The 57157-nt window shown below is 72.5% G+C and carries 54 protein-coding genes (2 of these 54 running past the window's edge); 19 read left to right on the forward strand and 35 right to left on the reverse strand.

Annotation, left to right across the window (positions count from 1 at the left end; genetic code table 11):
• Nucleotides 1-73, forward strand: the 3' end of a protein-coding gene (locus AC2YHB_RS20715) for an IclR family transcriptional regulator (protein WP_036541388.1). 680 nt of this gene lie to the left of the window's left edge; only the last 73 of its 753 coding nucleotides appear in the window; its start codon lies off the left edge, out of view; it ends in the stop codon at nt 71-73.
• 6 nt (nt 74-79) lie between these two features.
• Here the strand turns inward: AC2YHB_RS20715 and proB are convergent, their stop codons facing one another.
• The 7 genes from proB to AC2YHB_RS20750 all read right to left on the reverse strand — a co-directional run bounded on the left by proB (nt 80) and on the right by AC2YHB_RS20750 (nt 9032).
• Nucleotides 80-1195, reverse strand: a complete 1116-nt coding sequence (gene proB, locus AC2YHB_RS20720; protein WP_179647688.1) for a glutamate 5-kinase — start codon at nt 1193-1195, stop codon at nt 80-82.
• A complete protein-coding gene (obgE, locus tag AC2YHB_RS20725; RefSeq protein ID WP_179647689.1) occupies nt 1188-2747 on the reverse strand; it encodes a GTPase ObgE in 1560 nt (519 codons plus the stop codon). The genes proB and obgE overlap by 8 nt, the downstream gene beginning before the upstream one ends.
• An 89-nt stretch (nt 2748-2836) precedes the next feature.
• The gene (gene rpmA, locus AC2YHB_RS20730; RefSeq protein ID WP_036541384.1) at nt 2837-3091 is read right to left on the reverse strand and encodes a 50S ribosomal protein L27; all 255 of its coding nucleotides are present in this window, start codon (nt 3089-3091) and stop codon (nt 2837-2839) included.
• Between the two features lie 40 nt (nt 3092-3131).
• Nucleotides 3132-3434 (reverse strand): 50S ribosomal protein L21, encoded by a 303-nt coding sequence (gene rplU / locus AC2YHB_RS20735; RefSeq protein ID WP_028656911.1) that lies wholly within the window; start codon nt 3432-3434, stop codon nt 3132-3134.
• A 175-nt stretch (nt 3435-3609) separates the two neighbouring features.
• Nucleotides 3610-6813: an Rne/Rng family ribonuclease gene (locus AC2YHB_RS20740; protein WP_179647690.1), complete on the reverse strand. Its 3204-nt coding sequence runs from the start codon at nt 6811-6813 to the stop codon at nt 3610-3612.
• Between the two features lie 292 nt (nt 6814-7105).
• Nucleotides 7106-7825: a TIGR03936 family radical SAM-associated protein gene (locus AC2YHB_RS20745; protein ID WP_179647691.1), complete on the reverse strand. Its 720-nt coding sequence runs from the start codon at nt 7823-7825 to the stop codon at nt 7106-7108.
• A gap of 16 nt (nt 7826-7841) precedes the next feature.
• The gene (locus tag AC2YHB_RS20750; RefSeq protein ID WP_179647692.1) at nt 7842-9032 is read right to left on the reverse strand and encodes a winged helix DNA-binding domain-containing protein; all 1191 of its coding nucleotides are present in this window, start codon (nt 9030-9032) and stop codon (nt 7842-7844) included.
• A gap of 31 nt (nt 9033-9063) precedes the next feature.
• Here AC2YHB_RS20750 and AC2YHB_RS20755 point away from each other — a divergent pair, with 31 nt between their 5' ends.
• From AC2YHB_RS20755 to AC2YHB_RS20770, 4 genes are all read left to right on the forward strand, one after another.
• Entirely contained in the window at nt 9064-9795 is a 732-nt protein-coding gene (locus AC2YHB_RS20755) for a DUF4190 domain-containing protein (RefSeq protein WP_036541376.1), read from the forward strand.
• 4 nt (nt 9796-9799) lie between these two features.
• Complete coding sequence (locus tag AC2YHB_RS20760; protein WP_179647693.1) at nt 9800-10894, forward strand: septum formation family protein; 1095 nt, start codon at nt 9800-9802, stop codon at nt 10892-10894.
• Nucleotides 10895-11308: 414 nt separating this feature from the next.
• Complete coding sequence (locus AC2YHB_RS20765; protein ID WP_179647694.1) at nt 11309-11554, forward strand: hypothetical protein; 246 nt, start codon at nt 11309-11311, stop codon at nt 11552-11554.
• Nucleotides 11555-12117: 563 nt separating this feature from the next.
• Nucleotides 12118-13455 carry an HNH endonuclease signature motif containing protein gene (locus tag AC2YHB_RS20770; protein WP_179647695.1) on the forward strand — a complete coding sequence of 446 codons (1338 nt, stop codon included), beginning with the start codon at nt 12118-12120 and terminating at the stop codon, nt 13453-13455.
• Between the two features lie 52 nt (nt 13456-13507).
• Here AC2YHB_RS20770 and AC2YHB_RS20775 read toward each other — a convergent pair whose 3' ends face one another.
• Together AC2YHB_RS20775 and AC2YHB_RS20780 are read right to left on the reverse strand one after the other, a co-directional pair.
• Nucleotides 13508-14062 carry a sugar O-acetyltransferase gene (locus AC2YHB_RS20775; protein ID WP_179647696.1) on the reverse strand — a complete coding sequence of 185 codons (555 nt, stop codon included), beginning with the start codon at nt 14060-14062 and terminating at the stop codon, nt 13508-13510.
• Nucleotides 14063-14105: 43 nt separating this feature from the next.
• Nucleotides 14106-16046 carry a TIGR03960 family B12-binding radical SAM protein gene (locus tag AC2YHB_RS20780; RefSeq protein ID WP_036541367.1) on the reverse strand — a complete coding sequence of 647 codons (1941 nt, stop codon included), beginning with the start codon at nt 16044-16046 and terminating at the stop codon, nt 14106-14108.
• 82 nt (nt 16047-16128) lie between these two features.
• On the opposite strand from AC2YHB_RS20780, the gene AC2YHB_RS20785 reads away from it, so the two are divergent.
• The 3 genes from AC2YHB_RS20785 to AC2YHB_RS20795 are packed head-to-tail and all read left to right on the forward strand — an operon-like array spanning nt 16129 to nt 19042.
• Nucleotides 16129-17250, forward strand: a complete 1122-nt coding sequence (locus AC2YHB_RS20785) for a calcium:cation antiporter (protein ID WP_179647697.1) — start codon at nt 16129-16131, stop codon at nt 17248-17250.
• Nucleotides 17247-18122: a hypothetical protein gene (locus AC2YHB_RS20790; RefSeq protein WP_179647698.1), complete on the forward strand. Its 876-nt coding sequence runs from the start codon at nt 17247-17249 to the stop codon at nt 18120-18122. Before AC2YHB_RS20785 ends, AC2YHB_RS20790 begins: the two co-directional genes overlap by 4 nt.
• 59 nt (nt 18123-18181) lie before the next feature.
• Entirely contained in the window at nt 18182-19042 is an 861-nt protein-coding gene (locus AC2YHB_RS20795; protein WP_179647699.1) for an SCO4651 family lipoprotein, read from the forward strand.
• Nucleotides 19043-19072: 30 nt separating this feature from the next.
• Here AC2YHB_RS20795 and AC2YHB_RS20800 read toward each other — a convergent pair whose 3' ends face one another.
• From AC2YHB_RS20800 to AC2YHB_RS20815, 4 genes are all read right to left on the reverse strand, one after another.
• Nucleotides 19073-20725 (reverse strand): copper resistance protein CopC, encoded by a 1653-nt coding sequence (locus AC2YHB_RS20800; protein WP_179647700.1) that lies wholly within the window; start codon nt 20723-20725, stop codon nt 19073-19075.
• A 7-nt stretch (nt 20726-20732) separates the two neighbouring features.
• On the reverse strand, nt 20733-21473 hold the full coding sequence (locus AC2YHB_RS20805) for a YcnI family copper-binding membrane protein (protein WP_179647701.1): 741 nt from the start codon (nt 21471-21473) through the stop codon (nt 20733-20735).
• 78 nt (nt 21474-21551) lie between these two features.
• Nucleotides 21552-22028 carry a cell division protein FtsQ gene (locus AC2YHB_RS20810; RefSeq protein WP_487354546.1) on the reverse strand — a complete coding sequence of 159 codons (477 nt, stop codon included), beginning with the start codon at nt 22026-22028 and terminating at the stop codon, nt 21552-21554.
• A 73-nt stretch (nt 22029-22101) separates the two neighbouring features.
• Nucleotides 22102-22467, reverse strand: a complete 366-nt coding sequence (locus tag AC2YHB_RS20815; RefSeq protein ID WP_179647703.1) for a hypothetical protein — start codon at nt 22465-22467, stop codon at nt 22102-22104.
• A 43-nt stretch (nt 22468-22510) separates the two neighbouring features.
• On the opposite strand from AC2YHB_RS20815, the gene AC2YHB_RS20820 reads away from it, so the two are divergent.
• Entirely contained in the window at nt 22511-23071 is a 561-nt protein-coding gene (locus AC2YHB_RS20820) for a GrpB family protein (protein ID WP_242530296.1), read from the forward strand.
• A gap of 12 nt (nt 23072-23083) precedes the next feature.
• On the opposite strand, the gene rodA is transcribed toward AC2YHB_RS20820, so the two are convergent.
• From rodA to AC2YHB_RS20865, 9 genes are all read right to left on the reverse strand, one after another.
• A complete protein-coding gene (gene rodA, locus AC2YHB_RS20825; RefSeq protein WP_487354547.1) occupies nt 23084-24316 on the reverse strand; it encodes a rod shape-determining protein RodA in 1233 nt (410 codons plus the stop codon).
• Between the two features lie 4 nt (nt 24317-24320).
• The gene (mrdA, locus tag AC2YHB_RS20830; RefSeq protein ID WP_487354548.1) at nt 24321-26438 is read right to left on the reverse strand and encodes a penicillin-binding protein 2; all 2118 of its coding nucleotides are present in this window, start codon (nt 26436-26438) and stop codon (nt 24321-24323) included.
• Nucleotides 26435-27025, reverse strand: a complete 591-nt coding sequence (mreD, locus tag AC2YHB_RS20835) for a rod shape-determining protein MreD (protein ID WP_051931504.1) — start codon at nt 27023-27025, stop codon at nt 26435-26437. The genes mrdA and mreD overlap by 4 nt, the downstream gene beginning before the upstream one ends.
• Entirely contained in the window at nt 27022-27990 is a 969-nt protein-coding gene (gene mreC, locus AC2YHB_RS20840) for a rod shape-determining protein MreC (protein ID WP_179647706.1), read from the reverse strand. The genes mreD and mreC overlap by 4 nt, the downstream gene beginning before the upstream one ends.
• A 5-nt stretch (nt 27991-27995) precedes the next feature.
• A complete protein-coding gene (locus AC2YHB_RS20845; RefSeq protein WP_277987643.1) occupies nt 27996-29027 on the reverse strand; it encodes a rod shape-determining protein in 1032 nt (343 codons plus the stop codon).
• Between the two features lie 201 nt (nt 29028-29228).
• A complete protein-coding gene (locus AC2YHB_RS20850; RefSeq protein WP_179647707.1) occupies nt 29229-29939 on the reverse strand; it encodes a hypothetical protein in 711 nt (236 codons plus the stop codon).
• A 116-nt stretch (nt 29940-30055) separates the two neighbouring features.
• The gene (locus AC2YHB_RS20855) at nt 30056-30580 is read right to left on the reverse strand and encodes a hypothetical protein (RefSeq protein ID WP_487354549.1); all 525 of its coding nucleotides are present in this window, start codon (nt 30578-30580) and stop codon (nt 30056-30058) included.
• Nucleotides 30581-30676: 96 nt separating this feature from the next.
• A complete protein-coding gene (gene ndk, locus AC2YHB_RS20860) occupies nt 30677-31087 on the reverse strand; it encodes a nucleoside-diphosphate kinase (protein ID WP_036541349.1) in 411 nt (136 codons plus the stop codon).
• A gap of 35 nt (nt 31088-31122) precedes the next feature.
• Nucleotides 31123-31881 (reverse strand): MerR family transcriptional regulator, encoded by a 759-nt coding sequence (locus AC2YHB_RS20865; protein WP_179647709.1) that lies wholly within the window; start codon nt 31879-31881, stop codon nt 31123-31125.
• Nucleotides 31882-32078: 197 nt separating this feature from the next.
• On the opposite strand from AC2YHB_RS20865, the gene AC2YHB_RS20870 reads away from it, so the two are divergent.
• From AC2YHB_RS20870 to AC2YHB_RS20915, 10 genes are read left to right on the forward strand one after another with little or no spacing between them, the layout of a single operon-like run.
• Nucleotides 32079-32888 (forward strand): MlaE family ABC transporter permease, encoded by an 810-nt coding sequence (locus tag AC2YHB_RS20870; protein WP_179647710.1) that lies wholly within the window; start codon nt 32079-32081, stop codon nt 32886-32888.
• Nucleotides 32885-33727, forward strand: coding sequence for an MlaE family ABC transporter permease (locus AC2YHB_RS20875; protein WP_036541346.1), 843 nt, complete (start codon nt 32885-32887; stop codon nt 33725-33727). Before AC2YHB_RS20870 ends, AC2YHB_RS20875 begins: the two co-directional genes overlap by 4 nt.
• A 4-nt stretch (nt 33728-33731) precedes the next feature.
• The gene (locus AC2YHB_RS20880; RefSeq protein WP_487354550.1) at nt 33732-34847 is read left to right on the forward strand and encodes an MlaD family protein; all 1116 of its coding nucleotides are present in this window, start codon (nt 33732-33734) and stop codon (nt 34845-34847) included.
• On the forward strand, nt 34847-35905 hold the full coding sequence (locus tag AC2YHB_RS20885; RefSeq protein WP_487354551.1) for an MCE family protein: 1059 nt from the start codon (nt 34847-34849) through the stop codon (nt 35903-35905). The genes AC2YHB_RS20880 and AC2YHB_RS20885 overlap by 1 nt, the downstream gene beginning before the upstream one ends.
• Entirely contained in the window at nt 35902-36894 is a 993-nt protein-coding gene (locus tag AC2YHB_RS20890; protein WP_179647713.1) for an MCE family protein, read from the forward strand. The genes AC2YHB_RS20885 and AC2YHB_RS20890 overlap by 4 nt, the downstream gene beginning before the upstream one ends.
• A complete protein-coding gene (locus AC2YHB_RS20895) occupies nt 36891-38027 on the forward strand; it encodes an MCE family protein (RefSeq protein ID WP_051931498.1) in 1137 nt (378 codons plus the stop codon). Before AC2YHB_RS20890 ends, AC2YHB_RS20895 begins: the two co-directional genes overlap by 4 nt.
• Nucleotides 38024-39001 (forward strand): MCE family protein, encoded by a 978-nt coding sequence (locus tag AC2YHB_RS20900; protein ID WP_179647714.1) that lies wholly within the window; start codon nt 38024-38026, stop codon nt 38999-39001. The genes AC2YHB_RS20895 and AC2YHB_RS20900 overlap by 4 nt, the downstream gene beginning before the upstream one ends.
• Nucleotides 39001-40143 carry an MlaD family protein gene (locus tag AC2YHB_RS20905; RefSeq protein WP_179647715.1) on the forward strand — a complete coding sequence of 381 codons (1143 nt, stop codon included), beginning with the start codon at nt 39001-39003 and terminating at the stop codon, nt 40141-40143. Before AC2YHB_RS20900 ends, AC2YHB_RS20905 begins: the two co-directional genes overlap by 1 nt.
• Before the next feature lie 41 nt (nt 40144-40184).
• Nucleotides 40185-42056, forward strand: coding sequence for an AMP-dependent synthetase/ligase (locus tag AC2YHB_RS20910; RefSeq protein WP_179647716.1), 1872 nt, complete (start codon nt 40185-40187; stop codon nt 42054-42056).
• Complete coding sequence (locus AC2YHB_RS20915) at nt 42053-43678, forward strand: succinic semialdehyde dehydrogenase (RefSeq protein WP_179647717.1); 1626 nt, start codon at nt 42053-42055, stop codon at nt 43676-43678. Before AC2YHB_RS20910 ends, AC2YHB_RS20915 begins: the two co-directional genes overlap by 4 nt.
• Here the strand turns inward: AC2YHB_RS20915 and AC2YHB_RS20920 are convergent.
• The 13 genes from AC2YHB_RS20920 to AC2YHB_RS20980 form a co-directional block, all read right to left on the reverse strand.
• A complete protein-coding gene (locus tag AC2YHB_RS20920; protein WP_179647718.1) occupies nt 43647-44861 on the reverse strand; it encodes a winged helix-turn-helix domain-containing protein in 1215 nt (404 codons plus the stop codon). The two genes, AC2YHB_RS20915 and AC2YHB_RS20920, sit on opposite strands and share 32 nt — an antisense overlap.
• Before the next feature lie 31 nt (nt 44862-44892).
• Nucleotides 44893-45552 (reverse strand): response regulator, encoded by a 660-nt coding sequence (locus AC2YHB_RS20925; protein ID WP_242530297.1) that lies wholly within the window; start codon nt 45550-45552, stop codon nt 44893-44895.
• Between the two features lie 156 nt (nt 45553-45708).
• The gene (gene hpf / locus AC2YHB_RS20930) at nt 45709-46344 is read right to left on the reverse strand and encodes a ribosome hibernation-promoting factor, HPF/YfiA family (RefSeq protein ID WP_036541334.1); all 636 of its coding nucleotides are present in this window, start codon (nt 46342-46344) and stop codon (nt 45709-45711) included.
• Nucleotides 46345-46811: 467 nt separating this feature from the next.
• Nucleotides 46812-47528 carry a ComF family protein gene (locus AC2YHB_RS20935; protein ID WP_179647719.1) on the reverse strand — a complete coding sequence of 239 codons (717 nt, stop codon included), beginning with the start codon at nt 47526-47528 and terminating at the stop codon, nt 46812-46814.
• A 112-nt stretch (nt 47529-47640) separates the two neighbouring features.
• Nucleotides 47641-49386, reverse strand: a complete 1746-nt coding sequence (locus AC2YHB_RS20940) for an LpqB family beta-propeller domain-containing protein (RefSeq protein WP_179647720.1) — start codon at nt 49384-49386, stop codon at nt 47641-47643.
• Nucleotides 49383-51056 carry an MtrAB system histidine kinase MtrB gene (gene mtrB / locus AC2YHB_RS20945; RefSeq protein WP_179647721.1) on the reverse strand — a complete coding sequence of 558 codons (1674 nt, stop codon included), beginning with the start codon at nt 51054-51056 and terminating at the stop codon, nt 49383-49385. Before mtrB ends, AC2YHB_RS20940 begins: the two co-directional genes overlap by 4 nt.
• A gap of 7 nt (nt 51057-51063) precedes the next feature.
• Entirely contained in the window at nt 51064-51780 is a 717-nt protein-coding gene (mtrA, locus tag AC2YHB_RS20950; RefSeq protein WP_444547289.1) for an MtrAB system response regulator MtrA, read from the reverse strand.
• 64 nt (nt 51781-51844) lie between these two features.
• Complete coding sequence (ahcY, locus tag AC2YHB_RS20955) at nt 51845-53287, reverse strand: adenosylhomocysteinase (protein ID WP_179647722.1); 1443 nt, start codon at nt 53285-53287, stop codon at nt 51845-51847.
• A gap of 159 nt (nt 53288-53446) precedes the next feature.
• Nucleotides 53447-54442 carry a DUF808 domain-containing protein gene (locus AC2YHB_RS20960; RefSeq protein WP_179647723.1) on the reverse strand — a complete coding sequence of 332 codons (996 nt, stop codon included), beginning with the start codon at nt 54440-54442 and terminating at the stop codon, nt 53447-53449.
• A gap of 21 nt (nt 54443-54463) precedes the next feature.
• Complete coding sequence (locus tag AC2YHB_RS20965; RefSeq protein ID WP_179647724.1) at nt 54464-55534, reverse strand: acyltransferase family protein; 1071 nt, start codon at nt 55532-55534, stop codon at nt 54464-54466.
• Between the two features lie 93 nt (nt 55535-55627).
• Nucleotides 55628-56653 carry an SIS domain-containing protein gene (locus AC2YHB_RS20970; RefSeq protein WP_179647725.1) on the reverse strand — a complete coding sequence of 342 codons (1026 nt, stop codon included), beginning with the start codon at nt 56651-56653 and terminating at the stop codon, nt 55628-55630.
• Nucleotides 56654-56676: 23 nt separating this feature from the next.
• Nucleotides 56677-56862, reverse strand: coding sequence for a Trm112 family protein (locus AC2YHB_RS20975; RefSeq protein ID WP_179647726.1), 186 nt, complete (start codon nt 56860-56862; stop codon nt 56677-56679).
• On the reverse strand, nt 56859-57157 hold the end of the coding sequence (locus AC2YHB_RS20980) for a phosphomannomutase/phosphoglucomutase (RefSeq protein ID WP_036541317.1). It continues 1081 nt past the right edge of the window; the window shows 299 of its 1380 coding nt (coding positions 1082-1380); the start codon falls outside the window, past its right edge — the gene reads right to left on this strand; the stop codon is at nt 56859-56861. Before AC2YHB_RS20980 ends, AC2YHB_RS20975 begins: the two co-directional genes overlap by 4 nt.

Here is a 57157-nt window from a genome sequence, read left to right on the forward strand (position 1 = left end):
GGACCTGGTGGAGAAGCTCGTCGCCGAGGTGCAGGAGACCACGAGCGTGATCTCGCGACGCCTGACCGGTTGACCCGGCTCAGAGCACGACGAGGTCGTCGCGGTGGATGACCTCGCGCTCGTAGCCGGCCCCGAGCTCGCGCTTGAGGTCCTTCGAGGACCGCCCTTGCAGCGTCGGGATCTCGGAGGCGTCGAAGTTGACCAGCCCGCGGCCGACCACGCGGCCCTCGGGGTCGAGGATGTCGACCGGGTCGCCGGCGGAAAAGTCGCCCTGCACGCCGGTGACGCCGGCCGCGAGGAGGGAGGCCCGGCGCTCCACGACCGCCCGGACGGCACCGGCGTCGAGGAGCAGCGCGCCCTTGCCCTCGGTCGCGTGGCGCAGCCACAGCAGCCGGGTCGGCCGGCGCTTGCCGGTGGCGTGGAAGAGCGTGCCGACCGGCTCGCCGGAGATCGCGGCCGCGGCGTTGTCGGCCGAGGTGAGGACGACCGGGATGCCGGAGCCCGTGGCGATCGAGGCCGCCTCGACCTTGGTCACCATGCCGCCCGTGCCGACCCCCGCGGTGCCGACGGAGCCGACCGTGACGCCCGCGAGGTCCGCCTGCCCGCGCACCTCGGCGATGAGTCGGGTGCCGGGGCGCGACGGCGGGCCGTCGTACAGGCCGTCGACGTCGGAGAGCAGCACCAGCAGGTCGGCGTGGACGAGGTGCGCCACGAGGGCGGCGAGCCGGTCGTTGTCGCCGAACCGGATCTCGGTGGTCGCCACCGTGTCGTTCTCGTTGACGATCGGGATCACGCCGAGCTCGAGCAGCTGGGTGAAGGTCTGCGAGGCGTTGCGGTAGTGCGAGCGTCGCGTGACGTCGTCGAGCGTGAGCAGCACCTGGCCGGCGGTGAGGCCGTGGCGGGCCAGCTCCTCGGTGTAGCGGTGCACGAGCAGGCCCTGGCCGACCGAGGCGGCCGCCTGCTGGGCCGCGAGGGCGCGGGGGCGCTTCTTCAGCCCCAGCGGCGCCAGGCCGGCGGCGATGGCGCCCGACGACACCAGCACCACCTCCGCGCCGCGCTCGCGGGCGGCGGCGAGGACGTCGACGAGCGCGCTGATCCGCTCCGGGTCGATGCCGCCCGAGGCGGTCGTCAGGGACGAGGAGCCGACCTTGACCACGATCCGGCGGGCGGACGTCACCGCCCCGCGCTCACTCACCGGGGTCGTCCTCCAGCCAGTCGTCCTCGAGCGAGACCGGCCTGGCGTCCGGGTCGTCCTCGGAGCCGATCTCGTACGACGTGGGGCCGTACTCGTCGGGCCGGTCGAGTCGCCGGGCCACGTCGGCGCGGGTCTCGTTCTCGGCGCGCTCGTCCATCTGCTCCTGGATCTCGCGGCGGCGCGCGGCGGCCGGACGGGCCTCGTGGAAGCGGTCGTCCTCGCCGCGGCGCGAGAGGTTCTCGGCGCCCGCGTCGATACCCGGCTTGAAGTCGAACACCACGGCGTCGTCGACGGAGCCGATGAGGACGGCGTCGCCCTCCACCGCGCCCAGCTCGAGCAGCTTCGCCTCGACGCCCAGGCGGTTGAGCCGGTCGGCGAGGTAGCCGACGGCCTCGTCGTTGCTGAAGTCGGTCTGCCGCACCCAGCGCTCCGGCTTGGTGCCCACCACCCGCCACCCGGCGCCCGTGCGCTTGACCGTGAAGCCGTCGTCGTCGAAGGCCTTGGGCCGGACGACGATCCGCGCGGGGATCTCGGCGGCCTTCGCCCGCCGCGCCTCAGCGACGATCTCGGCCATCGCGTAGATCAGCTCGCGGGTGCCCTCGCCGGACACCGCGGAGATCTCGAAGACCCGCAGACCGCGCTCGCGCAGCTCCTCGATGACCAGCTCGGCGATGCCGCGACCGTCGGGGACGTCGACCTTGTTGAGGGCGACCAGGCGCGGCCGGTCCTCCAGGCCGCCGTACCGGCGCAGCTCGTCCTCGATCACGTCGAGGTCGTCGACGGGGTTGCGGCCCGGCTCGAGGGTCGCGGTGTCGAGGACGTGCACCAGCGCGGCGCAGCGCTCGATGTGGCGCAGGAAGTCGTGGCCCAGGCCGCGGCCCTCGGCCGCGCCCTCGATCAGGCCGGGCACGTCGGCGACGGTGAAGGTGGTGTCGCCCGCGGTGACGACGCCGAGGTTGGGGACCAGGGTGGTGAACGGGTAGTCGGCGATCTTGGGCCGCGCCCGGGAGATCGCGGCGATCAGGCTGGACTTGCCCGCGCTCGGGAAGCCGACCAGCCCGATGTCGGCGACGACCTTGAGCTCGAGGACGACGTCGAGCTCCTCGCCCGGCTCGCCGAGCAGCGCGAAGCCGGGCGCCTTGCGGGTCTTGGAGGCCAGCGACGCGTTGCCGAGGCCGCCGCGGCCGCCCTGGGCGATCACGATCTCGGTGCCGGGCGCGACGAGGTCGGCGATGACCGTGCCGTTTCGCTCCTTGACCACCGTGCCGGCGGGTACGGCGAGCACCAGGTCGGCCCCGTGGGCCCCGTTGCGGCGGTCGCCGGCGCCGTGGCCGCCGTGCTCGGCCTTGCGGCGCGGGCTGTGGTGGTAGTCGAGCAGCGTGGTGACATCGGGGTCGACCCGCAGGATCACCGAGCCGCCGGGACCGCCGTTGCCGCCGTCGGGGCCACCGAGCGGCTTGAACTTCTCGCGGTGGACCGATGCCACGCCGTTGCCGCCTCGACCGGCTGACACGGAGAGGGTCACGCGGTCGACGAAGGTGGGCACAGCCATGGGATCAGTCTTTCAGCAGAAGGTGGGGAAAATGAACGAAGGGCGTCCCGTGCGGGACGCCCTTCGCTTCCAGATGGGTGAGCGTCAGCTCACGCCTCCGGGACGATGTTGACGACCTTGCGGCCGCGCTTCTTGCCGAACTCGACGTTGCCCGCGACCAGCGCGAACAGGGTGTCGTCGCCACCGCGACCGACGCCCGAGCCCGGGTGGAAGTGGGTGCCACGCTGGCGGACGATGATCTCGCCGGCGTTGACGAGCTGGCCGCCGAAGCGCTTGACGCCGAGGCGCTGGGCGTTGGAGTCGCGGCCGTTCTTGGTGGACGCGGCGCCCTTCTTGTGTGCCATGTTTCAGTCCTTCGGAGTGAGGTGCCGAGCCTGGAGGGGCTCAGAGCGAGATGTCGGTGACCTTGACCTGGGTGTACTTCTGGCGGTGACCCTGGCGCTTCTTGTAGCCGGTCTTGTTCTTGTACTTCTGGATGATGATCTTCGGGCCCTTGGTGGCGCCGAGGACCTCGACGGTGACCGTCGCCTTGTCCAGGCCGGTGCTGGTGACGGTCTCGCCGTCCACCGCGAGCACGACCGGCAGGGTCAGGGTGTCGCCGACCGGCGTGGAGACCTTGTCGATCTCGATGACGTCGCCGACAGCGACCTTCTCCTGCTTCGCGCCTGCGCGCACGATCGCGTACACCACCGCGGTCTCCTTAATCATCAACGTCTGTCCGAAGGTCTCGGGTCTGCAGCACACACAGCTGTCCGGCGGGACGCCGGGTGCCAGCAGAAACGGCGCGCCTCGGCGGCGCACCGACGATCAATAGTACGGGTGGCGCCGGTTTCCGCATAATCAGCAAGCCGGCGCCCTCCGCTCAGCGCTTGCGGGCGCCCTTCTTCTTGATCGGGACGTGCTCGACGTGCGGCTCCTCGGCCGGCTGGTCGGCCGCCTGGTCGGCCGGCTGGTCGGCTGCCTCCGGTGCGTCGGGCGCCGCCTCGGGCGCTGCCTCGTGCGCTGCCTCGGTCGCGGCCGGCGGGCCGGCGGGACGGGTCGCCGCGCTGCGCCGGGTCCGCGTGCGGGTGACCACCGTCGTGGTGGCGACCGGTTCGGGCTCGGGCTCGGCAGCCGCCTCGGGCGCCGGTACGACGGCCTCGGGCTCCTCGAGCGGGGCGGCCACCTCGACCACCTGCTCCTCGGCAGCCGCGACGGGCTCCTCGGCCAGCGGCTCCTCGACCACGGGCTCTGCCACGGGCTCCTCAGCCACGGGCTCCTCAGTCACCGGCTCCTCAGTCACCGGCTCCTCAGTCACGGGCTCCTCGACCGCGGCCGGGACCTCGACAGGGGTCTCCTCGACCGGGGTCTCCTCGACCACGGTGGCCGCCTCGTCGACCGGAGCGGCCTCGTCGGCCGGCACCTCGTCGTCGGCGGGCACCTCGTCGTGGTGCTTGGCCATCGCGGCGACGTCCTTCGGCGAGGGCACCGGCTTCGGGGCGGCCTCGGCCGCGCCGTTCTCGCCGCCCTGGCCACGTCCCTTGCGGCGCCGGCTCGGGCGACGCGACTCCTCGGACGACTCGCCGCCGCCCTGGTTGCCGCCGCCGCGCTTCGGCTCGACCGGGAGGTCGTGCACGACGATGCCGCGGCCCTGGCAGTGGCTGCAGTTCTCGCTGAACGCCTCCAGCAGGCCGGTGCCGATCCGCTTGCGCGTCATCTGCACCAGGCCGAGCGAGGTGACCTCGGCGACCTGGTGGCGGGTGCGGTCGCGGCCCAGGCACTCGACGAGGCGGCGCAGGACGAGGTCGCGGTTCGACTCGAGCACCATGTCGATGAAGTCGACGACGATGATCCCGCCGATGTCGCGCAGCCGGAGCTGGCGGACGATCTCCTCGGCGGCCTCGAGGTTGTTCTTCGTGACCGTCTCCTCGAGGTTGCCCCCGGAGCCGGTGAACTTGCCGGTGTTGACGTCGACGACCGTCATCGCCTCGGTACGGTCGATGATCAGCGAGCCGCCGGAGGGCAGCCAGACCTTGCGGTCGAGGCCCTTGGCGATCTGCTCGTCGATCCGGTACGTCGCGAACAGGTCGGGCGCGTCGTCGCCGGTCTGGTGCTGCTCGAGGCGCTCGACGAGGTCGGGAGCGACGTGGTCGACGTACTCCTTGACCGTCGCCCAGGCGTCGTCGCCCTGGACGACGAGCTTGGCGAAGTCCTCGGTGAACAGGTCGCGGACGACCTTGAGGGTCAGGTCCGGCTCGCCGTAAAGCAGCTGCGGGGCGTTGCCCTTGGCGACCTTGGACTCGATGTCCTCCCACCGGGCCTTGAGCCGCTCGACGTCGCGGGTCAGCTCGTCCTCGGAGGCGCCCTCGGCGGCCGTGCGGACGATGACGCCGGCAGTGTCGGGGACGATCTCCTTGAGGAGGTTCTTGAGGCGCGCGCGCTCGGTGTCGGGCAGCTTGCGGGAGATGCCGGACGTCGTGCCGTCGGGCACGTAGACGAGGAACCGGCCGGCGAGGCTGACCTGGCTGGTGAGCCGGGCACCCTTGTGGCCGATCGGGTCCTTGGTGACCTGCACCAGGACGGTCTGGCCGGACTGCAGGACCGACTCGATCTTGCGCGGCTGGCCCTCCTTGTGGCCGAGCGAGGCCCAGTTGACCTCGCCGGCGTACAGGACGGCGTTGCGGCCCTTGCCGATGTCGATGAAGGCGGCCTCCATCGAGGGCAGCACGTTCTGGACCCGGCCGAGGTAGACGTTGCCGATCAGCGAGGTCTGCGACTCGCGGGCGACGTAGTGCTCGACGAGGACCTTGTCCTCGAGGACGGCGATCTGGGTGAGGTCCTTGCGCTGGCGGATCGCCATCACGCGCTCGACCGACTCCCGGCGGGCGAGGAACTCGGCCTCGCTCACGATCGGCGCCCGGCGGCGTCCGGCCTCACGGCCCTCGCGGCGGCGCTGCTTCTTGGCCTCGAGCCGGGTGGAGCCGGAGATCGACGTGATCTCGTCGTCGGCCGAGCGCGGCTTGCGCACGCGGGTGACGGTGTTCTCGGGGTCGTCCCCGCCGTCGTCCCCGCCACCCTCACCGGCGCGGCGGCGGCGGCGCCGGCGGCGCGACGAGCTGCTGCCCTGGCCTCCCCCGCCGTTCTCCGACGCCTCGGCGTCGTCGCCGGAGTCGCCCGACTCGGTGGCCTCGGCCTCGGTGGTCTCGCCCTCGGCGCCTTCGGGCTGGTCCGTCTCGCCCTCGGTGTCGTCGGCGTCGTCGCCCTCACCGGCACCCTGGCCGGCACCGGCCGGCTTGCGGCGGCGACGGCCGCCACGGCGACGTCGGCGACGGGCCGGGCCGGTGGTGCCGTCGGCGCCCTCGGCGTCGTCCGACTCCTCGTCGTCCTCGTCGGCGGACTCGTCGCCCTCCGCCGGCTGCTCCTCGGTGGCCTCCGCGGGCGCCTCGACCGGGGTCTCGGCGGTCTCCTCCGCGTCCTCCCCGGTGGCCTCGGCGTCCTCGACCGGCTCCTCCACCTCGGGCTTCGGCTTCGGCTTCGCGGACGACCGCTTGCGGGTGGTCACCTTCGGCGCCTGGAAGAGCACGGCGGCCGAGGTGGTCCCGTCGGCGGCGGTGTCAGTGGCGGCGGTGTCGGTGGCGGCGGTGTCGGTCGGCTCGTCCTCGTCGGGCGTCAGCACCAGCTGCTCCGACTCCGGGGCGGGCTTCGCCTTCGCCTTGCTCGCCGTCTTCGCGGCGGCCGGCCTCGAGGCGGCGGCCTTCTTCGCCGGCGCCTTCTTCGCGGCCGCCTTCTTGGCGGGCGCCTTCTTCGCCGGCTTGGCGTCGTCGCCGTCGGCCGTGGCCTCGGCGCCCGCGTCGGCGGCCGGCTTGGCGGCGGCCTTCTTCGCCGTGGTCTTCTTGGCAGCGGCCTTCTTGGCCGGCGCCTTCTTCGCGGCGGCCTTCTTGGCCGGCTTCGCGGGCTTCTCGACCGCCTCCGCGGGCGGGTCCGCCGGCGCCTCAGCAGGCGGCTCGGCGGGCGCCGGGGCAGGCGTCTCGGCGGGGGTCTCGGCCGTGGTGGCCTCGATCGGGGTCTCGGTGGGCGCGTCCGTCATTGCGCTACTCCTCCACCCGGCCGCCTCGCAGCCGGGGTGTCATCGGCAGTCGCGCCACGCACGCTGCCGTAAGCCTTCGTGGGACGACACCCTCCGCGGAGCGTCACTGGAGCCAGGACCCTCACCTGCCGCGGTCGCCGTGTGCGTCGCGTCTGGCGGGTGTCCGTGCTCCACCGTGCCGTCCGATCGTGCCGGGCGGCGAGAACGTCGTCAGATCGTCGCGCGCGGTCCGGTGGGACGCTCGCGGAGTGATCTGTGGCGAGTATCGCACACGCCGATCAGGCGACCGGCATCAACGCTCGGCCAGCGGGTCGCCGATGGCCCCGGCGTCCCGGTCGAGGACACCCTGGGCGACCCGGGTGAGCAGCACGGCCTGCGGCACCTCGAGGCCGCCCGCCTCGCGCAGCCCGGTGAGCACGTCGTCGGGCCGGACGGCCGGCACGGTGTGCTCCAGGAGCAGGTCCAGGCCGCCCTCCGGCGTCACGGTCAGCCGTACGACGGCGGCGCGGCAGTCGAAGGAGCGCATCCCCTTCTTCGTCATCCGCTCGACGGTCACCGAGTCGGTCGCCAGGAACGCCGCCACGCCCGCCTCGACCGCGTCGGTCGGCGTGTCGCCGAGGTCGACCAGCCAGTGGCTCGCGGTGAGCAGGTCGGACAGGGAGCCCGCGGTCGAGGTGGCCGCGTCGACGGTCGCGACGATGTCGAGCCCGTCGGGGAGCACGGCGTCGAGGGCGGCCGCCACGTCGGCGGGCTCACGGACCTCGGCGAGCCCCAGCTCGACGTACTCGGCCTCGCTGGCGGCGCCGGTCGGCGACGCGCCGGCGTACGAGATCCGCGGGTGCGGGTGGAAGCCGGACGAGTAGGCCATCGGGATGGCCGCGCGGACGACGGCGCGCTCGATGGCCCGGCTGACGTCGCGGTGGCTGGTGAACCGCAGGCGGCCGCGCTTGGCGTACCGGATCCGGAGCTTCTGGACCGGGGGTGCCTGCTGCTCGGGCTGCTGACGACTCACGGGAGCGAATCGTAGGTCAGGGCAGCCGGGCGCCGCGCATCTGCGGCGAGGCGTAGACGTTGGTGATCCGGACCCCGTCCAGCCAGGACGTGAGCCGCTCCGCCTCCGCCTCCAGCGCCTTCCGCCCGGCCGCGGGGACGTCGTCGCGCAGCACGAGGTGGACCCGGGCGGCGTCGTCCTGCACCCAGCAGCCCACCACCCGCCCGTCCCACCAGGCGGTGTTGCCGGCGTTGCCGTTGCTGTCGAAGAGGTACGGCGTGTCGGCGGCGTCGAGGTAGAAGGAGCGCTCCTTCCAGCCCATCACCGTCGGGTCCAACGTCGGGAGCAGGGCCGCCCACGGCCGGACGTCCGCCTCCTCGTCGGTGACCGGGGCGGTGTCGTCGGGCAGCACCCATCCGGCGCCGCCACCCTCCAGCCCCACCTGCACCGCGTCGAGGTCGGCGAGCGCCCGGCGGACCGCGGACTTGGTGGCGCCGAGCCACCAGACGATGTCCGCCTCGGTGCCGGGACCGAAGGTGGCCAGCCAGCGGCGGACGAGCTCGGCGTAGCCGTCGGGCTCGGGCAGCGGGGACGGGGCGTCACCGAGCCAGGCCTCCGTCGTGGTCCAGGCCGGCTTGTTCAACCGCCAGTGCCCGGCGTTGGCGGCACGGACGATGCGCCCCTCGGCCCCGAGGAGGCTCATCACCCGCGGGGCGAGGGGCACCTCCGCGGCCCACCTCGAGCCGGGGGTGCCGCGCTGGACGGTGCCGGCGAGCGAGGACACCTGCTCCCGGACCTCGGCGGTCGTCCGCGCGGTGCCGTCGGCGAGCAGGGCGAGCACGTCCGCCTCCGCCCTCGCCAGCCAGGCGTCCGTGTCGGCGACGCCGCCGGCCACGAGGTCCTTCACCATCAGCGCGCGCTGCTGCCCCGCGACGCGGCGGGCGGCACTCCCCCACGCCGCCGGCAGCAGCTCGCGCGGGAACGCGAACAGCGTGCGGCGCATCGCCAGCTGCTTCACGACGCTGCGGTCGTCGTACAGGGCGCGGTCGACGTCGGCGACGGTGACACCGTCGACGCGGGCCCAGAGCGCGAGGTGCACGGTGGCCGCCTCGGTCGCGTGCAGCACCGTCATCGCCCGGGTCGCCGCCTCGACCGTGTCGAGCCGGTGGGCGAGGCCGTGGCGCACCGCCAGCCGGCGGCGCCGGTCGTCGTCGGTCAACTCCACCACGCCGCCCATCCTCGCCCATTAGGGTGACCGCGTGAGCGATCCCTACGGCAGCCCCTCGGGCAGCAACCCGTACGGCCAGAACCCCTACGGCCAGCAGCCTCCCGCGCCCCAGCCCTACGGCGGCGGCGGTTCGTACGGCGGCGGGGGTCCGCAGGGCTACGGCGGTGGCGGCGGCTTCGGCGGCCAGCCGCCCAAGACCGACGGCGTGTCGATCGCGTCCTTCGTGCTCAGCCTGCTCTGCTGCACCGGCCTGATCGGCCTCATCCTCGGCTTCGTCGGCCTGTCCCGGACGAAGAACGGCCAGCGCAAGGGCCGCGGGTTCGCGATCGCCGGCATCGTGCTCGGCATCCTCTCGGTGCTGCTGGCGATCGGCGGTGTCGTCGTGGTGGCGACCGGCGTGCTCGGCGAGCGGATCAACGACCTCAAGGACGGCCAGTGCCTCACCGGCAACGGCCTCGACAAGAGCGCCGACGAGGGCGTCAGCGGCATCCACGTCGTCGACTGCAGCGACAAGCACGACGCGCAGGTGATCGCCACGAAGACCCTCTCCTCCGAGGAGGCGGACGACTTCGACTTCGGCGACCAGTCCCAGATCGTGGAGCACTGCACGCCGATGCTCGACTCCGGCGAGGCCGGCCTGCTGCTCGACCCGAAGTACTACGTCATCGCGCTCACCCAGGAGAGGAAGCCGTCGTCCGGCGACAAGGTCGTCTGCGTGATCACGCTCGCCGACGGTGGTTCCCTGGACGAGAAGCTGCCCTGACCGCATGAACGATCCGTTCGGCAGCGACGGGGGCCCGCCGCCGGACCCGTTCGACCCCTACCAGCGTCCGCTCGCCGACTCGTTCCGCACGGACCCGTACCTCATCCAGGGCGGACCCGCCCTCGACGGGATCGCGGTCGCGTCGTTCGTGTGCTCGCTGACCTGCTGCGCGGCCCCGGTGGGGATCGGGCTGGGCATCGCCGGCATCGTGCGGACCCGTGACGGGCGGCGCGGCGGTCGGTGGATGGCCGTCGCCGGGTTGGTGCTCGGCGTGCTCCTCACGCTCGGCCTCGCCGCCGGCGCGACCGGCCTGGTGCTGCTCGGGACGAGCACCTACTTCTTCGACGACGCCCGCGCCGGCGACTGTGTCGACATCGACGAGCAGGACGACTGGCTGGACATCAGCCCCGCCGACTGCGACGAGCCGCACGACGCCGAGGTCGTGTACGCCGGCCGCTTCACGGCCGAGCTGCGGACGTCGTACATCGAGGACATCGGCTTCTGCCACCCGCTGGCGAAGTCCGCGGGGTACGACGGCCTGGTCGCCGGGGGCGCGCACCGCATCGACCCGATCGTCGAGTCCGACGACGTGGAGGCTCCCGAGATCGGCGACTACTTCGTGTGCGTCGCCGAGGCGGCCGACGGCGACCAGCTCACCGAGCCGCTGCCGCGGCACGAGCCCAGCGGAGGCGGCCACCCCGGCCGCGACGAGACCGACAGCGACCGGGAGACGATCAGCAGCCTGGACCTGCGGCGCGGTGACTGCTTCGACGAGCCCGAGCTGGACGAGGACGACCTCGTCAACACCGTGACGCGGGTACCGTGCAACGCCCGGCACGACTACCAGGTGGTCGGCAACGTGGTGCTCCCGAAGGGTCGGTACCCCGGGGAGAAGGCCCTCGACGCGCGCAGCGACAAGTGCCTCGACCTGTTCCGCGACTTCCTCGACATCGCGTACGACGACTCCCGCTTCGAGCTCGACTACTACTCACCCACGGCCCAGTCCTGGCGCAAGGACGACGACCGTGCCATCACCTGCCTCGCGGTGCACCCGCGGGGCCGCAAGCTGACCCGGGACCTGGAGGGGATCGCACGATGAGCCCAATGGCCGACGCCCGGAGACCAGCCGGGCGCCCCGTACGGCGGGTACGGCGGGTACGAGCCCGGCCAGCCCGCCGCCCGTACCGACGGCGTCTCGATCGCCGCCTTCGTCTGCGCGCTCACCTGCTGCGCCGGCCCGATCGGCGTCGGCCTCGGCATCGCCGGCATCGTCCGGACCAAGGACGGACGCCGCCGCGGCCGCTGGGCTGCCGTCACCGGCCTCGTCCTCGGCTCGATCGGGACGCTGGCCCTGATCGGCGTCTTCGTCGCCTTCGTCGTCGCCATCTCCAACACAGTCCTGGAGGAGGACGCCGAGGTCGGGCAGTGCGTCAACACCGGTTTCCTCGGCACCGACAGCAACGACCTCTGGGACGCGACCTGCTCGGAGCCCCACGACGCGGAGGTCGTCGCGGTGGAGCTCGCCGACGACGCGCTGGAGTCGCGGTACGACGCCGGCGACTCCATCCGGGAGATCTGCACCGACCTGGCCGATGACGGGTACGGGCCAGTGCTCGCCGACAGCGAATACCTGGTGGACTTCGCGACGGACGCCTTCAGCGAGGACATCGAGTCCGGCAACTGGGTGGTCTGCTACGTCGAGCGCGCCGACGGCGAGCAGCTGGACGGTCCGCTGGCGGGCGGGTCGTCCGGGGCCTGATCGTCCCGGTGTCCGGGGAGGTCGCCGGTGGTCGGGGAGGACCTCGGTGGTCGAGGAGGTCGCCGGTGGTCGAGGAGGTCGCGCAGCGACCGTCACGAGACCCCTGGCTCCGGCGCACCCGCTGTGGCCTTCGGTTGAGTGGGTGATCGGGTCTTCAAACGCAGCGACGAGGAGGCTGGGTACGGGGCTGGGTTCGGCGGTCGGGTGCCGTCCGCCCGGTGGTCGAGGAGGTCGCGCAGCGACCGTCACGAGACCCCTGGCTCCGGCGCACCCGCTGTATCCCCTCCGCTGGTTGAGGTGCGAGGCGCGCCAGCGCCGAGCCTCGAAACCTCTGGCTCCGGTGCACCCGCTGTGGCCTTCGGTTGGGTAGGTGGTCGGGTCTTCAAACGCAGCGACGAGAAGCGTGGGTGCGGGGCTGGGTTCCCGCGGTCGGGTGCGGTCCGGCGACCTCGTGATCACTCGTTGCGCCGCTTGTTCTGCACATGACCGGGATGGACTTTCCCCTGTCCACAGGCGGGTTTCCGTCGCTTCGTTGTGTCGGAGGTCGATGAAAGAATCCAGTCATGGACCTCGACAACAGCACCGTCTCGACAGCGTCGCTGCTGTCCGAGATCCGTGACGGTGTCGACCTCCGCGACGCCCTCATCGTCCGCGAGTGGCAGGCCATCACGTCGTGGGCTGAGGCCAACATCGTCGACACCGCCGAAGGTGCCGCGACGTTGACGGAGGGCTACCTCGACACCGGTGTCCCGATCGCCGGCCCGGGTGCCCCGCTCGTCAGCGAGTTCCAGCTGATGGAGCTCATCGCGGTCCTCGGCCGGACCCCGGATGGTGGCCGGTCGTATGTCGGTCAGGTCATCGAGTGCGCCTGGCGCCTCCCCCTGCTCTACGCCGCCGTCCTCGAGGGCCGGGTCACGCCGTGGCGAGCCCAACGCATCGCTGACCTGACGAGGTCGCTGCCGGCAGAGGCAGCGGAGTTCGTGGACCGGCACCTGAACGCCGCCGTCGGCGGCGTCGGCTGGGCGCAGCTCGAACGTCTGGTGACCGAGGCGATCCTGCGGTTCGACCCCGAACGCGCCGAGGCCGAACGCCAAGCCGCGAACGACCGCCGCCACTGTGACGTCCACCTGGACGAGGTCGACGCACACGGCGGCGTGCACCTTGACGCCTATCTCGACGCGGCCGACGGCCACGACTTCAACCAAGCCATCTCCCGGGAAGCAGCACTGCGCGGCCAGCTGGGCGACACCGACTCCCTCGACGTCCGACGTTCCAAGGCCGTGGGTGCGATCGCCCGCCGTGACCTCGCCCTCGATCTGTTGATCGCCGATGAGACCACCGGCGAGGTCATCGCCCAAGCCCCCGGCCGGCGGGTGGAGCTGAACGTCCACATCACCGACACCGCCCTGGCAGCACAGGCACAGGGGTCTCGTGACGGTCGCTGCGCGACCTCCTCGACCACCAGCGGCAACAACGTCGGGCGGTGTGAGGAGACCAGGTCACCCGTCCACGTCACCCAGGTGAAGGAATGGCTCCAGGTCCCCGGCACGACCGTCATCGTGCGACCGGTCATCAACCTCACCGACTGCATCCCCGTGGACTCGTACGAGATCCCCGACCGCCACCGACACCGCGTGACGCTGCGAGATCACACCTGCCGGTTCCCCAACTGCCCCCACCAGGCAGTCCGCTGCGACCTCGACCACGCCCAACCCCATGGCGAGGGCGGGAAGACGTGTCCCTGCAACCTCGTCCCGCTCTGCCGCAGGCACCACCGCGCCAAGACCCACAGCCAATGGCGCTACCTCGTGATCCAGCCCGGCCACTACCTGTGGACCAGCCCCCACGGCCACATGTTCCACGTCGGCCCCGCCGGCACCACGATCCTCGACGGCTACTGAAGACCGAGCCCCGCACCCCGCCCGCCCGGGCGGGGTCACCGGCATGTCCGGGTCAGCCTGCGCTCCCGGTCCGCTTCCTCTCGACCACGCTCGTCCCCGTGACGACGCTCATGGGCGGGACGTCCCGGGCCACCACCGTGCCGGCCCCGACGACGCTTCCTCGTCCGATGGTCACGCCCGGAGTGACGGTGGCTCCGGCGCCGATCCAGACGTCGTCCTCGACGGTGATGGGTGCGTGGGTGATGAAGTCGTACCGCTCCCGCAGCTCGACCGGGTGCCCTGCGGTGGTGAGCGTGACGCCCGGCCCGATCATCACCCGGTCGCCGAGGGTGATCCCGCCGAGGTCGAGGAAGTAGCAGCCCTGGTTGATGAACACCCGCTCCCCGAAGGTCGCGCCGAGCCCGTAGTCGCTGTGGAAGGGCGGCAGGATCGACAACGAATCCGGAACCGTGCCACCGAAGATCTCACCGAGCAGCACTCGCCTGCCTTCGAGGTCGTCGAAGGGCAGGGCGTTGAGGCGCGCGCACAGAGCCATCGCGACCTGCACCCGCTCCGCGAACGCACGCGACTCGGGCGTCCGGGTCGGGAGGCGTTGCTCGTCGCGCACGCCCCGATGCTGGCACACCGGCCGCGCGGGACGAGCGACGAGGTCAGACGACCGACAGGGGCAGCAGCTTCTGCCCGGTGGGCCCGATCTGGATCTCGGTGCCCATCTCCGGGCACACGCCGCAGTCGTAGCAGGGCGTCCAGCGGCAGTCCTCGACCTCGACGTCGGAGGACCCGTCGCCGACGGCGAGGGCGTCCTCCCAGTCGGCCCACAGCCAGTCCTTGTCGAGGCCGGAGTCGAGGTGGTCCCAGGGCAGGACCTCGTCGTACTCGCGCTCCCGGGTCGTGAACCAGTCGAGGTCGACGCCGGTGCCGGCGAGGGCCTTCTCGGCGGAGGCGACCCAGCGCTCGAAGGAGAAGTGCTCGCTCCAGCCGTCGAAGCGGCCGCCGTCGCGCCAGACCTCCTCGATGATGCGCCCGACGCGGCGGTCACCGCGGGACAGGAGTCCTTCGACGATGCCCGGCTGCCCGTCGTGGTAGCGGAAGCCGATGGCACGGCCGAACTTCTTGTCGGCGCGCACGACGTCGCGCAGCTGGCGCAGACGGTCGTCGGTGGTCTCGGCGTCGAGCTGCGCGGCCCACTGGAAGGGCGTGTGCGGCTTCGGGACGAAGCCGCCGATGGAGACCGTGCAGCGGATGTCGTTGCGCCCGGAGACCTCGCGGCCGGTCTTGATGACCCGCTTGGCGAGCTCGGCGATCTGCAGCACATCCTCGTCGGTCTCGGTCGGCAGGCCGCACATGAAGTAGAGCTTCACCTGCCGCCAGCCGTGGGAGTACGCCGTCGCGACGGTGCGGATCAGGTCGTCCTCGGTGACCATCTTGTTGATCACCTTGCGCATCCGCTCGCTGCCGCCCTCGGGCGCGAAGGTCAGGCCGGAGCGGCGACCGTTGCGGGAGAACTCGTTGGCGAGGGTGATGTTGAAGGCGTCGACCCTCGTCGACGGGAGGGAGAGCGAGACGTTGGAGCCCTCGTAGCGGTCGGCGAGGCCCTTCGCGACGTCACCGATCTCGGTGTGGTCGGCGGAGCTGAGCGAGAGCAGGCCGACCTCCTCGAAGCCGGTCTTCCGCACGCCGTTGTCGACCATCTGGCCGATGGTCTCGATGGAGCGCTCCCGCACCGGGCGGGTGATCATGCCGGCCTGGCAGAACCGGCAGCCGCGGGTGCAGCCGCGGAAGATCTCGACCGAGAAGCGCTCGTGGACGGTCTCGGCGAGCGGCACCAGCGGGTTGCGCGGGTAGGGCCACTGGTCGAGGTCCATCAGCGTGTGCTTGCGGACGCGGTCGGGCGCCTCCGGGTGGTTGGGTACGACGGCAGCGATCGCGCCGCTGTCGTCGTACTCGACGTCGTAGAACCGCGGCACGTAGACCGCGCCCGAGACGGCGAGCCGGCGCAGCAGCTCCTGACGGCCACCGGGGCAGCCCTCGCCCTTCCACTCGCGCACCAGCTCGGAGATCTTGAGGACGACCTCCTCGCCGTCGCCGAGGACGGCGGCGTCGATGAAGTCGGCGATCGGCTCGGGGTTGAAGGCGGCGTGGCCGCCGGCGATCACGACCGGGTGGGTCTCGTCGCGGTCGACGGCGTGCAGCGGGATGCCGGCCAGGTCGAGGGCGTTGAGCAGGTTGGTGTAGCCGAGCTCGGTGGAGAAGCTGACGCCGAACAGGTCGAACGCGCCGACCGGGCGGTGGCTGTCGACGGTGAACTGCGGGATCTGCTGCTCGCGCAGCAGCTTCTCCATGTCGGGCCACACGGCGTAGGTGCGCTCGGCGAGGATCCACTCGCGCTCGTTGAGCACCTCGTAGAGGATCTGGACGCCCTGGTTGGGCAGGCCGACCTCGTAGGCGTCGGGGTACATCAGCACCCAGCGGACCTCGGCGGCGTCCCAGTCCTTCGCGACCATGTTGAGCTCGCCGCCGACGTACTGGATCGGCTTGGACACCGACAGCAGGTGCGGCTCCAGCCGGGGGAAGACGGACTCGACGGACATGCCCCCGATTCTACGAGGGCAGGCGGGTCCGACCGGCATCCGCGGACCCGGGCCGCTGGTCCAGCCCCGTAGGGTGTGGCCCATGAGCGCCTCCACCTCGGGACGACTGGGGTGGACGGTGTTCACCCCGCCCATCGCCGCCGTCGTCCTCGGCGTGAGCTGGGGAACGCATCCCGGCCCCCTCGCGGCCTCGCTGATCGGCATCGCCCTGATCGGGGCGGTCCTCGCCGGCGTGCACCACGCCGAGGTCGTCGCCCACCGCGTCGGCGAGCCGTTCGGGTCGCTGCTGCTGGCGGTCGCGGTCACCGTGATCGAGGTCGGCCTGATCGTGATGCTGATGGTGTCCGGCAACGGCGAGACCTCGACGCTGGCGCGCGACACCGTCTTCGCGGCCGTGATGATCACGGTCAACGGCATCGTCGGGCTGGCGCTGGTCGTCGGCGCCCTGCGCCACCACCTCGCCGTCTTCAACCCCGAGGGCACGGGGTCGGCGCTCGCCACGGTCATCACCCTCGCCGGGTTGACCCTCGTCGTCCCGGCGTTCACGACGAGCGAGGAGGGCCCGGTGCTGACCGGGTCGCAGCTGACCTTCGCGGCGCTGGCCTCGCTGGCGCTCTACGGCTCGTTCGTCTTCACCCAGACGGTTCGCCACCGCGACTTCTTCCTGCCCGGGGCCTCGACCTCGATTCCCGGCGGCTGGACCCCCGACGACGACAGGGACGGCGACGGGCACGCCGACCCGCCGACCGACCGCGAGGCCTGGACCAGCTTCGGGCTCCTGGGCCTCTCGCTGGTCACGGTGGTCGGGCTGGCCAAGGTCGAGTCCTACTCGATCGAGGACGCGGTCGAGTGGCTGGGCTTCCCCCACGCCGTCGTCGGCGTCGTGATCGCGATGCTCGTACTCCTCCCCGAGACCATCGCGGCGGTGCGGGCCGCGCTCCTCGACCGCGTGCAGACCAGCCTCAACCTCGCCTACGGGTCGGCGATGGCCTCGATCGGCCTGACGATCCCGGCGATCGCGGTCGCCTCGATCTGGCTCGACGGCGACCTCGCGCTGGGCCTCGAGCCGCTGCAGCTCGTGCTGCTGGTGCTCTCGGCCGTCGTCGGCGTGCTGACCGTCGTACCGGGCCGGTCGAAGCCGCTCAACGGCATCGTGCACCTCGTGCTGCTGGCGGCCTTCCTGCTCCTGACGGTGGCGCCGTGAGCACCCGCACCCTCCGTCGTACGACGGCCGCGCTGGCCTGCCTCGCCCTCGCCACCGGACTCGCCGGCTGCTCGGGCGACGACGGTGGCGGCGACCCCGACCGGCTGGTGGTCACCCCCGTCACGGACGGGTCGACGTCCGGGCTCAGCCCGCGCGGCGACGGCACCCGGGCGAGCGTCGCCGGCTACACGATCGAGGACGTCCGCCTGCCCGGCGCCGACCGGACCGGCGAGGTCTCCTTCCGGATCGTCGACGAGGCCGGGAAGGCGCTCACCGACTACACCCCGGAGCAGACCAAGCTGCTGCACCTCTACGTGGTCCGCGACGACCTCGGCGAGTTCCGCCACGTGCACCCCGAGCTGGGCGAGGACGGCACCTGGCGCGGCCGGGTCGACCTGGGCGGCGGCGGGTGGTGGCGGGTCGTCACCGAGTTCATCCCGCAGGGTGCCGACCGCCCGGTCGTGCTGGGCACCTCGCAGCGGGTGCCCGGGAAGTGGCGGCCGGCCGTCGTGCCCACCGGTGACGCGGCCGCGACGAGCGACGACGGGGTCGTCCGGATCGGGCTGGACGGCCACGGGGAGGTCGGCTCCAACGGTCGGCTGCGCATCTCCGTGGCCACCCCGCACGGCGAGCCGCTGCAGCTCGGCAGCTACCTGGGCGCGACGGCGCACCTCACCGGCTTCGCCATCGGCACCGGCGGCTTCGTGCACGTGCACCCGCTCGGTGCCCCCGAGGTGACCGACGACGGCACGATCCTCACCTTCCACACGACCTTCACCGAGCCGGGCAGCTACCGCATGTTCGTGCAGGTCCGCGTCGACGGGCTGCTCCACCAGGTCGCGGTGACCGCCACCGTCGACCCCGAGGCGTGATCCCGCGCGTGGCGGGTAGTCGTCTGCGCGCACCATCCGAGAACCCCGAGGAGAACCGCATGACCCTCAAGACCGTGCCCGCGTCGATCGCCGCGCTGCTGGCCACCTCCCTGCTGCTGGCCGGCTGCAACGACGACTCGTCCGGCGACGCCGACGGTGGGAAGTCCAGCGACGCCCCCACGTCGGCGTCGACCGGGTCCTCCGACAGCTCGTCCGGAGGGGCGTCGGAGAGCGAGGGCGCGTCCGGCGGCGAGCTCACGACCGCCAACTTCTTCGACGAGGTGCTCGAGGCCCAGCAGGCCGCCGGCTCGTTCAAGGGGCGGGCGACCACGACCACCGCCGGGACCTCGATGACCATCGAGACCGAGGCGAAGTACGAGGGCGACGAGGCCCTGTCGCACGGCAAGACCACGGCCGGCAGCCCCCAGCAGCTGGAGACCGTCAGCGCGTCGGGCGTCGTCTACCTCAAGTCCGAGGGCCTCGGCGTGCCGGCCGGCAAGTGGCTGAAGATCGACTCCAAGGACCCCGCCAACAAGGACAACCCGTTCGCGGCCCTCGCCGCCGTCTCCGACCCCGAGACCGCGCTGCGCGCGATGGGCGACCTCGACTCGCTCGAGCTGGTCGGCGCCGAGGAGGTCGACGGCGTGGACGCCGACCACTACAAGGCCGTGATGAACACGAAGAGCTACGCCAAGGTCCTGGGGCTGCCGGCCGACGCGGCGACCACGCTCCCGAAGACCATCCCGTTCGACATCTGGATCGACGGCGACAACCGCCCGGTGAAGTACGAGGTGAGCCTGTCGGTCCAGGGCGTCACCACCTCGACCAGCCAGACCTACTACGACTACGGCGCCGACGTCGAGGTGAGCGTGCCGAAGGACAGCGACACCGTGCCGCTCTCGGAGACCGGCCTCGGCTGAGCCCGGCTCCCCCGAAGACGGACCTCCCGGTCACTGGGTGACCGGGAGGTCCACTGTCGTCACGGGGCTGCTGAACTCCTCCGCACGGATGCTGACCTGCAGCTGCCAGGTCCCGCCCACGGGGAAGACCACGTCCGCCTGGTAGGTGCCGGCGCCCACGGGCACCACCGGCACCTCGCCGAGGTCGACGTCGCCGTTGCGCAGCGCGACCGCCGGGGCGTCGTACAGGTCGACGGGGTCGCTGGTCTCCAGGTCCTGGACCTGGACGATCAGGCGTCGCTGCAGGCCACTCCCGGAGTCCAGGACGGCGAGCACCTTGAGGTCGTCGCCGGCCGTGCCGGTCACGGTCCCCGTGTCGGCCGTGGCGGGCGGTGCGTCGCCCTCGCCACCGGGCGGCTTCTGGGTGAGGAACCCGGTCACGGCGAGGACGGCGACCAGGCCCACGGCCTCGGCCACGAGGGCGCGGCGCACCAGCCCCGCCGCGGTACGACGACCGTCGTGGCCGACGCCCTCGGTGACCCGCGGGACCAGCCGGAACCGGTTCCAGGCGGCGATGCCGAGGACGACCAGCACGATGCCGACCTTCACGAGCAGCAGCCGGCCCCAGGTCTCGCCGAACAGGTCCGACCACGACCCGACGATGCGCCAGCCGAGCAGCACGCCGGCCGCCGCGAGCGCCGCGACCAGGCCGCCGGCCAGGGTCGAGAAGCGGCTCAGCAGGCGAGCACCGTCGGCCGGACGCCCGGCGACGGAGGGCAGCGTCAGCGCGAGACCCACCAGGCCGCCGAGCCAGATGGCGCCCGCGGTGAGGTGCAGGGCATCGGTGACGACGAGGAGGGTCGTCGGCTCGTAGGCGCGGGTGTGCCCGACGAGCGCCGGCGACCAGACCGCGAGCGCGGTGTTGAGGTCGACCAGCAGCGAGGACCGCTGGAGACCGACCGCCCACGAGGTCACCGCCAGGCAGGCCAGCTGCAGGGCGAGCACCCGCAGGTCGTCCTGCACCAGCGTCGGGTCGAGCACGTCGAGGTCGAGGAGGCCGCTGACCCCCGTACCGAGCTGGTAGGCGCCGGCGAGGGGGACGGCGGCCGCGGCCGCCAGGACCGCCACGAGGGCGGCGCCCCGCAGCGTCCGGACCAGGCGGCGTCGTACGGCATCGGTGAGCCGGACGTCGCGGGTCGTCCACCCCAGGAAGACCGCGAGCCCGCCCGCCAGCAGGAGGGCGACGTAGTTGATGCCCTGGACGACCGCCTGGATGGTGGGTACGGCGCCCGGGTCGGTCGGGCCGAGCTTCGGCGCCTCGACCCTGGGGCTCGGCGCGCCGACGTGGAAGGTGAGCGAGCCCGCGATCGGGTGGCCGTCCTCGGACACCACGCGCCAGGTGACGACATAGGTGCCGTCGTCGAGCTCGTCGGGCAGGTCGCCGGTGACCTCCTTGCCGCTGGCCGAGGCGTCGATCGCGACCTTCTCACCGGCCGCGTCGAACGCGAGCAGGCCGTTCGGCACCAGCTGCACCGGCTCGTCGAAGGTGAACACGACCTCGCCCGGCGCGCTCGGCAGCACCTCGCCCTCGGCCGGGGTCGAGGAGACGAGCGTGGCGTGCGCCGACGCAGGCGCCGCCAGCCCGAGCACCGCGGTCGCGGCGACGAGCAACGCGGCGAACCACGCCGGCACACGCTTCAGCATCGGTGCGTCAGGCCTTCTTGCCGGAGCGGGCGAGGGCGAGGCCGCCCAGCGCGAGCCCGCCGATCCCGGCGACGAGACCGCCGACAGCCAGGCCGTCGCCGTCGCCGTCGTCGTCACCGTCGGCGTCCGCAGCCTCGTGCTCGTCCGACTCCCCCGCGTCGTCGTCGGTCGCACCACCGTGGTGGCCCTCGCCGGACGCGGCGGTGATGGTGAAGGCCGGTGCCGGGCTCTCGAGCTCCTCCTCGTCCTGGCCCTCGGCCGGCGTCTCGATCCACGACGTCTGACCCTTCTGGCAGGTCTGGATGACCGGGAAGGTGACCGTGTCGCCCTCGGCGTCGGGCACCTGCACGGAGAGCTCGAAGGTGTCGCGGAAGCCGTCGGCCAGCGGCGTGCGCGCCGTGTAGACGACCTGGCTGACCCGCTCGGTGAGCTTGTTGCCGTGGGCGTCCTCGATCGGCTTCGCGAGCTTCTCGGAGACCTTGCGGACGGCCCAGCCCTGGTTGAGCGTCGGGGTCACCGAGGGGATCGCCTCGGGCATCTGGATGGCGATCTTCGTGGTCGGCGAGCCCTCGCAGCCGTGGCCCACGCTGAAGGTCAGCACGGTGTAGGACCCGGCCGCGGTCGTGCTCGGCGTGACGGTGACGTGCGCGCTCGCGGCGCCGGCGCTGAGGGCGACGATGCCCAGGGCGGTGGCGCCGGCACCGGCGATGCGGACGGGGGTGGGCAGGCTGAAGCGTCGGTTGTTCATGGTGTGTCTCTCTGTCTGAGGTCGGTGGTGCGGGCAGGCAGCAGCGACCAGCCCGGCACCGGACAGGAGATCCGGGGCTCAGGCCGTCGCCGGCAGGCCCGCCGGCGGACCCCGCGTCGGCGCGACGGCCTCGAGCAGCCGGCCCGACGCCCGTACGACGACCGGGAGCACCCGGCCGCGCGGCGCGGCCGGCACCGGCAGCAGCCCGGGGTCGGACCAGTGCACGAGCACCTCGACCACGCGCCGGCGCACCGCCCACATGACGCCCGTGACCGCGGCGGCCACGGCGTGCGCGGCGAGCATCGACGGGGTCAGCCCCAGCAGCAGCCCGCCGTCGTGGCCGTGGCCGGCGTGCGCCGCCGGGGCCAGTGCGACCAACCAGGCGTGGCCGAGCACCTGCGCGACGACGAGCGCCGGCAGGACGAGACCGATGCCGGCCCGGCGGCGGAGCACGGGCAGGCTGGCGGCGTACACGAGGGCGCCGAAGGCGGCCAGCCACAGCGGCTGGGGCACCTCTCCCCCGGCGGCGACGTGCGCCAGCGCGAGGGCCGCCACGCTCTCGAGGCTCCCGAGGGTCGCCGGCAACGCCACGCGACGGCATGGGGCACAGCGGACCGAGAGCACGGGCCTATCCTGCCGCAGGCCGGGTCGCGCGGCGCAAGGCCCACCAGCCGACGGCGACGAACGGGACGGGCGCGAGCGTCGCGACCGCTCCCCCGCCGGCGCCCACGGTCGGCACCGACGCCGCGCCGACGACCATGTCGAGGCTGTCGCTCGCGAGCGCCGAGCGCCCCCAGTGCACGGCCGACGCGCCGGGCGCGAGGACGGTCCCGGCGCCGATCACCAGGTCGCGGACGCCGATCGTGCGCATCAGCAGCTGAAAGGACGGGTCGTCGTTGCGCCCGACCAGCCGCGGCGCGGCGAGCAGCGCGATGCCCACGGCGAGCCGGGCCGCGCCCAGCGCCCGGACGGCGCCCGTCGATGCCTGCGTCACCCACCGGACGCTAGTGGTGGCGCGGCTCGGGGACAATGGTCCGGTGCGCGTGACCGTCCTTCCCTACAACCCTGCGTGGCCCGAGGCCTTCACCACGATCCGCGCCGCGCTGGCGACGGCGCTGGAGGGCGTCCCGGTCGTGGCGATCGAGCACGTCGGCAGCACGTCGGTGCCCGGGCTCGCCGCGAAGCCGGTCCTCGACATCGACGTCGTCGTCCGGCGGGCCGACCTCGACGCGGCGATCGCGGCGCTCGTGGCCGCCGGCTACACGCACCGTGGCGACCTCGGCGTGCCCGACCGGCACGCGATGGCGGCGTCCACCACCGACGAGCACGCGGCCGTGACGCGCAACGTGTACGTGTGCGTGGAGGGCTCGCTGTCGCTGCGCAACCACCTCGCCGTCCGCGACACGCTGCGGGCCGACCCGGAGCTGCGCGACGCCTATGCCGCGGTCAAGCTCGGCCTGGCCGCGCAGGAGCTCGACGGCATCGAGGACTACATCGACGGCAAGAACGAGGTCGTGCAGCGGATCCTCGCGGCCGCCGGGATCTCCGACGACGACCGCGGGTCGATCCTGACGGTCAACACGAAGCCGGCGTCGTAGGGCCCTGCCGGGTCACCCGCGGACGAGGACCCGCTTCTGCGGAGTGAGGCGGGACGCCGGCGCGGAGAGCGTGCGCAGGTGGATGTTCTGCAGCAGGCCCACCGCGAGCATGCCGGCGAACATCGACGAGCCGCCGTAGGAGACGAAGGGCAGCGGGACGCCGGTGACCGGCATGATCCCGAGGCACATGCCGATGTTCTGGAAGGCCTGGAAGCCGAACCAGCAGGCGATCCCGGCCGCGACGATCCGGCCGAACATGTCATCGGTGCGGGTCGCGATGACCAGCGCCCGCCAGAGCACGACGCCCAGCAGCGCCACGATGAGGGCCGCACCGAGCAGCCCGAGCTCCTCGCCCGCGACCGTGAAGACGAAGTCGGTGTGCTGCTCGGGCACGAAGCCGGACTGGGTCTGCGAGCCCTGGAAGAGACCCTGACCGAAGAGGCCACCGTTGCCGACCGCGATCCGGGCCTGCTCGACGTTGTAGCCGGCACCCTTCGGGTCGAGCTCGGGGTTGGTGAAGGCGAGGAAGCGGTCGACCTGGTACTCCTTGAGGAAGCCGCTGACGACCGCGAAGACGGCGACCGCGACCCCTCCGCCGGCCAGCAGGCCGAGCCAGCGGCGGTCGGCCCCCGACGCGGCGATCACGCCGAACACGGTCGCGGTCAGCACCAGCATCGTGCCGAGGTCGGGCTGGGCGAGGATCAGCACCGCGGGGACGCCCGCGACGACGAGCATGAGCAGGACGTCCGTCGTACCGACCCGGTCGCGCCAGCGGCCCTCGCTGCGCTCCGCGACGACCAGCGCCATGCCGACGACCACCGCGAGCTTCGCCAGCTCCGAGGGCTGGAAGGACATGCCGCCGATGATCAGCCACGAGCGGGAGCCGTTGATGGTGGAGCCCATCGCGAGGACCAGGACCAGGCCGACGATCGCGGCGAGATAGGCGATCGGCGCGAGGATCCGGACCCAGCGGTGGTCGGTCGCGACCACGAGCGCCATCAGCCCGACGCCGATCACGACGTTGACCAGCTGCTTGACGAGGAAGGCGCGCTCGTCGCCGCCGGTGAGGTCGTCGCGCTCGATGGTCGCCGACCAGATCAGCAGGCAGCCGACCAGCGAGAGCACGAGGACGGCGACCAGCAGGATCCGGTCGATGTCACCCCAGCGCAGGAACGAGACCCGGCGCGACGCGGTGGTGCGGGTCGGGCGCGCCGTGGCGCGGGAGGCCTGGATGCGGTTGCTCATGACCTCACTGCTCCTTCCGGGCAGGCGGCAGGATCGAGCCGTCGTCGCCGAACGTCGGGAGCGTCGCCGGCTGCGTGACGCCCGGGATCGCGGCCCTGCCCTCGCGCACCTGGTCGCCGTCGACGCCGTACAGGGCCTCCCAGATCGCGCGGACGCCCTCACCGGTCGCACCCGAGCCGGTGCCGGCCTGGCTGATCATCATCACGACGACGTAGTCCTTCGTGTACGACGCCACCCAGCCGGTCGACTGCTTGCCGTAGACCTCGGCGGAGCCGGTCTTGGCACGGATCGTGACCTTGTCGAGCGGGAAGCCGCCGAGCTTCCACGCCATCGTGCCGCGCGACGCGACGCCCTGGAGCGCCTCGTCGAGGTAGCGCAGCACCTTCTTCGGGATCTTGAGCTGGCGCTCCTTCTTCGGCGCGATCTCGCGGATCACCTTGCCGTCGGGCGAGACGACCGCCTTGCCGACGCGGGGCTCCCACAGCGTGCCGCCGTTGGAGAGGGCGGCGTACGCCCGGGCCAGCTGCAGCGGCGTCACGATGGTGTCGCCCTGGCCGATCGCGAAGTTGGCCGAGTCGGTGATCTTGTACTTCCAGCCCTCGATGCAGAACTCGCGGGCGAACTTGTAGACGAAGTCGGAGGTCTTCGCGTCCTGCGGCTTGTCGGCGATGCCGCAGTAGTAGTCCTTCATGGACTCGTAGTAGGCCTTCTTCCACTTCCGGTCGGCCACCCGGCCGGACGCCTCGCCGGGCAGGTCGACGCCGGTGCGCTCGCCGAAGCCGAACTTCTCGGCCTGGCTGACCAGCGGGTCCTTCGCGTTGACGTCGTCGGGGTCCGAGCCGAGCGTCTGCCAGAAGTGCATGCCGACCTGGAAGAAGAAGGTGTTGCAGGAGACCTCGAGCGCGCGCGCGAAGGTGATCGGGCCGTAGGCCGACGACTCGTGGTTGTGGAAGGCGCGGTTGCCGATCTGCACCGCCGACGAGCAGGGCAGGATCGTGTCCGGCGAGTAGCCGTGCGTCAGCGCACCGACGGTCATGAACGGCTTCCACGTCGAGCCGGGGGCGAACTGGCCCTGGAAGGCCCGCGACAGCAGCGGCGTGCCCGCGGCCTCCGAGTAGAGCCGGGCGAGCTGCTTGTCGGTGATGCCGCCGACCCACACCGACGGGTCGTACGTCGGCTGGCTGGCCATCGCGACGATGCGGCCGGTCCTCGCCTCCAGCACCACGGCGGCGCCGGAGTCGGCCTCGAACTTGCGGTCGGTGACCGGGTCGAGCGTGTTGCGCTGGGTCTGGATCATCTTCGCCAGCTGCTCCTCGACGACCGACTGCACGTTGGCGTCGATCGAGGTGACCAGCGTGTCGCCGGGCTGCGCCGCGAGGTCGGACACGTCCTGGCGGACCCGGCCCTTCGAGTCGACGGCGACCTGCTGGTAGCCGGGCTGGCCGCGCAGGAACTCGTCGTACTCCTTCTCGACGCCGGCGCGGCCGACGACCGAGGCACCGTTGACGGAGCTGTCGCCGTCGTCCTCGGCGTCCTCGAGCTCCTCCTTGGTGATCGGGCTGAGGTAGCCGAGCAGGTGGGCCGCGTTGATGCCGTACGGCGAGGGGTACTGCCGCACGCTCTGCCGGTCGACCACCACGCCGGGGAAGTCCTCGGGCTGCTCGAGGATCCGCAGGGCGGCGGTCTCCTTGACGTCTTGGGCGATCGGGACGGGCTGGTAGGGAGAGCCGTTCCAGCACTCCCCCGCGACCGATCCCTCGTCGCCGCAGAGCAGCAGCTTGGCGCGGATCCTCGGCACCTTCACGCCGATGGCGCGGGCGGTGCGCGCGAGCAGCTCGGTGCGGTCGGCCTCGGACATGCGGCCGACCAGGGTGCGGTCCATCGACACCACCCAGGTGAGCCGGTTGGTCACCAGCGGACGGCCCATCGCGTCGACGATGAGGCCGCGCTGCGGCTGGACCACGATCTCGCGCACCGACTGCGACGCGGCCTGGCCCTGGTACACCTCGCCGGAGATGACCTGCAGGTAGTAGAGCCGGGCGCCGAGGGTCGCGAGCAGCGAGAAGACCAGCGTCTGGATGACGATCAGGCGCAGCCGGCTGCGGTGCGAGGCGGCGGTCACGTCCGGGCCCACAGTCCCTGCGCGACGCGGTCGCGGCCGAGGCGCCGGAACAGCCAGTAGGTCGCCGGGACGACCAGCAGCGCCGCCAGGGTGTCGAGGACCAGCGCGACGAGGGCGACCTCGAGCAGGTCGCCGACCGTGGCGGAGGAGTCGCCGAGGAAGAGCCCGCTGAGCGCGTAGACGGAGATGCCGACGAAGGAGCCGCCGGCAGCCGCGGCCAGGACGAGCGTCACCGGCGGACGGCGGGTGCCGTCGAGCTCGAGCCGACCGACGTCCGCGGTGTCGTCGTGGGCGAGTCGCCCGACGACGTACCCGACGACCATCAGGGCCAGCGCCCAGCGGCCGGCGACGTGGTCGGCCGGCGGCGCGAGGTCGAGCAGCAGCCCGGCGAAGAAGCCGGTCAGCATGCCGTAGCGGGTGTCGGTGGCGAGCGCGCTCGCCACCACGACGAGCAGGACGACGTCGGGGACGACGCCGAGGCCGCCGACCTCCCACGCGAAGGGGGGCAGCACGGTGACCTGGACGAGGAGGGCCACCAGCGTGGCCACGAGGACGGCGACGAGGCGCCCGGTCGAGCTGGTCCTCATGGGTGCATGCTCCCGTCGACCTCGATGACCCGGTGGTCGTAGGTGCCCGAGGGAACCACCACGCCGACCAGGTCGAGCGCGGTGAAGTCGACCGCCGGCACGATCACCGCGCGGTACGAGGTCTCGCGCACCGACTCGTAGACCTTGCCGACCGTGCCGATCGGGACGCCCGCGACATAGGGCGCGCCGCCCTCGCTCCCGCGGGTGAGGACCTCCTGGCCGACCTTGGGCACCACGTTGCGGTCGGCCAGCTCCATCTCGAGCCGGTCGTCGGTGCCGAGCGCGCCCTTGCCCTTCACGAACCCGATCTCCATGTTGTCGCCGATCCGGCCGCCCACGTTGGAGGTGTCGTCGACGATCAGCAGCACGGTGGCGGTGTGGCTGGTCACCGACGTGATCCGGCCGACCAGGCCCTGTGCGGCGACCACGGTCATGTCGGGGTGCAGGCCGGAGTCGGACCCGGCGTCGATCGTGATGGTGCTGGAGAAGCTCTGGGCCGGGCCGATCGCGATCATGCGGGCCGGCACGAGCGCGTAGCCGATGTCGCCGGCGAGTGCACGGAGGCCGTCGAGCGCGGCGAGCCGGTTGTCGTCGTACCCGGCCTTGGCGAGCAGCGCGTCCTTCTCGGCGACGTCGGCCTCGAGGTCCTCGACCTGCTGCCGGAGCTGGTCGTTGGTCCGGAAGGCGCCCGGGATGCCGGCGACGGGTCGTACGACGGTGGCGACGCCGGCCTGGACCGGGCCGACGACCTCGCCGACCCCGGCGCGGATCGCGGCCACCGGGGAGCCGTCGCCGCCGGCCTCGTCGACGACCATGAGCGTCGCGCAGGCGAGCAGCAGGGCCACCACGAGCGAGCGCGACGGGCGGCCGCGGTCGTCGCCGGGGTCGCGCTGCGGCGCGGGCCGGCGGGCGGGACCGGCGGGACCGGGGCTCGAGGACCGGATGGGACGGGTGTCGATGGCCATGGGTCTCAGAACCGCCGCGGGTTGGTGACCAGCACCTGCTGGAGGGCCTCGAACTCCTCGACGCAGCGGCCCGCGCCCATCGCGACCGAGACCAGCGGGTCCTCGGCGACGTGCACCGGCATGCCGGTCTCGTGGCGGATCCGCTCGTCGAGGCCGCGCAGCAGCGCTCCCCCGCCGGTCAGCACGATCCCGCGGTCCATGATGTCGCCGGCCAGCTCGGGCGGCGTCTGGTCGAGGGTGACGCGCACGGCGTCGACGATCGCGTGCAGCGGCTCCTCGAGCGCGTGGCGGATGTCGGCGCTGGTGACGGTGACCGTGCGCGGCAGGCCGGTGACCATGTCGCGGCCGCGGACCTCGCCCTCCGGCTCGCCGGGGCGCGGGAACGCCGAGCCGAGCGTGATCTTGACGTCCTCGGCGGTGCGCTCGCCGAGCATCACGCCGTGCTCCTTCTTCATCCACGCGATGATCGCGGCGTCGAGGTCGTCGCCGGCCGTCCGGATCGACAGCGACGTGACGATGCCGCCGAGCGAGATGACCGCGACCTCGGTCGTGCCGCCGCCCACGTCGACGATCATGTTGCCGGTGGCCTCGTGGACGGGCAGCCCGGCGCCGATCGCGGCGGCCATGGGCTCCTCGACGACGTACACACGACGGGCGCCGGCCTGGTAGCCGGCCTCCTTCACCGCGCGCTGCTCGACCGGCGTGATCGAGCTCGGCACGCAGATGACCATGCGCGGCTTGGCGAAGTAGCGCCGGCGGTGCACGCGGGCGATGAAGTGCCGCAGCATCTGCTCGGTCGCCTCGAAGTCGGCGATGACGCCGTCGCGCAGCGGGCGCAGGGCGGTGATGTTGTCGGGGGTGCGGCCCAGCATCTGCTTGGCCTGGTGGCCGACCGCGATGACCTCGCCCGTGCTGTCGTTGAGCGCCACGACGCTCGGCTCGTCCAGCAGCACGCCGCGGCGGCGGACATAGACGAGGGTGTTGGCGGTGCCGAGATCGACGGCCATGTCACGGCCGATGATGGAGTTCGCCCTCACGCTTCCTCGCAAGACGTCGCCGGGCAGGGTCGGGTCGACCACGCCCTCGTGTGCTTTCGGGGAAGCCGTCACCTCTCCCGCTGGCTGCGGGAGGTGCGCCGGGGAGGCCGGCAGGCACACGATCCGCCGGTCTCCGCTTGCGAGCGTAAGGAAGCGGGAGGGGTCTGCCGGGGAGCCACGCCGGTACGGCGTGGCGCGGGCTCAACGCTGGGCGTGGTACAGGCTCTCGTCCAGCGGGCCCTTCGGGTCCACCAGGAGGCAGGCGACGTACTGCAGGTCGCTCGACCAGCCCTCGCTGCTGGGCGCGAACCAGGTGACCTCGAGCTCGGACCTGGCATAGGCGATCCCGACGAAGGTCGAGAAGGCCTTGCGGTAGCACGCCCGGGCGCGGCGCTCGATCGCCTTCTCCCCGGGGAAGTCGACGACGTCCACCGGCAGCATCTCGAAGACCTCGACGTCATGACGGGTGTCGCACTCGACCCGACGGACGTCGCCCTCCTCGTCCCGGAAGGACGGATCGACGAGGCAGTCGCCGTACTCGAGGTCCCCGATGCTCATCACGACGGCCGGGTCGGCGTTGACGGGAGGGAGCGCGTCGTACGCCGTCGTGGTCTCCGAGGTCCCGAAGACGGCGAGGACGTAGCCCGTGACGACGAGCGAGCCCAGCCCGAGGGCGTTGATGGCCAGCGCCGCGATCGCCAGGCCCTTGCCGCGGTCCTCGCCGGTGAGGCGGGCGTGCGAGAGCACGCGCAACGCCATCACCGTCGACACGACGTTGCCGATGTAGCAGCAGCTGAGGATCGACCACGCGAGCGCCCAGCCCGCCGTGGCGTCGGTGACGGTCGCCGGAGCGTGGCCTCCCACGCTCGGCGGCCGGTGGGCGCCCGGGCGCGACCAGTCCGCGGCGCTCATGCCGACGCCCCGATGGGCGCACCGAGCCGGCCGCCCTCGACGTCGCCGGCAAGGCACAGGAACTCCTCGCCACCGGAGGCGTCCCACGGCTCGCCGAGGAGGATCACCCGCATCGATTACCGGCCGGTGGCCATCTCCTGTCGGTAGCGCTCGCCGAGGGCGACGGTGCAGAGCTCGGCGGCGGACCGGTCGAGGAGCTCGGAGGCGTCGAAGACGTCGAGCCTGCCCCGGTGGACGACCTCGGCGTCGTGCGGCTCGTTGCACGGGCTGTCGACGACCCGCGCCTCGTAGGTCCTCCCGACCACCTGGACGTCGACGCAGTCACCGACGACGACGCCACCGAGCGGGTCGGCCAGGCGCTCGAGGGGACCCCGCAGGAGGAGGCCGCCCACCACCAGCAGGATCATCAGGACGCCGCCGACGACGCCGAGCACGGCGCACCACCGGCCCCGGCGCTCGCCGTCCCGGGTCGCCCGGATCCCGCGGACGCCCAACCACACGGACACGGGCGCGGCGAGGACGGTGCCGAGCAGGAGCAGGGACGCGACCGACCGCTCGTCGTACGGCGGGCGCGGCCGTGGCGGGCCCCAGTGACCCTCCGCATAGGGCCACACCGGGCCCGTCCCCGATGGATCGTGCATGTCGCCCCCGTGCTCGCCGAGTCGAGCGCGGGCGGGTGTGCCTGTGCTCCTCGACGGACCCTAAGGACCGACGGGGAGTCGTGTCAGGAGATTCGCTCAGGCGAGGCCGGGGAACCAGAGCGCGATCTCGCGCGCGGCCGACTCGGGCGAGTCGGAGCCGTGCACGAGGTTCTCGCGGTTCGACAGCGACAGGTCGCCGCGGATGGTGCCCGGGGCGGCCTTGCGGCCGTCGGTGGCGCCGTTGAGCGCACGGACGACCTCGATCGCCTCGTCGCCCTCGAGGACCAGCGCCACGAGCGGGCCGCTGGTCACGAAGTCGCGCAGCGGCGGGTAGAAGTCGCGCTCGACGTGCTCGGCGTAGTGCGCGTCGGCCTGCGCCGCGTCGATGTGGCGGTGCTCCATGGCGACGATGCTCAGCCCCTTGGCCTCGAACCGGGCCAGCACGTTGCCGACCAGGCCGCGCCGGACCGCGTCGGGCTTGAGGAGGACGAGAGTGCGTTGGGTCACGCCCGCGACCCTATCGGGACCCGCCTTTGGCGCGGTCAGCGGCGGTCGAGGGACTGGGTGATCAGCTTGTTGGCGGAGCGCTGGAAGCCGCGGACGATGGCCTCGAGGGTCAGCCGGCGCAGCGTGCCGATCGTGTTCTCGAGCTGGGCGGCGTCCTCGCGGGAGTGGCTGTCGCGGCGCCAGGGCTCGACCACCTCGTCGTGCAGGACGCGGGTGAGCTCCTCGGCGAGGGCCGACATGTGGCGCTCGATCGCCTCGCCCGCGGCGCGCATGCCCTCGACGGGGATGTCGACCTGGAGGAGCTCGACGGCGACGTCGAACCCGTGGACCGGGGTGAAGCGCTCGGCGGCACCCTCGCCGGCCCGCCGCAGCAGGCCGAAGTCCTCGATGAGCGAGACCTCGTCGTCGGTCAGCCGGCGCCCGGCGTGCTGGTCGAGCTGGCGGCGGGTGAGCTCGTGCGGCTCCCCCACGGTCCACGACGTCAGCATCGCGCGCTGGACCGCGAGGTCCTCGACCCCGGCGTCCGCGGGGAGCGAGGCGAGGTACTTCTCGATCGCCTGCAGCGTGAACCCGTGGCCCTGCAGGGCGCGGATCATCTCCAGGCGCGCGAGGTGGGTGTCGTCGTACCACGCCATCCGGCCGCGGCGGGCCGGCGGCGGCAGCAGGCCCAGGCTCGCGTAGTAGCGGGTCGTGCGGACCGTCAGGCCCGCCGCCGTCGCGAGCTCGTCGATGGTGCGCAGCGCGCCGCCGTCATCGGACTCATGGGTCGGGTCGACCCCCACTGCTGCGCTCATGACTGTCACAGTACGACTGTCAAACAATCTGCGCAACGCAGACACACAGGACCATCTCAGGCGCGGATTCGACCCGATCCAGAATCTTCAACGATCGGGGTTGACGTAGGTCACACGGCCGTGGACAGTACCGGTGTGACAGTTCTACTGTCATTCTCGGCTGCCACCGCACCGACCCGAGCGAGCACAGGAGCACCATGCCGGCCACGAGCGAAGCGCGCGCCCTGACGGCGCTCGGCAAACCGCTCGCCGAGGTCCTCGCCCTGCTCCGCTTCACGCGGAGGGTCTTCGGCGCCGTCGTCTCGTCCGTGTCCGGGCGGCGCTTCCCGCTCGCCGAGACCGTGGTGCAGACCTGGTACGCCGTCCGGGTCTGCACGCTGCCAGCGCTGGCCGTGTCGGTCCCGTTCGGGATCATCCTCGCGCTGCAGGTCGGGGTGCTCGCCCAGGAGGTGGGCGCCGTCGCGTTCACCGGGGCGGGCAACACGCTCGCCGTCGTCCGGCAGGCCTCTCCCCTGATCACCGCGCTGATGCTCAGCGGCGTCGCCGGCTCGGCGATCTGCGCCGACCTCGGCTCACGGCGGATCCGCGAGGAGATCGACGCGATGGAGGTCATGGGCCTCTCCGTCATGGAGCGCCTGGTCGTGCCGCGGATGTTCGCGATCGTCGTGGTCGCGGTGCTGCTCAACGGCGTCGTCATGTTCTTCACGATCCTCACCACCCTGTCGATCAGCGTGGTGATCCAGGACCTGCCGCCCGGCAGCTACCTCGCGTCGGTCACCACGCTGGCCCAGCTCTCCGACCTGTGGCTCTCGCTGACCAAGGCGGCGATCTTCGCGGTGATCTGCGCCGTGGTGGCGTCGTACAAGGGGCTGGGCGCGAGCCGCGGCCCGACCGGCGTGGGCGAGGCGGTCACCAGCGCCGTGGTCACCAACTTCGTCCTGCTCTTCGCGGCCAACTTCGTGATCTCCCAGGTGCACAGCACGTTCGCGGGAGGGCCGATCGGATGACGCAGGCAGTCAGCGCCGTCGACCAGGCCGTCGACCGCGCGGTCATCGGACCGCTGGAGGGCATCGGCCTGCAGCTGGTGCTCGCGTGGCGGGCCGTCGCCGCGCTGCCGGTCGCGCTCACCCGCTACCGCGGTGAGATCGCGCGCGTGCTCGCCGAGGTGACCCTCGGGTCCGGCATCTTCCTCGTCGGGGGCGGGGTCGTCGGCGTCGTGCTGCTGCTGTCGACGCTGACCGGCACCGAGGTGGGTCTCGAGGGCTACCAGGGTCTCGACGTGATCGGGCTGGCCCCGCTGACCGGCTTCATCTCGGGCTACGCCAACACCCGCGAGCTGGCGCCGATGGTCGCGGCCCTCGGCTTCGCGGCGCGGATCGGCTGCGGGTTCACCTCGCGGATCGGCGCGATGCGGATCAGCGAGGAGATCGACGCGCTCGAGGCGATGGCGATCCGCCCGATCCCCTACCTGGTCAGCACCCGCCTGGTCGCCGCCTGGGTCGTCGTCCTCCCGCTCTACCTGATCGGCCTGGTCGGGACGTACGTCGCCACCGACTTCATGGTGACCACCTTCTACGGTCAGTCGGCCGGCACCTACGACCACTACTTCCGCACGTTCGTCGCGCCGGTCGACGTCCTCTACTCGGCGATCAAGGTCGTGGTCCTGACCACCGTGGTGACGCTGATCCACTGCTACCACGGCTTCACCGCCAGCGGCGGTCCCGAGGGCGTCGGCCGCGCGACCGGGCGCGCGATCCGCGCCAGCATCATCTCCCTGACCGTCGTCGACATCCTGCTGACGCTGCTCCTGTGGGGCGCGGACCAGCAGGTCCAGATCTCGGGGTGAGGGGGTGAGCCAGTTCCTGTTCCCGCACGTGCGGACCGATCGGCGCGAGCTCCGCCTGCGCCTCGCGCTCATCGGGCTCGCCGGGTTCGCCGCGCTCGGCCTGCTCACCGGCGTGCTCGCCCTCCAGACGCTGGGCACGCTCAGCGGCGACGTGCGCGTCACCGTCCAGCTCGCGACGGTGGGCGACACCCTCGGCATCAACTCCGACGTCAAGTACAACGGCCTGCGCGTCGGGCGCGTGATCGAGGTCGACCCCGTCGCCCGCGAGGCCGAGACCGGGTGGGACGGTCCGACCGCGACCGTCCTGGTCGAGCCCGAGCACGCCGACCTGATCCCGGCAGGCGTCACCGCGCGGGTGCTGCCCGGCACCCTCTTCGGCAACGAGTACGTCGACCTGGTCGCCACCCGCGCCACCGGCACCGGCCCCGCCTCCGCATCGGCGGCGACCCACCTGGCCGACGGCGACGTCGTACGGGCGGACACGTCGAGGGCGACGCTGCGGTTGATGGACACCTTCTCCGCCACGCAGCGGCTGCTCGCGGCGGTCGACCCGGCCCAGTGGGACGTGGCGCTCTCCCAGCTCGCCGACTCCCTCGACGGACGCGGGACGCGGCTCGCCGCGATGGTGCGCGACGGCGAAGCCTTCCTCGGCCGGTGGGAGGACCTCCAGCCCCAGGTCCGGCGCGACCTCGACCTGCTCACCACGGACACCGACCTGGCCGCCGACATCGAGCCGCAGCTGGTCGCCGCGCTGCGGGACTCGCGCCCGCTGGCGCGCACCCTCGTCCAGCAGGAGAAGGACACCACGACCCTGCTGCAGGGGGTCTCCCGGCTGGTCGGCGGCAAGGACGGCCTGGCCGTCTTCCTGCGCGCCCACGGCGCGGAGACGGCGCGCCTGCTCAACGCGAGCGCCGCCAACCTCGAGGTCTTCGCCCAGCGCTACCCGGCCTTCGCCGCGCTGCTGCGCAAGGTGCCGGCGCTGCTGCGCAACGGCGCGGCCGCTGCGGTCAACGGGCGGATCCAGATGGAGGGCGTGCTCTCGCCGCAGTTCCTCGAGCCCTACGACGCGAGCAACCCCGACGACTGCCCGACCTACCGCGGCCTGAGGGGAGCCTGCTGATGGGCCGCCAGCTGAGCGAGCTGCGCCGCCACCCGGGCGCGACCGCCGGGGTCGCCGTCTTCGCGCTCGTCGCGGTGCTGCTCACCTCGATGGTGGCGGGCACGCTCTCGCGCTCGCAGCGGGGCGACTCGATCACGGTCACCGCGCTCTTCCGCGACGCCACCGGCCTCCGCTCCGGCGACGACGTCCGGGTCGCGGGCGTGCGGGTCGGCCGGGTCACCGGCACCCGGGTCGGCACCGGCGACGACCAGGGCCTGGCCGTGGTGACGATGAGCGTCTCCGCCGACCAGGTGCTGCACGACGACGTGACCGCGTCCATCGACTACCTCAACCTGATGGGCCAGCGCTATGTCGCGCTGACCCGGCCCGACCGGAGCGCCGACGCCGCACGCCTCGCCGACGGCGCCCGCATCCCGCTCGACCGGACCCGGCCCGCGCTCGACCTGACGGCCATGTTCAACGCGTTCAAGCCGGTCTTCGACCTGCTGCAGCCCGGCGACGTCAACCTGCTCGCCACCAACATCGTCCAGGTGCTCCAGGGGCAGGGGCCGACCATCCAGCACCTGCTCGAGCAGACCGCCGAGCTCACCTCCGGCCTGACCGACCGCGAGGACACCCTCGCGCGGGTCGTCGACAACGTGACGCTCGTGCTCGAGACCACCGACGACCACCGCGCCGAGATCACCGACCTCGTGCACGGGCTCGACTCGCTCACCGCCGGGCTCGCGAAGGACCGCGACCGGATCGGGACCAGCCTCGACGGCATCGCCCGCCTGTCCGCGACGACCGCCGACCTCGTCGACGCCACCCGGCGCCCGCTCGGCGACGTCGTGGCGTCGACCGGCCCGTGGTTCGACCACCTGGCCTCCCGCACCGGCCTGCTGGTCCGCACCGGCGCCGCGCTCCCCCAGCAGCTCGAGGTCTACCTGCGCACCCTCGGCTACGGCAGCTACCTCAACACCTACGTCTGCACGCTCAACGCGTCCGTCACCGGGGTGCCGCTGAAGCTGGACCTCGGCGTCACCGGCGACCGGTTCTCACGGAGGTGTCGCGGATGAGGACGACGACGGCGACCTGGCGGCGTCTCGGCTGGCCGCTCCGGCTGGTGGCGGTGGCGGCGGTGCTCGGCCTGGTGCTGGTGGGCGTGCGCAGCCTGGCCGGCGAGGCGTCGTACCACGTCCGGCTGCGGCACGCCGCCGGCATCGAGCCCGGCGACGACGTGCGGGTGGCCGGCCTCAAGGTCGGCAAGGTGACGGCGGTCGAGGCCGACCGCGACCAGGTCGACGTCGCCTTCTCGCTCGACCAGGCGCCCGCCGACCTCGGCCTGACCGACGACAGCAGCGTCGAGGTCAAGCTGCTCTCGATCCTCGGCGAGCGCTTCCTCGCCCTGACGCCCGGCGCCGGCGCGACGCTGGCCGACGGCGGCACGATCGCTGTCGAGCACGCGATCGACAGCTACACGATCGAGCGGTTCTGGCTGGAGTCGACGCCGCAGGTCGACGCCCTCGACCTGAAGCGGATCCAGGAGGCCGTCGACGTGCTGGCCACCGACCTGAAGGTGACGCCGACGGCCCTGCGTGACGCGGTCGACGGGATCGCCGGCGTGTCCGCGATCGTCACCGACCGCGAGGAGGAGATCGACGCCCTGCTCACCTCCACCCGCAAGGTGACCTCGCTCGTGCTGGAGCAGACCGACGAGCTCGACCGCGTGATGACCAATGGCACCGCGGTGATGCTGATGGTCCAGCAGCGCAAGGAGGTGCTGCGGGCGCTGCTGCGCGACGCGCACCGGTTCGTGACGGGGCTGGCGGCCGTCGTACAGGAGACGGCGCCGCAGCTGGCTCCCGCCCTCCGCGACCTGCGCACGGTGCTGTCGACGCTGCGCAGGCACAGCGAGCAGCTCGACCGGACGATGCGGCTGGCCGGCCCCACGATGCGGGTCTTCACCAACGCGACGGGCGACGGTCCGTGGCTCGGCGTCAACGCGCCGTGGGCGATCGTCCCCGACGACCTGGTGTGCTCGATCTCGCCGGAGGACTGCCGATGAGCCGCCGCACCGTGCTGATGGGCCTCGGCGGCGCGATCGTGCTCGCGCTCGCACTCTCCGGCGCACGGCTGGTCGGCTGGCTCGGCGGCGAGGACCCGGACGACCTCGTCGTCACCGCGGACTTCGCCGACACCACCGGCGTGTACGTCGGCAACGACGTCACCTACCTCGGCGTGAAGGTCGGCGAGATCGTCGCCGTCGAGCCGAGGGGTACGACGATGCGCGTGGTCATGCACCTGGAGCCCGACACCCGGGTGCCGGCCGACGCCGGCGCGGAGATCCTGCAGGGCTCGCTGGTCACCGACCGCTTCATCGAGCTGGGGCCGGCCTGGGACGGCGGGCCGACCCTCGCCTCCGGCGCCCACATCACGGCCGACCACACCCGCTCCCCCGCGACCGTCGACGAGATCGCCAAGGCGATCGACGACCTGGTGCTGGCGCTGGACGCCGGCCTCGGCCGGAAGGGCGGGTCCGCAGGCCTGGGCGACATGCTCGCGACGACGGCCGCCGCGCTGGAGGGCAACGGCAGCCACCTGCGGCGCGCCCTCGCCGAGAGCCGCGACGCCCTCGAGGTGCTCAACAGCAAGGACACCGACCTGACGGCGGTCTCGAAGAACCTCGTGCAGCTGGTGACGACCCTCGCGAGGCGCGACCGCCAGATCCGCGACTTCACGAGCGCCGCCGCCGACACCACCGGTGTGCTGTCCGACCAGCGCCAGGAGCTGGTCGCCACGCTCGACAGCCTCGACCGGCTCACCCGCCTGACCAACGCGTTCCTGAAGGACAACGGTGACGTGCTGGGCGACGACCTCACCGGCCTGGCCGACGTGGTCGGGATCGTGCAGCGCAACCAGGGCTCCCTCGAGGAGGCCTTCGACGTGATGCCGACGATGGCGGAGAACTTCGCCCGCGCCTACGACTGGGACCTCGGGCGCCTGCGGGTGCAGTTCGCGTTCAGCGCCGGGCCGTTCTCAGCCGCCTTCCGCAGCCACTCCTGCGCGGTCTTCGCAGGCAGGATGGGCGGCGAGGCCGGCGTCCAGCTCTGCAACCTGCTCTTCACCAGGGACGGCACCGGCATCCTCGACCCGCTCCTCGACGGCCTGTACGACGGCCTCCCGGCGGGGTTCCCGTGACCGGCGTGCGCGGCTGGGTGGCCGCTGTCGTGCTGGCCGTGGGCGCCGGGACCGCCGGGTGCGGGCTGAGCCTCGAGGACGTGCCGCTCCCGTCGCTGGTCGACGGTCCGACGTACGACCTGACGGTCGAGTTCGAGGACGCCCTGAACCTCCCGGTCGACGCTCCGGTGAAGCTGGACGGCGCGACGGTCGGGCAGGTCACGTCGGTCGAGGCCGGCGAGTACGTCGCCGAGGTCGGGCTCGCCCTGTCGACCAGCGTGCGGCTGACCGACACCTCGCGCGCCGAGATCCGGCTGACCTCACCGATGGGCACCGCGTTCGTGCAGCTCTTCCCCGGCACGGGCGGTGAGCTGCTCGCCGAGGGCGCGACCCTGCCGGCCGCCGCGACCGGCTCCGCGCCCGACGTGACCGACCTGCTGTCCGCGCTGTCGACGGTCGTCACGGGCGGCAGCTTCTCCGACATCTCGACGATCATCACCGAGCTCAACACGGCGCTGACCGGCAACGCGGGCGACGTACGCCGCCTGCTCGCCCGGCTGGACACGGCCGTCACGGACCTGAGTGCCGAGTTCCCGCGGGTCGACCGGCTGACCGCCGCGCTCGACCGGTTGACGACCCGCCTGGCCGGCGACCTGCCGGAGGTCACCCGCTCGCTCACCGACCTCACCGCGCTGGTGAGGTCGTTCGACCGCCAGCGCGCGGACCTGGTCGCGGCGATGGACTCCCTCCACCGGTTCGACGTCGTCGCCACCCCGCTCACCAGGGCGGTGAAGGCCGACCTCGTGGCCCAGCTGGAGGACATGCGGCCGGTGCTGCGGACCCTCCTCGCGGGGCGCAAGGACATCGACGGCGTGATGCGCGGCCTGGTCGCCTTCGCGAGCGGCAGCGACAAGGCCTCCCCCGGCGACTTCGTGAACTTCGACCTGACCGTCCTGCTCGACCCCGACGCGCTGTCCGACACGGGGGGCCGCTGATGGCCCGCCCGATGACGCCCGCCGAGGAGCTCGCGAGCAGTGCCCGCCTGTGGCGCCGCCGGATCCACACCGCGCAGGTGCTGATCCTGGTGATCCTCGTGGCCGGCGTGCTCTACGTGGCCGACACCGTCGTGGGCGGGTCGCTCTTCCGCAACCCGTACCACCTCACGGTGGAGCTGCCGCAGGCCGCGGGCCTCCACGAGGGCTCCGTGGTGACCTACCGCGGCCAGCGCATCGGCGAGGTCACCGCGGTCCGGCTCAGCGACGCCGAGGGCGTCGGGGCGGTGGCCGAGCTCGAGATCGAGTCGGACGTCGAGATCCCCACCGACAGCGCGATGGAGGTCCGCAACCTCTCGGCCGTGGGCGAGCAGTACCTCGACGTCCGCCCGCGCACCGCCAGCGGGCCCTTCCTCGCCGACGGCGCCACCGTGCCGGTGGCGTCGACCAGCGTGCCGGTCAACGTGCCCGACGTGCTCGCGCACGCGCAGGGCCTGATGTCCCACCTCGACGTCGCCGACATCCGCACCATCGCCGACGAGACCGCGGCGATCTTCGGCAACGGCGACGAGGACGTCGACCTGCGCGCGCTGGCGATCGAGATGGAGACCGCGTTCGCGATGCTGCGCCGGCTCGAGCCCGACCTGACCACGCTGGCGCGGCGGTCGGAGAAGCCGCTCGCCACCGTCGCCGACCTGTCCCCCGAGATCCGGCGGATGGCGGCCGACCTGGAGGCGATCGCCGCGGCGCTGGCCGACGCGACCCCCGCCCTGCGTCGTACCGTCGTCACGTCGCTGGACCTCCTGCCCCGCCTCGAGCGGTGGTGGAGGGCGGCGTCCCCGGATCTGCGCCGGCTGCTGCGCTCCGGCGTGCCGCTCACGGAGATGGCCGCCCGCCACCTGCGCGGCCTCCAGCACTGGCTCGACTGGGTGCCGCTGCAGGCCGACGTGATGGCCGGCAGCACCCGCGGCGGCAGCGGCCGGGTCGTGCTCGTGCCGCGCATCCTGAAGAACTGCGTCTACGACCGCAGCGTGCAGCGCGACATCCAGGACCTCACCCGCCGCGAGCCGGTGACGGGCGTGCGGTGCACCGACCCGCCCGAGGGCACCCAGGGCCGCGGCTCCGCCAACGTGCCCCAGCAGTGACGCCCACCGACCTCCCCACCCCCATCCCGAGAGGAACAACGATGAGCACCGACACCCTGGCCGTGCGCGCCGAGATCGAGGCGCAGATCGCCGGACTCACGCTGCCGGTCGCGTTCGCCCGCACGGTCGACGCCGAGGGCGACGGCCCGGCGTACTCCGACAAGGTCGGCGTCGACCTGTCCGGCGGCTACGCGCCCGGCTGGCGCACGGTCGGCTGGAGCGAGCTGCGGGAGCGGGCGCTCGACGTCGCCGGCGCCCTGATGGCGGCGGGCGTCGCCCGCGGGGACCGGGTGGCGCTGATGGCGAGCAACCGGATCGAGCACGTCGTCGCCGACCTCGGCGCCGTCCACGCGGCGGCCGTGTCGATGTCGGTCTACAACACGCTGTCGCCCGAGCAGGTCGCGTACGTCGCCGGGCACGCCGAGCCCACGGTCGTCGTCCTCGAGTCGGCCGACCACCTGGCGCGCTGGGAGAAGGCCCTCACCGATGCGCCGTCGGTCCGGCAGGTCGTGCTCATCGACGCCGAGGCGCCCGCCGGCGACGACCGCTTCACCACGTGGGACGCCTTCGTGGCCGCGGGCGCGGCCTGGCGGGCGGAGCACGGCACCGAGCTCGACGCCCGCACCGCCGAAATCCGCCCCGAGGACCCGCTGACGATCCTCTACACGTCCGGCACCACCGGCAACCCCAAGGGCGTCGTGCTCACCCACCACGCGGTGCTCTACGAGTGCGTGTGCTCGCTGCGGGTCGCCGCGCCCACGCAGCACAACGAGTTCATCTCCTACCTGCCCTTCGCGCACATCGCCGAGCGCACGCTCGGCATCTACATCCCGCAGGTGATGGGCGCCCACATCCACCTGATCGCCGATCCCGCGCTGCTGCTCGGAGCGCTCGGCGAGGTGCACCCCACGCGCTTCTTCGGCGTCCCGCGGGTCTGGGAGAAGATCAAGACCGGCATCTCCGCCAAGCTCGCCGCCGAGACCGACCCGGAGAAGCGGGCCCAGGTCGAGGGCGCGCTCGCGATCGGCCTGGAGTACGTCGAGGCGCTGCAGTCCGGCCACCGGGTCTCCCCCGAGCTCGAGGCACGCTACCGGGCCGCCGACGAGGGCCTGCTGTCCTTCCTGCGCGCGCTGCTCGGCCTCGACCGGTGCGAGTGGGCGGCGTCCGCGGCGGCGCCGATGCCGCTGGAGGTCGCGCGCTTCTTCGCCGGCCTCGGCATGCGGATCTACGACGTCTACGGCATGACCGAGACCTGCGCGGCGGTCACCTCGTGCGGCCCCGACCAGTTCCGGCTCGGCACCGTCGGCCGGGCGCTGCCCGGCATCGAGATCAGCCTGGCCGAGGACGGCGAGATCCTCGCCCGCGGCCCGGTCGCCTCCCAGGGCTACTACAGGCAGGGGGCCGCGACGGCGGAGCTGATCGACGCCGACGGCTGGGTGCACACGGGCGACATCGGCGAGATCGACGAGGACGGCTTCCTCAAGGTCGTCGACCGCAAGAAGGAGATGATCATCACCTCCTCCGGCAAGAACATCGCGCCCTCCAACATCGAGAACCACCTCAAGGAGAGCCCGATCGTCGGCCACGCCCTGGTCTTCGGCGAGGGCAGGCCGTACGTCGTCGCGGTGCTCACCCTCGACGCCGAGATCGCGCCGCTGGTCGCCGCCCAGCTCGGCATCCCCGCCGGCACCTCGCTCGCCGAGCTGGCCCAGCACCCGGCGATGCTCGCGGTCGCCCAGCAGGCCGTCGACGCCGCCAACGAGCGGCTCTCGCGGCCCGAGCAGGTCAAGGCGTGGGAGCTGCTCCCCGTCGAGTGGACCGCCGAGTCCGAGGAGCTCACCCCGACGCTCAAGCTCAAGCGCCGCGTCGTCCACGCCAAGTACGCCGACGTCCTGGAGAGGCTCTACTCGTGACCGCGCCGACGACCACCACCACCGCCACCACCTCCGCCACCACCTCCGTCCGGCCCGGCTGGGTCACCGACGAGCGGGTCGCCGAGTGGAACCGCTGGGTCTTCCGCGACCCGGCCGGCACCGCCACCAGCACCGCCACGGCCCCCTACGACGGGCTGCCCACGGCTCCCGTGCCGGTCTCCACCGCGGCCGACGTCGCCGACGCGATCACGAGCGCCCGCCGCGCCCAGCGGCCGTGGGCCCAGCTCCCGTGGGCGAACCGCGCGGGCGTCGTACTCCGGTTCCACGACCTGCTCGTCGAGCGGCAGGACGAGGTCATCGACCTGATCCAGTGGGAGATGGGCAAGGCGCGGTTCAGCGCCTGGCAGGAGATCCTGCAGGTCGCCAACATCGCGCGGCACTACGCCCGCCACGGGCGGCACTACCTCGGCACGAACAAGGTCCGCGGCGCCATGCCCGGGCTGACGAAGGTGCGCGAGGTGCGGGTCCCCAAGGGCGTGATCGGCATGATCTCGCCCTGGAACTACCCGCTCTACCTGGCGGTCGGCGACGTCCTGCCGGCGCTGCTCGCCGGCAACGGGGTGGTGAGCAAGGCCGACTCGCAGACGCCGCTGACCCTGCTGTGGACGCGTGCGCTGATGGCGGAGGCCGGGCTCCCGACCGACCTGTGGCAGGTCGTCGTCGGCCCCGGCTCGGTGGTCGGCGACGCGCTGATCGGCTCGCCCGACGGGCCTGCGGGCGTCGACCACATCTGCTTCACCGGCTCGACCGCCACCGGCCGCTCGGTCGGCCGCCGGGCCGGCGAGATGCTGATCGCGGCGTCGCTCGAGCTCGGCGGCAAGAACCCGCTCATCGTGCTGGCGGACGCCGATGTCGAGAAGGCGGCCGCGGGCTGCGTCGCGGCGGCCTTCGCCAACACCGGGCAGATGTGCATCCACATCGAGCGCGTCATCGTCCACGACGCCGTGTACGACGCCTTCCGCTCCGCCCTGGTGGCGGCGACCGAGGCGCTGACCCTCGGCCAGACCTTCGACTACTCCGTCGACGTCGGCTCGCTCGCCTCCCCCGCGCAGCTCGAGGCGGTGACCTCCCACGTCGCGTCGGCCGTGGCCGCGGGGGCCCGGGTGCTGGCCGGCGGGCGGGCGCGTCCCGACCTCGGCCCGCTGGTCCACGAGCCGACCGTGCTCGAGGGGGTCACCGAGGAGATGCCGGTGTGCCTGGAGGAGACCTTCGGGCCGGTCGTCTCGCTCTACCGGGTCGGCTCCGACCAGGAGGCCGTGCTGAAGGCGAACGAGGGCCGCTACGGCCTCTCCGCGAGCATCTGGTCACGCAACACCGGCGCGGCGGAGGCCCTGGCCAACCGGATCCGCTCCGGCTCGGTCAACGTCAACGACGGGGCGGCTGCCGCGGCCGGCTCGATCGAGGCCGGGATGGGCGGCATGGGCGACAGCGGCCTGGGCCGGCGCCACGGCGCCGAGGGCATGCGGAAGTACACCGAGTCGCAGACCGTGGCCACCCAGCGGCTGGTTCCGCTCGGCCCACCGTCCGGAATGGCACTGGAGAGGTTCGTGGGGCTGGGCAACGCCCAGCTCAGGCTGCTCCGGAGGCTGCGAGCTCGCTGAGGAGCGCCGGAGCGAGGTCGCCCCTCGGGGCGACCTCGATCCGCTCCAGGCCCAGCCACCCCGCCAGCCGGTCGAGCTCGGCGGCCAGCTCGGCGGCGGTCTCCGGCGGCGCGTGGCCCTCGGCCCATGCGGACTGCACCAGCAGCCGCGACGTGGCGCGGTCGGCCTTGAGGTCGACCCGCCCGACGATCCGGTCGCCGAGCAGGAACGGCAGCACGTAGTAGCCGTGCACCCGCTGGTGGGCCGGGACGTAGATCTCGATCCGGTAGAAGAAGTCGAAGAGCGCCTCCGCGCGGTCGCGCTCCCACACCACCGGGTCGAACGGGCTCAGCAGCGCCCGCGCGCCGACGCGCCGCGGCAGCCGCGCGTCGCGGTGGAGGTACGCCGGCCGGTGCCAGCCCTCGACGCGCACCGGCTCGAGCTCGCCGGCCTCGACGAGGGCGTCGATCGCGGGACGCGCCTCCCCCACCTTGAGCCGGTAGTAGTCGGCCAGGCACTGCGCGCTGGCCACGCCGTGCGAGCGCGCCGCCCGGCGGACCAGCTCGAGGTGGGCGTCGGCCGGGGACAGCGCCGGCGCGTCGACGTACACGGCTGGGAGGACGCGCCCGGGCAGGTCGTAGCGGATCTCGAACTGGCTGTTGCGCCCGGCGATCGCCAGCTCGCCCACCATGTAGAGGTAGTCGAGCATCCGGCGGGTGCGCGACCAGTTCCAGCCCCAGTGCTCCTTGGCACGCGGCAGGCCGTCGTCGAGCTCGCGGGCGGTGCTGGGGCCGCGCTCCGCGATCTCGGCCAGCAGGGCCGCCTCGAGCGCGTCGCCCTCCTCCACCGCGAACCACTTGCCGCGCTTGGTGCGGTAGACGTCCATCCGGTGCCGCATCGCCGGCCACAGGTCGACCGGCATGAAGGCCTGCACGTGCGCCCAGTACTCGACGACCCGTCGCTGCCGGCCCGACGCAGCGCGCCGGAGCAGGTCGACGTCGTAGGGACCCATGCGGGAGTAGAGCGGCATGAAGTGCGCCCGCTGCAGGACGTTGACGCTGTCGACCTGCAGCACGCCCGTGCGCGTGAGGGTGCGGTCGAAGGTGCGCAGGGTGGGGACGGCGTGCGCCGGGTCGAGGAAGCCCTGGGCCGCCAGCGCGATCCGGCGGGCCTGGGCGCGCGAGAGGGTCTGGGTGCTGCTCACGGGGCGACCCTACGGACGCGCACCGACAGCGTCAGTCGAGGTCCACGAGCTTGGCCCGGACGGCGTACATGACCGCCTCCATCCGGGAGTGCAGCTGCAGCTTCTCCAGGATGTTGCGGACGTGGTTCTTCACCGTGTTCTCGCTGATGGCGAGCTGCGAGGCGACGTCGCGGTTGGACAGGCCGCGCGCGACCAGGCGCAGCACCTCGAGCTCGCGCTCGGTGAGCTTGAGCGCCGGGCCGGCGCTGCGCTCCGGCTTCGACATCGTCTTGAACTCGTCGATCAGCTTCGCGGCCATCGACGGGCTGATCAGGGACTGGCCGTCGGCGACCACGCGGATGCCCTGGGCGACCTCCTCGATGGAGGAGTCCTTGAGGAGGTAGCCCGAGGCGCCGCTCTTGACCGCCTCGTAGAGGTCGGCCTCGTCGTCGGACATCGTGAGCATGATGATCTTCGTGGTCGGGACCGCTTCCTTGATCGCGACACACGCCTCGATCCCGGACTGCTTCGGCATGCGCACGTCGAGCAGCACCACGTCGGGGGCGGAGCTGACGACCAGGGCCACGCCGTCGGCGCCGTTGCTGGCCTCCCCGACGACCTCGATGCCCTGCTCGATGCCCAGGAGCATGGTCAGACCGCGCCTGAACAGCTCCTGGTCGTCGACCACGACCACACGTACCGGCTCGCTCACAGGGTGTCCATGTCCTGGGGCCGCCGGTGGATTCCCACTCGCCACACGGGCATCATTCCACGGCTGACCGACGGAATGGCGGGACGTCCCAGATCCGCCACGCCGTCGGCACCGAAAACGCCCAGCCGCCCGATCGGCTGCCGACTCATCGTCCGGTCACCCTCCCTGGTTGTCGACGTCGAGCGAGATCACTCCGTAGTCGTACCCACGACGGCGGTAGACAACGGCCGGCCGCTCGCTCTCCTTGTCGACGTAGAGGTAGAAGTCGTGGCCGACCAGCTCCATCTCGTAGAGCGCCTGGTCGAGGGTCATCGGGCTCGCGGGGTGGGTCTTCTCGCGCACGACGAGCGGACCGTCGCCGGTCACCGTGATCGGGCCGACCTGGCGCTCGATCGCGGCGTCCTCCTCCTCGACCGCGGTCCCGCCCAGGCCGTCGAGCGGGACGTCGGAGAGCGCGCGGCCCACGGACACGGGGGTACGACGGCCGCGGTGCACCCGGCGGCGGTCGGCGGCGCGCCGCATCTGGGCAGCCATCTTGTCGAGGGCGAGGTCGAGGGCGGCCATCTTGTCGTCGGCCGACGCCTCGGCACGGATCACGGGGCCCTTGGAGATCGCGGTGAGCTCCAGATGGACGCTCTGGTCGTGCTGACGGGGGTTCGGCTCGCAGTCGACCTCCACATGGACCCGGATGATCCGGTGGTCGTGCTTCTCCAGCTTCGTGAGCTTCTCCGCGGCGTGCGCCCGGAACCGGTCCGAGATCTCGCAGTGCCTTCCGGTGACCACAACGTCCATCAGTTACCTCCAAGGGGTTTCGGTGATGGGGTCGCCCGCCGTTTCTGGACGGGACGTTCAAAGGGTGCGGCGTCACGGGAACCGCGCGCGCGGCAGCGCGGCGGAGCGAGGCGACGACGCGCTCGCGCCATTGAAGGCAGTGGAGTCCGCCCGGCCGACCTGGTCTTCGTCCCCACACCCGCCTGCTGAGGCTTCCGCAGCTTCTTGCCACTACCGACCTTCTCCCGGAGGCGGACGCATCTGACGTCCGGTCCGAGGCAGGACTTACGACTAAGCCGCACCGTGATCGCCGACCCGGAGGTCGACTTACGTGGGCCGTTTCGCCTGCGACTGGCATCGGCTTGCCGCACCGGGCAGGGCGTCTGCCCGGCCTGTGCGGCGCAACCACGGACCCGGGCGGACTCCATGTAGAGACGTTAGTCCGTCGTCGGTTGCGACGAAAGGCTTGACCCGCAAGTCGGGACGTTCTACTCCTCGCGAAGGGCCCTGCGACGCGTGGCCGCGACCGTCGCCGCGGCGAGCACGGGGAGGCCCACCGACTCGAGCGCGCGCTGCGCCTCGCGGAGCGTGGCGCCCGTGGTCAGGACGTCGTCGCAGACGACCACGTGGGCTCGAGCGCGGCGGCGCCCGAGACGTCGTACGACGTCGCCGCAGACCGCCATCGACCCGGCCAGGTTGGCGGCCCGGGCGGAGGCGTCGAGGCCGGCCTGGTCGACCACGCCGGGCCGCACCCGGAGCAGCCGGGCGCTCACCACGTCGCGCTCGGCACGCAGGACGGCGGTCGCCGCCCGGACCATCGCCGTCGTCGGGTCGTGCCCCCGCGCACGCACCGCTGCGGGCCGCGACGGCACCGGCACGAGGACGACGCCACCGGCAGCGCCCGCGTCGGCGAGGGCCTGCGCGACGGAGGCGGCGAGGAGTCCCCCGAGCGGGCGCGCGAGCGACAGCACCCGCCTCTCCTTGTGGGCCAGCACGAGGGCGCGGAGCGGGTCCTCGTAGGCGCCCACCGCATAGGGCGGCACCAGGCCCGGCGGGACCGGGGTGGGCCAGTGCGGCGCGGCCGCGCGGGGCAGCGCGTCGCGGCAGCCCCGGCACAGCGCGCGCCCGGGGCGCCCGCACCCGAGGCAGGCGGCACCGAGGACGAGGTCGCCGAAGCCGTCGGCGAGATCCTGCAGCAGCGGCACTCCCCCACTCCACCAAGGTCCGCGCCGGGCGACAACGCGGCCGGGGCGGCCTGTGGAGAACCGAGGTGGAGAACCGCGGCGGAGAACCGAGGTGGTGGACCGCGACCGGGCGTCAGCCCGCGTAGTCGAGCTGCGTGAGGGGCGCGCCGTCGGTGTACTCCTCCTGGTCGACCATGTCGACGTAGCGGTCGGCGTACACCGCGAACATCGGTGTGCCCACCGACGGGGCGGCGGCGAGACCGAGCAGCCGCCCGGACACGATCGTGGAGAGGACGTCGACGCCGACCGTCGCGCCGTCGGCCGCGACCACGTCGACCTCGTACAGCGACCCGGGAGCGGTCGTCGTGAGCAGGCCGACCCGGATCGGGCTGGTCCACGCGAGGTCGTCGATCACGGTCCCCTCCGCCTCCCTGATGAGGAAGGGAGCCTTGGTCCGGGAGACCCGGCCGCGCCCGTCGAGGAGGACGCGGACGCCGACCACCTCGTCTCCCCCGGCGGTGCGCACGACGCCCACGAGCCGGGTGCCGTCACGGGAGACCACCAGTGCCCGCGCGTCGCGGTCGCTGATGCCGGGCACCTCGACCTCGCGGACCCGGTCGTCCTCGACGAGGAGGACCCGGGCGCCCGTGCGCCGCCGGTCCAGCACCCAGAGACGACCGGCGAAGTCCCAGGAGGGCCGGGCGTAGGTGCCTCCGCTGAGGATCGTGCGGGGCACGGCCGCGGCTCCCTGCCGGGCCCGGACCGGTCCCACCCGGACGCGGTGGCCGTCGGAGTCCACGGCCGCCGCGACGGCGGCGTCGGGACGGGCGGAGATCGCGTCGAGGTCGGCGTCCTGGTCGCCGAACGGCCCCGTCGCCGTCACGAGGTTGCCCGAGCTGCCCCACACCATCCGGCCGCGGGTGAGTCCGAACAGCAGCGTGGTGGCCTCGTCGCCCGCGGGGTCGAAGGCCTGCCCCCCGTCGACGGCGAACTGGGAGGCACCACCGGGGATCTGCAGGTCCTCACCGCCGACGGACACCCGCAGCGCCCGGATGGCCGGGTCCTGGCGCAGCGTCCACGCCAGCTGCGCGAGCATCAGCTCCGACTCCTCGGCCGTCAGCCGCGGCGCGTCGCCGACGAGGTTGATCTCCGCGACGCCGCGCTCGTCGACCGGCACCGAGAGCCCGACCGAGAGGCCTGACGGCACGAACGAGCGCACCACGCCACGGGCGCGCGGCGGCGGCCCGGCCAACAGGCCGGCGACCAGGCTGGTGGCGAGCTGGTCGCCCTGCGGGACGAAGACCGGCTCGGGGACGAGGATCTGCGCGATCGGGTCGAAGAAGTAGAGGGACACCTGCCGGTAGCGCTGCTGGAACCAGCTCGCCGGGACCACGAGGGCGTCGGCCGGGTCGGCGATGCGGAACTCCCCGCCCTCGACGGTGAGGCGGAAGCTGAGGTCGAGGTCGTCGCCGGCCAGGGCTCCGCGCCAGGCGCCCGCGCGGTCGAGGGCGTCGGCAGCGCCGAGCCGCACCCGGACGGTGTTGCCCGCCTCGCGGGTCGCGAGCGGGAGGTCGCTGTAGACCACAGTCTCGCGCTCCGGGTTCCACCCCGCGGCGGCTTCGTCGGTCAGGAACTTCTTCGCGACGTTGATCTGCACCGGCCACGCCGTCATCGCGTCGAGGAAGCCGCTGACGACCTCCGAGCGGGACGCCCCCTCCGCGGGCGGGCGGGCATCGATGTCACTGGCCTGGTGGGTGTCCTCGGCGTCGATCACGTCGCTGTCGACGACCGGGCCCTGGGTCGGGAGCGACACGCAGCCGGACAGCAGGAGGGCGAGCGCCCCGAGGACGGGGAGCGCGCGGCGTCGTACGGACCTCACCGGTCGACCTCCTGCACGGGTACGACGGCATCGGGTCCCGCGACGACGGCGGCGTCCGACGAGACGGCGTCCTCGGGGATGAGCGGGAGCGGGCTGTGCCGCAGCGTGGCACCCGCCCGGCGCGGCAGGGTGAGCCGGAACTGGGCTCCCTGCCCGCTGCGGCCCCACGCCTGCAGCCACCCGCCGTGGAGGTGGGCGTCCTCCTGCGCGATGGCCAGGCCGAGCCCGGTGCCGCCGCTGGTGCGGGCCCGCGCGGGGTCGGAGCGCCAGAACCGGTTGAACACCATCGCCGCCTCGCCGGGGGCGAGCCCGACGCCGTGGTCGCGGACCGTGATCGCGGCCGCCTCCTCGTCCGACGCGAGCCGGACGACGACCGCCTCGGTCGGGTCGTCGGCGAGGGCGTGGTCGATGGCGTTGGTGACCAGGTTGCGCAGGATCCGCTCCACCCGGCGACTGTCGACCTCGGCGCGGACCGGGTCGTCGGGGTGCTCGACCATGACCCGGACGTGGCGCTGGTCGGCCAGCGGCTGGGCCGCGGTCACCACCCGGTTGACGATGTCGTCGAGGTTGACGTCCTCGGGTGCGAGCACGGCCGCGCCGGCGTCGAAGCGACTGATCTCGAGCAGGTCGACGAGCAGGTTCTCGAAGCGGTCCAGCTCGGCCTGCAGCAGCTCGGCCGCGCGGGCCGAGGCCGGGTCGAAGCCGGCACGGGCGTCGTGCAGCAGGTCCGAGGCCATCCGGACGGTGGTCAGCGGGGTCCGCAGCTCGTGCGAGACGTCGGAGACGAAGCGGCGCTGCACCCAGCTGAGCTCCTCGAGCTGGCGGATCTGTCGCTGCAGGCTGGTCGCCATCTGGTTGAACGAGTAGGCCAGCCGGGCGATGTCGTCCTCGCCGGTGACCTGCAGCCGCTCCTGGAGACGCCCGGCGGCCAGCCGCTCGGCGATCTGCCGGGCCAGTCGGATGGGCGTCACGACCTGGCGGGTCACCAGCCACGTGAGGCCGGCGACCAGCGCCAGCAGCAGGCCGGCGGCGGTCAGCAGCGCCCGGGTGACCAGGCCCAGCGTCTCCTGCTCCTCCGACAGCGGGAAGAGGTAGTAGAGGGTGTAGGTCTTGCCGTCGGACGGCAGCTGCACCTGCGAGCCCACGATGATGCCGGGCACGGACGAGGACTCGCCGGACTCCTCGCGGACGATCTCGGTGTAGGTCCACGCCGTGGCTCGGCCGACGCCGTCGAAGTGCGCCTCCATGTCCTCCGGGACGCTGACCAGGTCGAGCCCGCTCGTGTACTCGCCGCCGCCCTCGCGCAGCGGGATGTCCTCGCCCTCGGGTCCGGCCAGCACCACGCTGTAGCCGCGGCTGGCGCCCCGGTCGATGATCGGGTCGACGAGGTCGCGCTGCTGCCGGCCCACGTTGACCTCGCGGCCCGACGCGGCCTCGAGCCGGTCGCGGGCATCGCCCATCTCGGCGTCGACCTCGCCCAGCACGACGTCGACGCGGTGCTCGAGGAGTCCCTGCCGGACCTGCTGCAGGAGGATCCAGCCGACCGCGCTGACCACCAGCGCGGACAGCACGACCGTGCTGGCGACCACCCGCGCCTGGATCGACCGGCGCCAGAAGGTGAGCGCTCGTCGTACCGCGGGTGAGAGGCGGGTCCAGAGGTCGCGCAGCATGGCAGGACTACGCCGAGCCGGCCTTGTAGCCGACCCCCCGGACGGTCAGCACGATCTCGGGGTGCTCCGGGTCGTGCTCGACCTTGGACCGCAGCCGCTGCACGTGCACGTTGACCAGCCGCGTGTCGGCGGCGTGGTGGTAGCCCCAGACCTCCTCGAGCAGCACCTGCCGGGTCAGCACCTGCCCGGGCCGGCGGGCCAGGCAGAGCAGGAGGTCGAACTCCAGCGGTGTCAGCGGGATCTCGGCGCCGTCGCGGGTGACCGAGTGCCCGGCGACGTCGATCTGGAGGTCGCGGATGGCGAGGGTCTCCGGCGGCACCGGCTCGGTGCGGCGGACCCGCGCCCGGATCCGGGCGACCAGCTCCTTGGGCTTGAACGGCTTGACGACGTAGTCGTCCGCGCCGGACTCCAGGCCGACGACCACGTCGACGGTGTCGCCCTTGGCGGTGAGCATGACGATCGGTACGCCGGACTCCGCCCGGATCTCCTTGCACACGTCGATGCCGTCCTTGCCGGGCAGCATCAGGTCCAGCAGGACGAGGTCGGGCCGGTAGTCGCGGAACTCGGCCAGCGCGGTGTCTCCCCGGGGGCAGACCCGGCTCTCGAAGCCCTCCTGGCCCAGCACGATCGCGAGCATCTCCGCCAGCGGGGCGTCGTCGTCGACGACGAGGACGCGGCCCTTGGTCGGGAACGGCGCGCCGGCGGCGGGTGTCATGTCACCCATCCTAGGAGAGACGAGCACGAAGCCCCCGCACCCGGAGTGGGTGCGGGGGCTTCGGTGTCAGCGCTCAGTAGCGGTAGTGCTCGGGCTTGTAGGGCCCGGCCACGTCGACGCCGATGTACGCCGCCTGCTCCTTGGTGAGCTCGGTGAGCTCCACGCCGAGCGCGTCGAGGTGGAGGCGCGCGACCTCCTCGTCGAGGTGCTTCGGCAGGACGTAGACGCCGATCTCGTAGTCGTCGGTCTTGGTGAAGATCTCGATCTGCGCCAGGACCTGGTTGGTGAACGAGTTCGACATGACGAACGACGGGTGGCCGGTCGCGTTGCCGAGGTTCAGCAGGCGGCCCTCGGAGAGGACGATGACCTTCTTGCCGTCGGGGAAGATCCACTGGTGGACCTGGGGCTTGATCTCGTCCTTGACGATGCCCGGGATCTTCGCCAGGCCGGCCATGTCGATCTCGTTGTCGAAGTGGCCGATGTTGCCGACGATGGCCTGGTTCTTCATCTTCTCGAAGTGCTCGACCTTGATGATGTCGAAGTTGCCGGTCGTGGTGACGAAGATGTCGGCGTACTCGACGACGGACTCGAGGCGCTTGACCTCGTAGCCGTCCATCGCGGCCTGCAGGGCGCAGATCGGGTCGATCTCGGTGACGATGACGCGCGCGCCCTGGCCGCGCAGCGACTCCGCCGAGCCCTTGCCCACGTCGCCGTAGCCGCAGACGACCGCGACCTTGCCGCCGATCATGACGTCGGTGGCGCGGTTGATGCCGTCGACCAGCGAGTGGCGGCAGCCGTACTTGTTGTCGAACTTCGACTTGGTGACCGAGTCGTTGACGTTGATCGCCGGGAAGAGGAGCGAGCCCTCCTTGAAGCGCTCGTAGAGGCGGTGGACGCCCGTGGTGGTCTCCTCGGTGACGCCCTTGATGCCGGCGGCGATGTTGGTCCAGCGGGTGGGGTCGTTGTCGAGGGAGCGCGCGAGGACCCGGAGGACCTCCTTGTACTCCTCGTTGTCGGTGCTGTCCTGCGAGGGGACCGCGCCGGCCTTCTCGAACTCGAGGCCCTTGTGGACGAGCAGCGTGATGTCGCCGCCGTCGTCGAGCAGCATGTTCGGGCCGACCTTGTTGCCGTCGGCGTCGGTGAAGTCGAAGACCTTCTCGGCCTCGTCCCAGTACTCCGCGAGGGTCTCGCCCTTCCACGCGAAGACCGGCGTGCCGGCGGGGGCCTCGATGGTGCCCTCCTTGCCGACGACGACGGCGGCGGCGGCGTGGTCCTGCGTCGAGAAGATGTTGCAGGTCGCCCAGCGGACGTCGGCGCCGAGGGCGGTGAGCGTCTCGATCAGGACGGCCGTCTGGATGGTCATGTGCAGGGAGCCGGCGATCCGGGCGCCCTTGAGCGGCTGGTCGGCGCCGTAGCGGGCGCGCATCGCCATCAGGCCGGGCATCTCGTGCTCGGCGAGCTCGATCTCCTTGCGGCCGAACTCGGCCAGGCTCAGGTCAGCAACCTTGTAGTCCATGAAAAGTGATCCTCGAGGTTCGAGTGTCGAATGACAGCTGGGTCCTGCGGCGCATCTGCGCATCGTCGGGATCTCCCGCGCATGACGTGGACCACCTTACAAGCGGCCCTCGACGCGCGGGCAATCATCGGGAGGACCCGAGGGGCCCCTCCTCCGGGGTCAGTGGGCGGCGGGCGCGCCGTCGTCGTACCGCTCGATCGGGTCCTTGTCGCCCGTGAACGGCAGCAGGCGTACGACGACCACCACGACCGCACCGACGACGAGCCCGATCACGGCGGAGATGCCGGTGTTGGCGAGCCAGGCGAGGGCGCTGCCGGCGAAGCCGTGGACCGCGTGCTCGATGTCGTGCTCGATGCCGTGGACCCAGTCGTAGGGGGCGTTCCAGAGGTCGATCCCGGAGCCGTGGTTGTCGGCGATGTTGACCATCAGGATGTGGCCGCCGACCCAGAGCATGGCGATCGTGCCGACGACGGAGATGATCGCGAGCAGCCGCGGCATGAACGCGACCAGGCCGTGCCCGAGCCGCTTGGCGAAGGCGGAGGAGCGCTGGGTGAGGCTGAGGCCGACGTCGTCCATCTTCACGATGAGCGCCACGACGCCGTAGACCGCGATCGTGATCACGACGGCGACGACGAGCAGCGTGCCGAGCTTGGTCCAGAAGCTCTCGTCCTTCACCGAGTCCAGGGCGATGACCATGATCTCGGCCGACAGGATGAGGTCGGTGCGGACGGCGCCGGCGACGAGGTCCTTCTCCGCGTCGGGGCCGATCTCGGCGACGGGCGCCTCGTGCTCCTCGTGGTGGGAGACCATGTGCCAGATCTTGTGCGCGCCCTCGTAGGCGAGGAACGTGCCGCCGAGCATCAGGATGATCGGCAGGAGGTCGGGCAGGAACTCGCTGAGCAGCAGCGCCGCCGGCAGGATGATCAGCAGCTTGTTGCGGATCGAGCCGACCGCGATCCTCTTGACGATCGGCAGCTCGCGCTCGGCGGCGAGGCCGTGGACGTACTGGGGCGTCACCGCGGTGTCGTCGATGACCACGCCGGCGGCCTTGGCGGTCGCCTTGCCCGCGGCGGCGCCGACGTCGTCCACGGAGGCCGCGGCCAGCTTGGCGATCGCAGCGACGTCGTCGAGGAGTCCAAAGAGGCCGGCGCTCATGGCCCGAAGGCTACCGGGCCGCTAACGGGTCCCCACCGCCACCGGCTCGGAGTCCTCCTCGTGCGCGGCGGCGACGACCGCGAGGTCGACCGCCTCCCGCAGCTGCCGCTGGGCCGGGCCGAACGGGTCGACCACGCGACCGAGCACCCGCCGGACCGGCGGCGCCGCCAGCCCGAGCGCCACGGCCAGGCCGAACCCGGTGGCGGCGAGCAGCCCCAGCCACGGGTGGCCGTCGAACCAGGCGGGGAAGCCGGCGTACTCGATGCCCTTCACGGCGAAGCCGTGGAAGAGGTAGACGATCATCGTCGCGGCACCCATCCGGGTGAACCAGCCGCTGCGCCGCGGCACGAGCGCGAGCCACGCGAAGGTGCCCGCGAGCCCGACCGCCATCACCAGCAGCCGGGTCAGCACGGCGGTGGAGTCGGGGACGTCCATCAGGTCGAACGGCCGCTGGTAGAGGTAGCCGGTCGACGCCCAGCGGTCGAGGTTGACCGCCAGCACCGCGATCACGGCGAAGGTGACCGCACCGAGGACGGCCGGGAAGCGGCCGCGCACCCACTCCAGCGCCTCGGGCGTGGTCTTCAGGCCGAGCACGAAGAACGGCAGGAAGCCGAGGATGCGGGGCAGGTCCAGCAGCGCCATCCACTCCCCCTGCAGGAAGCCGCTGCCGATGCTGATCGCGACCGCCACGACGACGGCTCCCGGCAGCGGTCGCAGCAGCGGCGTGACCAGCCGCCACGCGACCAGGGCGAGGAGGTACCACATCGGGAAGTGCGGATCGAGCCACAGGTCCTGCAACCGCTCGCCCCCGACGTGCAGCCGGAACCACGCGAGCAGGCCCTCGAAGAGCACATAGGGCACGAGCAGGTCGGTGACCAGCTGCCACATCCGCGCCGGGCTGTAGTGGAAGCCCCGGGAGAGGTAGCCGGAGAGGAACACGAAGGCCGGCATGTGCCAGAGGTAGACGAAGTCGTAGAGGTGCCACGCGGCCTCGGCCTCGGACGGCAGGAGCGCCCAGGTGTGGCCGAGGACGACGAGGACGACGAGTCCCATCTTGGCGTTGTCGAGCGAGGGGTCACGAGGAGTGGCCATCACTCCTTGGTACCCAAGAACGCTGGGAGGAGTCCAAGTGTCAGACAAAGCGTGGCTGTGAGCCGCGCTGCCCCGTCGCGGGCTCCGGGACGCTCAGTCGGCGACGAGGCCGAGGCGGAGGTACTCGGCCGCGTAGGTGCCGTGCAGCAGCAGCGACGCGTAGCGCGCGACCTCGCCGACGGCCTCCGAGGAGACGTGCTCGATGCGCACGTCGTGAGCGGTCGCGCCCTCCTCGAGGCGGATCCGCTGGTCGCGGACCACCGGGTCGTCGACGCCGTCGTCGAGGATCACCAGCACCGGGCGCCGGTCGCCCGTGTCGTCGGCGAACGGGTCGGCGAAGACGTTGCGCGGACGCGCGGCCTCGATGACGGGGAGCAGGTGCTCGGCGTCGCCGGCGAGGGCCGTGCGCCCGGAGGTACGACGGGTCGACTCCGCGACCCGGCGGGCGGCCCGGGCGGCGAGCACCGACCCGCCCCAGATCAGCGGGCTGGCGTCGGCCAGCGAGATCGCCAGCATCTTGGCCGGGTTGATCGAGATGTCGCGGTGCGGCGAGCAGGCGATCGCGACCGCGTCCAGCGCCTCCGCGACCGACTCGGGGTCGGCGGTCGGGCCGAGGTGGACCTGGTCGAGGAAGGACAGCATCGCGACCGCCGTGGCGAGCTGGTCGCCGGTGCTGGTCGGCAGCAGCGTCGCCCAGCGGCCGGTGGCGTGCTCGGCGACGACCGAGTCGCGGGGCGTCGCGACGACCAGCTGGCAGCCGCGACGGGCGGCCTCGGCCACGGCCAGCGCCGTCCCCGCGTCACCGCCCTCCGGGGCGAGCACGACCACGAGGTCGAGGCTCCCGGCCCAGCCGGGCAGCGCCGGCGACGGCCACGCCACGAACGGGACCGGGCAGAACGGCTCGAGCACCGCCCGCAGCAGGCGGGAGTCCGGGCCCGCGGCGATCACCGCACGCGGCCGGGCCTCGCTGGCCCGCGCCACCGCCTCGGCGATCGCGTCCGCGGAGTCGCCGACCTCACGTCGTACCCGGGCTCCGGACTCGGCGAGCGTGCGCAGGCGGAGGTCCGCCGACGCGAGCGCGCCCTCGTCGTCCAGCCGGGACTCGTCGAACCAGACCATGCCGCTCCCCTGTCTCCGGTGGGCTAGGCGGGCTTGCGGGCCTCGTCGACGAGCAGCACCGGGATGCCGTCGCGCACGGGGTAGGCCAGGCCGCAGCCGCTGCAGACCAGCTCGGTCGCGTCACCGGCAGCGGTGAGCGCCAGGTCGGACCGGCAGGCCGGGCACACGATGATCGCCAGCAGCTCCGGCGAGATCTCGGGGGCGCTCACTGCTCGCCCCTGATGGTGGTGAGGACCTCGTCGCGGACTCGGGCCATGGTGGACTCGTCCTTCCCTTCGGCGTTGAGCCGCAGCAGCGGCTCGGTGTTGGAGGCGCGGACGTTGAACGCCCAGTCCGCGTGGCTGACGGTGAGGCCGTCGAGCTTGTCGACGCTCACGCCGTCCTTCGAGCTCCAGGTCTGCTCGAGCTCGGCCAGCACGGCCGCCTGGTCGGCCACCGTGCTGTTGATCTCGCCGCTCAGCGGATAGCGCTCGTACGACGCCAGCAGGGTCGACAGCGGCACGT

It is taken from the genome of Nocardioides sp. SRI_004 (assembly GCF_057586415.1).

Excerpts from the sequence above, each read along its gene's own strand:
- obgE (WP_179647689.1), bottom strand. The coding sequence starts at position 2,747 with ATGGCTGTGCCCACCTTCGTCGACCGCGTGACCCTCTCCGTGTCAGCC.
- rpmA (WP_036541384.1), bottom strand. The coding sequence starts at position 3,091 with ATGGCACACAAGAAGGGCGCCGCGTCCACCAAGAACGGCCGCGACTCC.
- AC2YHB_RS20740 (WP_179647690.1), bottom strand. The coding sequence starts at position 6,813 with ATGACGGACGCGCCCACCGAGACCCCGATCGAGGCCACCACGGCCGAG.
- AC2YHB_RS20760 (WP_179647693.1), top strand. The coding sequence starts at position 9,800 with ATGAACGATCCGTTCGGCAGCGACGGGGGCCCGCCGCCGGACCCGTTC.
- AC2YHB_RS20770 (WP_179647695.1), top strand. The coding sequence starts at position 12,118 with ATGGACCTCGACAACAGCACCGTCTCGACAGCGTCGCTGCTGTCCGAG.
- AC2YHB_RS20780 (WP_036541367.1), bottom strand. The coding sequence starts at position 16,046 with ATGTCCGTCGAGTCCGTCTTCCCCCGGCTGGAGCCGCACCTGCTGTCG.
- AC2YHB_RS20785 (WP_179647697.1), top strand. The coding sequence starts at position 16,129 with ATGAGCGCCTCCACCTCGGGACGACTGGGGTGGACGGTGTTCACCCCG.
- AC2YHB_RS20795 (WP_179647699.1), top strand. The coding sequence starts at position 18,182 with ATGACCCTCAAGACCGTGCCCGCGTCGATCGCCGCGCTGCTGGCCACC.
- AC2YHB_RS20800 (WP_179647700.1), bottom strand. The coding sequence starts at position 20,725 with ATGCTGAAGCGTGTGCCGGCGTGGTTCGCCGCGTTGCTCGTCGCCGCG.
- AC2YHB_RS20805 (WP_179647701.1), bottom strand. The coding sequence starts at position 21,473 with ATGAACAACCGACGCTTCAGCCTGCCCACCCCCGTCCGCATCGCCGGT.
- rodA (WP_487354547.1), bottom strand. The coding sequence starts at position 24,316 with ATGAGCAACCGCATCCAGGCCTCCCGCGCCACGGCGCGCCCGACCCGC.
- mreD (WP_051931504.1), bottom strand. The coding sequence starts at position 27,025 with ATGAGGACCAGCTCGACCGGGCGCCTCGTCGCCGTCCTCGTGGCCACG.
- mreC (WP_179647706.1), bottom strand. The coding sequence starts at position 27,990 with ATGGCCATCGACACCCGTCCCATCCGGTCCTCGAGCCCCGGTCCCGCC.
- AC2YHB_RS20850 (WP_179647707.1), bottom strand. The coding sequence starts at position 29,939 with ATGAGCGCCGCGGACTGGTCGCGCCCGGGCGCCCACCGGCCGCCGAGC.
- AC2YHB_RS20855 (WP_487354549.1), bottom strand. The coding sequence starts at position 30,580 with ATGCACGATCCATCGGGGACGGGCCCGGTGTGGCCCTATGCGGAGGGT.
- AC2YHB_RS20865 (WP_179647709.1), bottom strand. The coding sequence starts at position 31,881 with ATGAGCGCAGCAGTGGGGGTCGACCCGACCCATGAGTCCGATGACGGC.
- AC2YHB_RS20870 (WP_179647710.1), top strand. The coding sequence starts at position 32,079 with ATGCCGGCCACGAGCGAAGCGCGCGCCCTGACGGCGCTCGGCAAACCG.
- AC2YHB_RS20875 (WP_036541346.1), top strand. The coding sequence starts at position 32,885 with ATGACGCAGGCAGTCAGCGCCGTCGACCAGGCCGTCGACCGCGCGGTC.
- AC2YHB_RS20885 (WP_487354551.1), top strand. The coding sequence starts at position 34,847 with ATGGGCCGCCAGCTGAGCGAGCTGCGCCGCCACCCGGGCGCGACCGCC.
- AC2YHB_RS20890 (WP_179647713.1), top strand. The coding sequence starts at position 35,902 with ATGAGGACGACGACGGCGACCTGGCGGCGTCTCGGCTGGCCGCTCCGG.
- AC2YHB_RS20895 (WP_051931498.1), top strand. The coding sequence starts at position 36,891 with ATGAGCCGCCGCACCGTGCTGATGGGCCTCGGCGGCGCGATCGTGCTC.
- AC2YHB_RS20905 (WP_179647715.1), top strand. The coding sequence starts at position 39,001 with ATGGCCCGCCCGATGACGCCCGCCGAGGAGCTCGCGAGCAGTGCCCGC.
- AC2YHB_RS20910 (WP_179647716.1), top strand. The coding sequence starts at position 40,185 with ATGAGCACCGACACCCTGGCCGTGCGCGCCGAGATCGAGGCGCAGATC.
- hpf (WP_036541334.1), bottom strand. The coding sequence starts at position 46,344 with ATGGACGTTGTGGTCACCGGAAGGCACTGCGAGATCTCGGACCGGTTC.
- mtrB (WP_179647721.1), bottom strand. The coding sequence starts at position 51,056 with ATGCTGCGCGACCTCTGGACCCGCCTCTCACCCGCGGTACGACGAGCG.
- mtrA (WP_444547289.1), bottom strand. The coding sequence starts at position 51,780 with ATGGGTGACATGACACCCGCCGCCGGCGCGCCGTTCCCGACCAAGGGC.
- ahcY (WP_179647722.1), bottom strand. The coding sequence starts at position 53,287 with ATGGACTACAAGGTTGCTGACCTGAGCCTGGCCGAGTTCGGCCGCAAG.
- AC2YHB_RS20960 (WP_179647723.1), bottom strand. The coding sequence starts at position 54,442 with ATGAGCGCCGGCCTCTTTGGACTCCTCGACGACGTCGCTGCGATCGCC.
- AC2YHB_RS20965 (WP_179647724.1), bottom strand. The coding sequence starts at position 55,534 with ATGGCCACTCCTCGTGACCCCTCGCTCGACAACGCCAAGATGGGACTC.
- AC2YHB_RS20970 (WP_179647725.1), bottom strand. The coding sequence starts at position 56,653 with ATGGTCTGGTTCGACGAGTCCCGGCTGGACGACGAGGGCGCGCTCGCG.